Source organism: Streptomyces tatrensis (assembly GCF_049310065.1).
Taxonomy (GTDB): domain Bacteria; phylum Actinomycetota; class Actinomycetes; order Streptomycetales; family Streptomycetaceae; genus Streptomyces.
In genome coordinates this window covers 852,535-905,379 of record NZ_JBMDLB010000007.1, presented here as the reverse complement: position 1 = coordinate 905,379, position 52,845 = coordinate 852,535, and the positions used below count along the sequence as shown (strand labels likewise).

General features: G+C 69.2%; 65 protein-coding genes and 2 pseudogenes (1 of these 67 only partly in view). 11 read left to right on the top strand and 56 right to left on the bottom strand.

Annotated elements, in window-relative coordinates:
• The 15 genes from ACODT5_RS07910 to ACODT5_RS07840 all read right to left on the bottom strand — a co-directional run.
• A protein-coding gene (locus ACODT5_RS07910; protein ID WP_422519591.1) for a dienelactone hydrolase family protein crosses the window boundary here: on the bottom strand, positions 1 to 749 show its 5' portion. It extends 97 nt beyond the left edge of the window; the window shows 749 of its 846 coding nt (coding positions 1-749); it begins with the start codon at positions 747 to 749; its stop codon lies off the left edge, out of view.
• A gap of 147 nt (positions 750 to 896) precedes the next feature.
• The gene (locus tag ACODT5_RS07905) at positions 897 to 1,718 is read right to left on the bottom strand and encodes a class I SAM-dependent methyltransferase (protein WP_422518466.1); all 822 of its coding nucleotides are present in this window, start codon (positions 1,716 to 1,718) and stop codon (positions 897 to 899) included.
• A 196-nt stretch (positions 1,719 to 1,914) separates the two neighbouring features.
• Complete coding sequence (locus tag ACODT5_RS07900; RefSeq protein ID WP_422518465.1) at positions 1,915 to 2,376, bottom strand: type II toxin-antitoxin system PemK/MazF family toxin; 462 nt, start codon at positions 2,374 to 2,376, stop codon at positions 1,915 to 1,917.
• 374 nt (positions 2,377 to 2,750) lie between these two features.
• A complete protein-coding gene (locus ACODT5_RS07895; RefSeq protein ID WP_422518464.1) occupies positions 2,751 to 3,788 on the bottom strand; it encodes a YgjP-like metallopeptidase domain-containing protein in 1,038 nt (345 codons plus the stop codon).
• 119 nt (positions 3,789 to 3,907) lie between these two features.
• Positions 3,908 to 4,369: a hypothetical protein gene (locus ACODT5_RS07890; RefSeq protein WP_422518463.1), complete on the bottom strand. Its 462-nt coding sequence runs from the start codon at positions 4,367 to 4,369 to the stop codon at positions 3,908 to 3,910.
• A 69-nt stretch (positions 4,370 to 4,438) separates the two neighbouring features.
• Entirely contained in the window at positions 4,439 to 5,974 is a 1,536-nt protein-coding gene (locus ACODT5_RS07885) for a ParB/RepB/Spo0J family partition protein (RefSeq protein WP_422518462.1), read from the bottom strand.
• Between the two features lie 61 nt (positions 5,975 to 6,035).
• Positions 6,036 to 6,674 (bottom strand): hypothetical protein, encoded by a 639-nt coding sequence (locus ACODT5_RS07880; RefSeq protein WP_422518461.1) that lies wholly within the window; start codon positions 6,672 to 6,674, stop codon positions 6,036 to 6,038.
• Positions 6,675 to 6,700: 26 nt separating this feature from the next.
• Positions 6,701 to 7,060, bottom strand: coding sequence for a hypothetical protein (locus ACODT5_RS07875; RefSeq protein ID WP_422518460.1), 360 nt, complete (start codon positions 7,058 to 7,060; stop codon positions 6,701 to 6,703).
• Between the two features lie 110 nt (positions 7,061 to 7,170).
• On the bottom strand, positions 7,171 to 7,959 hold the full coding sequence (locus tag ACODT5_RS07870; protein WP_422518459.1) for an adenine nucleotide alpha hydrolase family protein: 789 nt from the start codon (positions 7,957 to 7,959) through the stop codon (positions 7,171 to 7,173).
• On the bottom strand, positions 7,956 to 9,005 hold the full coding sequence (locus ACODT5_RS07865) for an N-6 DNA methylase (RefSeq protein ID WP_422518458.1): 1,050 nt from the start codon (positions 9,003 to 9,005) through the stop codon (positions 7,956 to 7,958). Before ACODT5_RS07865 ends, ACODT5_RS07870 begins: the two co-directional genes overlap by 4 nt.
• Before the next feature lie 157 nt (positions 9,006 to 9,162).
• A complete protein-coding gene (locus tag ACODT5_RS07860) occupies positions 9,163 to 9,747 on the bottom strand; it encodes a hypothetical protein (protein ID WP_422518457.1) in 585 nt (194 codons plus the stop codon).
• Positions 9,744 to 10,223 (bottom strand): hypothetical protein, encoded by a 480-nt coding sequence (locus ACODT5_RS07855; protein ID WP_422518456.1) that lies wholly within the window; start codon positions 10,221 to 10,223, stop codon positions 9,744 to 9,746. Before ACODT5_RS07855 ends, ACODT5_RS07860 begins: the two co-directional genes overlap by 4 nt.
• Positions 10,224 to 10,248: 25 nt before the next feature.
• Positions 10,249 to 10,731: a hypothetical protein gene (locus tag ACODT5_RS07850; protein WP_422518455.1), complete on the bottom strand. Its 483-nt coding sequence runs from the start codon at positions 10,729 to 10,731 to the stop codon at positions 10,249 to 10,251.
• Between the two features lie 130 nt (positions 10,732 to 10,861).
• Positions 10,862 to 11,053, bottom strand: a complete 192-nt coding sequence (locus tag ACODT5_RS07845; protein ID WP_422518454.1) for a hypothetical protein — start codon at positions 11,051 to 11,053, stop codon at positions 10,862 to 10,864.
• A gap of 150 nt (positions 11,054 to 11,203) precedes the next feature.
• Entirely contained in the window at positions 11,204 to 12,028 is an 825-nt protein-coding gene (locus tag ACODT5_RS07840; protein WP_422519590.1) for a DUF3560 domain-containing protein, read from the bottom strand.
• A 542-nt stretch (positions 12,029 to 12,570) separates the two neighbouring features.
• Between ACODT5_RS07840 and ACODT5_RS07835 the strand changes: the two genes are divergently transcribed.
• Positions 12,571 to 12,984, top strand: coding sequence for a DUF3052 domain-containing protein (locus ACODT5_RS07835; RefSeq protein WP_422518453.1), 414 nt, complete (start codon positions 12,571 to 12,573; stop codon positions 12,982 to 12,984).
• A gap of 239 nt (positions 12,985 to 13,223) precedes the next feature.
• Here the strand turns inward: ACODT5_RS07835 and ACODT5_RS07830 are convergent, their stop codons facing one another.
• The 15 genes from ACODT5_RS07830 to ACODT5_RS07760 all read right to left on the bottom strand — a co-directional run bounded on the left by ACODT5_RS07830 (position 13,224) and on the right by ACODT5_RS07760 (position 24,787).
• Positions 13,224 to 13,760: a DUF6262 family protein gene (locus ACODT5_RS07830; RefSeq protein WP_422518452.1), complete on the bottom strand. Its 537-nt coding sequence runs from the start codon at positions 13,758 to 13,760 to the stop codon at positions 13,224 to 13,226.
• Positions 13,757 to 16,213: a tyrosine-type recombinase/integrase gene (locus tag ACODT5_RS07825; protein ID WP_422518451.1), complete on the bottom strand. Its 2,457-nt coding sequence runs from the start codon at positions 16,211 to 16,213 to the stop codon at positions 13,757 to 13,759. Before ACODT5_RS07825 ends, ACODT5_RS07830 begins: the two co-directional genes overlap by 4 nt.
• Entirely contained in the window at positions 16,210 to 17,049 is an 840-nt protein-coding gene (locus ACODT5_RS07820; protein WP_422518450.1) for a tyrosine-type recombinase/integrase, read from the bottom strand. The genes ACODT5_RS07825 and ACODT5_RS07820 overlap by 4 nt, the downstream gene beginning before the upstream one ends.
• A 498-nt stretch (positions 17,050 to 17,547) precedes the next feature.
• Entirely contained in the window at positions 17,548 to 17,769 is a 222-nt protein-coding gene (locus ACODT5_RS07815) for a hypothetical protein (protein WP_422518449.1), read from the bottom strand.
• Entirely contained in the window at positions 17,766 to 18,179 is a 414-nt protein-coding gene (locus tag ACODT5_RS07810) for a hypothetical protein (protein WP_422518448.1), read from the bottom strand. Before ACODT5_RS07810 ends, ACODT5_RS07815 begins: the two co-directional genes overlap by 4 nt.
• 53 nt (positions 18,180 to 18,232) lie before the next feature.
• Entirely contained in the window at positions 18,233 to 18,634 is a 402-nt protein-coding gene (locus ACODT5_RS07805) for a hypothetical protein (RefSeq protein ID WP_422518447.1), read from the bottom strand.
• Between the two features lie 74 nt (positions 18,635 to 18,708).
• Positions 18,709 to 19,020: a hypothetical protein gene (locus tag ACODT5_RS07800; RefSeq protein ID WP_422518446.1), complete on the bottom strand. Its 312-nt coding sequence runs from the start codon at positions 19,018 to 19,020 to the stop codon at positions 18,709 to 18,711.
• Positions 19,021 to 19,079: 59 nt separating this feature from the next.
• Positions 19,080 to 19,388: a hypothetical protein gene (locus ACODT5_RS07795; RefSeq protein WP_422518445.1), complete on the bottom strand. Its 309-nt coding sequence runs from the start codon at positions 19,386 to 19,388 to the stop codon at positions 19,080 to 19,082.
• 79 nt (positions 19,389 to 19,467) lie between these two features.
• A complete protein-coding gene (locus ACODT5_RS07790) occupies positions 19,468 to 19,839 on the bottom strand; it encodes a hypothetical protein (protein ID WP_422518444.1) in 372 nt (123 codons plus the stop codon).
• 119 nt (positions 19,840 to 19,958) lie between these two features.
• Positions 19,959 to 20,426, bottom strand: coding sequence for a hypothetical protein (locus tag ACODT5_RS07785; RefSeq protein ID WP_422518443.1), 468 nt, complete (start codon positions 20,424 to 20,426; stop codon positions 19,959 to 19,961).
• Between the two features lie 43 nt (positions 20,427 to 20,469).
• A complete protein-coding gene (locus ACODT5_RS07780; protein WP_422518442.1) occupies positions 20,470 to 20,730 on the bottom strand; it encodes a hypothetical protein in 261 nt (86 codons plus the stop codon).
• A 349-nt stretch (positions 20,731 to 21,079) separates the two neighbouring features.
• Positions 21,080 to 21,412 carry a hypothetical protein gene (locus tag ACODT5_RS07775; RefSeq protein WP_422518441.1) on the bottom strand — a complete coding sequence of 111 codons (333 nt, stop codon included), beginning with the start codon at positions 21,410 to 21,412 and terminating at the stop codon, positions 21,080 to 21,082.
• A gap of 109 nt (positions 21,413 to 21,521) precedes the next feature.
• Positions 21,522 to 22,388, bottom strand: coding sequence for a hypothetical protein (locus tag ACODT5_RS07770; protein ID WP_422518440.1), 867 nt, complete (start codon positions 22,386 to 22,388; stop codon positions 21,522 to 21,524).
• An 88-nt stretch (positions 22,389 to 22,476) separates the two neighbouring features.
• Entirely contained in the window at positions 22,477 to 23,628 is a 1,152-nt protein-coding gene (locus ACODT5_RS07765; RefSeq protein ID WP_422518439.1) for a hypothetical protein, read from the bottom strand.
• 67 nt (positions 23,629 to 23,695) lie between these two features.
• Positions 23,696 to 24,787, bottom strand: coding sequence for an AAA family ATPase (locus ACODT5_RS07760; RefSeq protein ID WP_422518438.1), 1,092 nt, complete (start codon positions 24,785 to 24,787; stop codon positions 23,696 to 23,698).
• Positions 24,788 to 25,396: 609 nt separating this feature from the next.
• Between ACODT5_RS07760 and ACODT5_RS07755 the strand changes: the two genes are divergently transcribed.
• Positions 25,397 to 25,591 carry an antitoxin gene (locus tag ACODT5_RS07755; protein ID WP_422518437.1) on the top strand — a complete coding sequence of 65 codons (195 nt, stop codon included), beginning with the start codon at positions 25,397 to 25,399 and terminating at the stop codon, positions 25,589 to 25,591.
• Positions 25,592 to 25,663: 72 nt separating this feature from the next.
• Here ACODT5_RS07755 and ACODT5_RS07750 read toward each other — a convergent pair whose 3' ends face one another.
• From ACODT5_RS07750 to ACODT5_RS07665, 18 genes are all read right to left on the bottom strand, one after another.
• Positions 25,664 to 26,257: a hypothetical protein gene (locus tag ACODT5_RS07750; protein ID WP_422518436.1), complete on the bottom strand. Its 594-nt coding sequence runs from the start codon at positions 26,255 to 26,257 to the stop codon at positions 25,664 to 25,666.
• 257 nt (positions 26,258 to 26,514) lie between these two features.
• A complete protein-coding gene (locus tag ACODT5_RS07745; RefSeq protein ID WP_422518435.1) occupies positions 26,515 to 27,009 on the bottom strand; it encodes an NUDIX domain-containing protein in 495 nt (164 codons plus the stop codon).
• On the bottom strand, positions 27,006 to 27,368 hold the full coding sequence (locus ACODT5_RS07740; protein WP_422518434.1) for a MazG-like family protein: 363 nt from the start codon (positions 27,366 to 27,368) through the stop codon (positions 27,006 to 27,008). The genes ACODT5_RS07745 and ACODT5_RS07740 overlap by 4 nt, the downstream gene beginning before the upstream one ends.
• A gap of 32 nt (positions 27,369 to 27,400) precedes the next feature.
• Entirely contained in the window at positions 27,401 to 27,721 is a 321-nt protein-coding gene (locus ACODT5_RS07735) for a DUF6087 family protein (protein ID WP_422518433.1), read from the bottom strand.
• Between the two features lie 123 nt (positions 27,722 to 27,844).
• Entirely contained in the window at positions 27,845 to 28,561 is a 717-nt protein-coding gene (locus ACODT5_RS07730) for a hypothetical protein (protein WP_422518432.1), read from the bottom strand.
• Between the two features lie 25 nt (positions 28,562 to 28,586).
• Positions 28,587 to 29,276, bottom strand: a complete 690-nt coding sequence (locus ACODT5_RS07725; RefSeq protein WP_422518431.1) for a pentapeptide repeat-containing protein — start codon at positions 29,274 to 29,276, stop codon at positions 28,587 to 28,589.
• Between the two features lie 60 nt (positions 29,277 to 29,336).
• Positions 29,337 to 29,516, bottom strand: coding sequence for a multiple cyclophane-containing RiPP AmcA (gene amcA / locus ACODT5_RS07720; protein WP_422518430.1), 180 nt, complete (start codon positions 29,514 to 29,516; stop codon positions 29,337 to 29,339).
• Complete coding sequence (gene amcB, locus ACODT5_RS07715; RefSeq protein ID WP_422518429.1) at positions 29,488 to 30,561, bottom strand: cyclophane-forming radical SAM peptide maturase AmcB; 1,074 nt, start codon at positions 30,559 to 30,561, stop codon at positions 29,488 to 29,490. Before amcB ends, amcA begins: the two co-directional genes overlap by 29 nt.
• Before the next feature lie 32 nt (positions 30,562 to 30,593).
• Positions 30,594 to 30,803 carry a hypothetical protein gene (locus ACODT5_RS07710; protein WP_422518428.1) on the bottom strand — a complete coding sequence of 70 codons (210 nt, stop codon included), beginning with the start codon at positions 30,801 to 30,803 and terminating at the stop codon, positions 30,594 to 30,596.
• 98 nt (positions 30,804 to 30,901) lie between these two features.
• Positions 30,902 to 31,756: a helix-turn-helix domain-containing protein gene (locus ACODT5_RS07705; RefSeq protein WP_422518427.1), complete on the bottom strand. Its 855-nt coding sequence runs from the start codon at positions 31,754 to 31,756 to the stop codon at positions 30,902 to 30,904.
• A 10-nt stretch (positions 31,757 to 31,766) separates the two neighbouring features.
• On the bottom strand, positions 31,767 to 32,222 hold the full coding sequence (locus ACODT5_RS07700) for a DUF6879 family protein (protein ID WP_422519589.1): 456 nt from the start codon (positions 32,220 to 32,222) through the stop codon (positions 31,767 to 31,769).
• Between the two features lie 43 nt (positions 32,223 to 32,265).
• Positions 32,266 to 32,490, bottom strand: coding sequence for a hypothetical protein (locus ACODT5_RS07695; RefSeq protein WP_422518426.1), 225 nt, complete (start codon positions 32,488 to 32,490; stop codon positions 32,266 to 32,268).
• 171 nt (positions 32,491 to 32,661) lie between these two features.
• Positions 32,662 to 34,044, bottom strand: coding sequence for a UDP-N-acetylmuramoyl-tripeptide--D-alanyl-D-alanine ligase (locus ACODT5_RS07690; RefSeq protein ID WP_422518425.1), 1,383 nt, complete (start codon positions 34,042 to 34,044; stop codon positions 32,662 to 32,664).
• An 8-nt stretch (positions 34,045 to 34,052) separates the two neighbouring features.
• Positions 34,053 to 34,676, bottom strand: a complete 624-nt coding sequence (locus tag ACODT5_RS07685) for a C39 family peptidase (protein WP_422518424.1) — start codon at positions 34,674 to 34,676, stop codon at positions 34,053 to 34,055.
• 18 nt (positions 34,677 to 34,694) lie between these two features.
• The gene (locus ACODT5_RS07680) at positions 34,695 to 35,660 is read right to left on the bottom strand and encodes a D-alanine--D-alanine ligase family protein (RefSeq protein ID WP_422518423.1); all 966 of its coding nucleotides are present in this window, start codon (positions 35,658 to 35,660) and stop codon (positions 34,695 to 34,697) included.
• 120 nt (positions 35,661 to 35,780) lie between these two features.
• Positions 35,781 to 36,239 (bottom strand): helix-turn-helix domain-containing protein, encoded by a 459-nt coding sequence (locus tag ACODT5_RS07675; RefSeq protein WP_422518422.1) that lies wholly within the window; start codon positions 36,237 to 36,239, stop codon positions 35,781 to 35,783.
• Positions 36,236 to 36,457 carry a DUF5999 family protein gene (locus tag ACODT5_RS07670; RefSeq protein WP_422518421.1) on the bottom strand — a complete coding sequence of 74 codons (222 nt, stop codon included), beginning with the start codon at positions 36,455 to 36,457 and terminating at the stop codon, positions 36,236 to 36,238. Before ACODT5_RS07670 ends, ACODT5_RS07675 begins: the two co-directional genes overlap by 4 nt.
• A gap of 581 nt (positions 36,458 to 37,038) precedes the next feature.
• The gene (locus tag ACODT5_RS07665; RefSeq protein ID WP_422519588.1) at positions 37,039 to 37,686 is read right to left on the bottom strand and encodes an ATP-binding protein; all 648 of its coding nucleotides are present in this window, start codon (positions 37,684 to 37,686) and stop codon (positions 37,039 to 37,041) included.
• Positions 37,687 to 37,759: 73 nt separating this feature from the next.
• Here ACODT5_RS07665 and ACODT5_RS07660 point away from each other — a divergent pair, with 73 nt between their 5' ends.
• The 3 genes from ACODT5_RS07660 (at position 37,760) to ACODT5_RS07650 (ending at position 40,531) form a co-directional block, all read left to right on the top strand.
• Positions 37,760 to 39,040: an NsdA family TPR-like regulatory protein gene (locus tag ACODT5_RS07660; protein ID WP_422518420.1), complete on the top strand. Its 1,281-nt coding sequence runs from the start codon at positions 37,760 to 37,762 to the stop codon at positions 39,038 to 39,040.
• Positions 39,041 to 39,081: 41 nt separating this feature from the next.
• Positions 39,082 to 39,579, top strand: coding sequence for an N-acetyltransferase (locus ACODT5_RS07655; protein WP_422518419.1), 498 nt, complete (start codon positions 39,082 to 39,084; stop codon positions 39,577 to 39,579).
• 115 nt (positions 39,580 to 39,694) lie between these two features.
• A complete protein-coding gene (locus ACODT5_RS07650; protein ID WP_422518418.1) occupies positions 39,695 to 40,531 on the top strand; it encodes a glutamate racemase in 837 nt (278 codons plus the stop codon).
• Positions 40,532 to 40,590: 59 nt separating this feature from the next.
• Here the strand turns inward: ACODT5_RS07650 and ACODT5_RS07645 are convergent.
• From ACODT5_RS07645 to ACODT5_RS07630, 4 genes and pseudogenes are all read right to left on the bottom strand, one after another.
• Positions 40,591 to 41,613: pseudogene (locus ACODT5_RS07645) on the bottom strand (phage tail tape measure protein); the annotation flags it as partial.
• A gap of 321 nt (positions 41,614 to 41,934) precedes the next feature.
• On the bottom strand, positions 41,935 to 42,279 hold the full coding sequence (locus tag ACODT5_RS07640) for a hypothetical protein (RefSeq protein ID WP_422518417.1): 345 nt from the start codon (positions 42,277 to 42,279) through the stop codon (positions 41,935 to 41,937).
• A gap of 32 nt (positions 42,280 to 42,311) precedes the next feature.
• Positions 42,312 to 42,893 carry an efflux RND transporter periplasmic adaptor subunit gene (locus tag ACODT5_RS07635; RefSeq protein WP_422518416.1) on the bottom strand — a complete coding sequence of 194 codons (582 nt, stop codon included), beginning with the start codon at positions 42,891 to 42,893 and terminating at the stop codon, positions 42,312 to 42,314.
• 107 nt (positions 42,894 to 43,000) lie between these two features.
• A complete protein-coding gene (locus ACODT5_RS07630; RefSeq protein ID WP_422518415.1) occupies positions 43,001 to 43,504 on the bottom strand; it encodes a phage tail tube protein in 504 nt (167 codons plus the stop codon).
• Positions 43,505 to 43,924: 420 nt separating this feature from the next.
• Between ACODT5_RS07630 and ACODT5_RS07625 the strand changes: the two genes are divergently transcribed.
• Entirely contained in the window at positions 43,925 to 44,239 is a 315-nt protein-coding gene (locus ACODT5_RS07625; RefSeq protein WP_422518414.1) for an antibiotic biosynthesis monooxygenase family protein, read from the top strand.
• A gap of 624 nt (positions 44,240 to 44,863) precedes the next feature.
• Here the strand turns inward: ACODT5_RS07625 and ACODT5_RS07620 are convergent.
• Both ACODT5_RS07620 and ACODT5_RS07615 read right to left on the bottom strand, forming a co-directional pair.
• Positions 44,864 to 45,019 carry a DUF6131 family protein gene (locus tag ACODT5_RS07620; RefSeq protein ID WP_422519587.1) on the bottom strand — a complete coding sequence of 52 codons (156 nt, stop codon included), beginning with the start codon at positions 45,017 to 45,019 and terminating at the stop codon, positions 44,864 to 44,866.
• 214 nt (positions 45,020 to 45,233) lie between these two features.
• Positions 45,234 to 45,434 carry a hypothetical protein gene (locus tag ACODT5_RS07615; RefSeq protein ID WP_422518413.1) on the bottom strand — a complete coding sequence of 67 codons (201 nt, stop codon included), beginning with the start codon at positions 45,432 to 45,434 and terminating at the stop codon, positions 45,234 to 45,236.
• Positions 45,435 to 45,639: 205 nt separating this feature from the next.
• Here ACODT5_RS07615 and ACODT5_RS07610 point away from each other — a divergent pair, with 205 nt between their 5' ends.
• Positions 45,640 to 45,915: an isoamylase early set domain-containing protein gene (locus ACODT5_RS07610; RefSeq protein WP_422518412.1), complete on the top strand. Its 276-nt coding sequence runs from the start codon at positions 45,640 to 45,642 to the stop codon at positions 45,913 to 45,915.
• Positions 45,916 to 45,945: 30 nt separating this feature from the next.
• On the opposite strand, the gene ACODT5_RS07605 is transcribed toward ACODT5_RS07610, so the two are convergent.
• On the bottom strand, positions 45,946 to 48,084 hold the full coding sequence (locus ACODT5_RS07605) for a SpoIIE family protein phosphatase (RefSeq protein ID WP_422518411.1): 2,139 nt from the start codon (positions 48,082 to 48,084) through the stop codon (positions 45,946 to 45,948).
• 321 nt (positions 48,085 to 48,405) lie between these two features.
• Here ACODT5_RS07605 and ACODT5_RS07600 point away from each other — a divergent pair.
• The 3 genes and pseudogenes from ACODT5_RS07600 to ACODT5_RS07590 all read left to right on the top strand — a co-directional run bounded on the left by ACODT5_RS07600 (position 48,406) and on the right by ACODT5_RS07590 (position 50,359).
• Positions 48,406 to 49,048 (top strand): annotated as a pseudogene (locus ACODT5_RS07600) (L-threonylcarbamoyladenylate synthase).
• 131 nt (positions 49,049 to 49,179) lie between these two features.
• On the top strand, positions 49,180 to 49,773 hold the full coding sequence (locus ACODT5_RS07595; RefSeq protein WP_422519586.1) for a carbonic anhydrase: 594 nt from the start codon (positions 49,180 to 49,182) through the stop codon (positions 49,771 to 49,773).
• A 310-nt stretch (positions 49,774 to 50,083) separates the two neighbouring features.
• The gene (locus ACODT5_RS07590; protein WP_422518410.1) at positions 50,084 to 50,359 is read left to right on the top strand and encodes a hypothetical protein; all 276 of its coding nucleotides are present in this window, start codon (positions 50,084 to 50,086) and stop codon (positions 50,357 to 50,359) included.
• Between the two features lie 166 nt (positions 50,360 to 50,525).
• On the opposite strand, the gene ACODT5_RS07585 is transcribed toward ACODT5_RS07590, so the two are convergent.
• Positions 50,526 to 51,971, bottom strand: a complete 1,446-nt coding sequence (locus tag ACODT5_RS07585) for an NsdA family TPR-like regulatory protein (RefSeq protein ID WP_422518409.1) — start codon at positions 51,969 to 51,971, stop codon at positions 50,526 to 50,528.
• Positions 51,972 to 52,195: 224 nt separating this feature from the next.
• On the opposite strand from ACODT5_RS07585, the gene ACODT5_RS07580 reads away from it, so the two are divergent.
• Complete coding sequence (locus tag ACODT5_RS07580) at positions 52,196 to 52,810, top strand: hypothetical protein (RefSeq protein ID WP_422518408.1); 615 nt, start codon at positions 52,196 to 52,198, stop codon at positions 52,808 to 52,810.
• Positions 52,811 to 52,845 lie beyond the last annotated feature (35 nt).

Genomic DNA, 52,845 nt, shown 5'->3' with positions numbered 1-52,845 from the left:
CGGTCGACGAGGTGCTCGGTGAGGACGGAGTGCGGCGGCAGCACGGCTTCCGGGTTGGCGTCGGCGTCCTCCAGCTCGACGGCGACGAAGGCCTCGCCGAGCTCGCGGCGCAGGAACGCGAAACGGGCGCCGGGGGTGAGCCGGTCGCTCCTGAAGCGCAGCCCCAGCACCTGCAGGCCCTCGCGCTCGCAGCGTCCGCGGACGGTGGCGAGGTCCTCGGGGGAGATGTCGATGCCGTCCCGCCGGCGGGCGGTGATGCCCAGGGGGAGGGACGGCTGCGACAGGACCGGCACGAGGAGGTGCTCGTCGACGGCCATGGCGAGGGCGAAGCCGCCGGTCAGGCACATGCCGACGGCGCCCACGCCCGGGCCGCCGCAGCGCTTGTGCTCGTACGCGGACAGCGCGCGCAGCCAGCTCACGACGGGCGAACTCCGGCCGGTCGCCAGGACGGTGAACTCCCGGCTCACGCAGATGTTCCAGAGGCTGGACGCGGTGTACAGCGCGCCCCGCAGCAGGCCGTGGGCCGTGGGGTGGGGGTCGCGTCCGGGCGTGCCGAACAGCACCGGGAGCACGGCGGTGCAGCCCAGCGCGGCCACCCGCTCGGCGAACTCCAGCACCTTCGGGGTGATCCCGGGGATCTCCGCGATCACGATCACCGCGGGTCCGCTGCCGAGGCGCAGGACGGGACGCGTGCTGCCCCCGTGGGTGAACGCGTCGCGTTCGAAGCCCGACAGGTCATGGTCCGTCAGGTCATGGTCCGCCATGGACGACCGCCTCACTCATCTGACGCCCGCCGGCGTTCGCCGGCGTTCCGCTGACGGGAGGGACCGTACAACACCCGGACGGAGCAGGCCTACCCCCGAGTAACCAGCCGGGCGCCGGATAGCGACGGAAGCCTACGAAGCTTCGGGCGCTGCGGGTTTCCAGCCCCAGGCCGTGAGCATGCCGGGCGACAGCCCGGCGTACCCGGGGGAGTCCAGCAGCCGCAGGGCCCCGGCGAGCCGGTCCTCGTCGAGGAGCCCCGTCGCCAGCATGTCCGCCCGGGCCCGGTCCCAGGTGTCCGCCCAGAACCGGCTGATCGGGCTGCCCGGCAGCAGTGGCGGTACGTGGATCTCGGCCGCCACCGATTCCAGCCCCGCCGCCTCCAGCAGCTCGGGGTGGTGGACCACCTGCGACACGTCCGTCCCGATGCTGTCGCGCAGCCCGCGCCACATGGCCCGCATCGTGTCGGTGTACGGGGTGGGGGGCGCGGATTCCGTCGTCAGGTCCACGGCGTCGCTGATCACAAGGACTCCGCCGGGGGCGAGCAGCTCGACGAGCCGGGCGACCAGCCGCGGCCGGTCCGGCAGGTGCATGAGGACGAAGCGGGCGTGGACCAGCCGGAAGAGGCCCGGGGAGAAACCGTCCGCGGTGATGTCCGCCTGCAGCGGGGTCAGTCCCGGCACGGGGTGCGCGGCGAGGAAGCGTACGTCCCGGTCCACCGCGAGGACCTCCGCGACCCCCGCCTCCTCCAGCAGCCGGCGCGCCACCGTCCCGGTTCCCGCGCCGACGTCCAGACAGGTCCAGCCCGGGCCCACGCCCAGCTGCCGCAGCCGGGACACGGTCGTCCCGTCGTAGGTGAGGGAGCCGAGGTCGATCCGGTCCCCCTCGCCGCCGGCCTCGGGGCGGAAGACCCGCTCGCCGTAGCGTCCCGGGCCCTGGGGCCCTGTGCCGGTCATGGCCCCATTGTCGCAAGGGGGCGGGGAGAGCACACGTCGGAGAGGCGGGCCGGGAGCGGAGAGCCGGGGGCCGTACGGGAACTGGCCCCGACCGACACCCCCGCCGACGCCGAGGCGAGGGCCGGCCCTGCCTGCGGCCCGACTCCCGCCGCCGTCACGGCACAACCCCCCAGGCCCAGACCCAGGCCCGGACGGGCTAGCGCCAGCCGTACCGCTCGCGCAGCCGGTCCACGACGAGCTGGAACCGGCCCCGGTCCAGCGCGCAGGCCTCGCGCCGCATGCCGTCCTCGTGTACGCGCAGCACCCGGTCCACGTCCACCCAGGACTCCCGGCCCGCGCTGTCCCACGGCCCGGTCCCGATGGGGACCCACTCCCGGTCGTGGTCGTGCCGCTTGCTGGACAGCTGCACGGCGAGGAGCGTGCCGCTCGCCTCGCGGGCCACGACCAGCACCGGCCGGTCCTTGCCGCGCCCGTCGTTCTCCTCGAACGGAACCCAGGTCCACACGATCTCGCCGGGATCGGGATCCCCGTCGCGATCGGGGGCGTACGAGGTCTGCACGGGCCCGATGGCGTGCGGATCGGCCTCGGCGGTCGCGGTGTGCCCGTCGCGGCCGGGCTGCTCGACGTGACCGTTGCTGTGGTGTGAAAGTGCCGTCATTTAGGGGAGATTACTGGGTTTTGAGGCCCCTGTCGCACTGCCTGGGGCAGCAGTTTCGCCACGGCCCGGCGGGTGCTCCGCGAGGATTCTGTGAGCTTTCGCGGCCCTGCGGCCCTGCGGCCGCCGGCCATCCTGCCGGATGCTAGGCAGGCTCTGTCTTCGGATCGACACGTGGAGGCTTAGCCTTCCTGGCCCTTCCCTGGCTTTCCTTAGACTTCTGTCCCCCCGGTGTCCCCCGCGTCCCCCGGGAGGCCTGCTGGTGAGGGCTATGTGGGGTGGAGAGGTGGGGAACGGGCAGCTCGGGCGAGACATTCAATCGATTGACCACCTCACTTAGTTCCCGACCCCTCGGAGATATTGAGGCGATCCACGTCTCAGTCGGGGAGGACCATGCGCTGGAGGCGTACGTCCCACGTGCACTCGCGGTGGAGCCGGTTCAGGTCGTACGCCGCGTCTTCGTCGTCGGCGTTGCAGGGCTCGGCGCCGCTGGCGCCATCGCGGTAGTAGAAGCCGTACTCCTCGCACTCCTCATCGCCGGGCCAGCGTCCGGACCAGAGCGTGAGGCAGCCGGTCCCGGGGTGGTTGCAGCCGCTGCGCTGGCGTCCGGTGAGGGCGCATCGCGCGATGGTGCACCTGTCGGTGTGGAGTTGGCCGGGGTGTGCGTGGCACTTCGGGCAGGTGTCGCCCTGGGGGTTGGTGGGCGGCCCGGGTTCGGGGTCGAGCTGGAGCCGGCCGAGCCAGAGTGCTTGGAGGTGCTGGTCGAGTTCGTGGCCGTCGGCGACGGAGTGGATGTCGAGGGTGCGGTGGAGGAGTTCGCGGAGGTGGATGGCGGGGAGTTGGCTGAGGGCCCAGTGGAGGGTGAGGCTTCCGTCCTTGTGGCGGGTGATCCATCGGGTGCGGGCGCGCCAGGACACCTTGAGTTCGATGTCCGGCTTCGTGGTGAGTTGTGTGATGCGGCGGCCGTGATTTTTCAGCCATTCTCGGGTCTCGTTGGCGTAGAGATTGATGAGGGTTCGGCGGGCATCGTCCTCGTTTGTCGCGGCGTGCTGGCGGAGGTCGATGGTGGGGCCGAGGTCGGGGTGGGTGTAGGCGATGGCGGCGCTGGCGCCGGCCTCCTGCCGGGTGATGCGGAGGGTGTGGAGGCGGCCGAAGAAGGGGAAGGTTTCGCCGTTCTTGATGGCTTTGGTCGGGTTGTCGGGTGCGGTCTCGCAGAGGTGGGTGAGCTGGCGGTATATCCAGCGGCGTCGGCGGTTGACGAGGTCGTGGGCTTCGTCGTCGGTGGTGGTGTCGGGGCCTCGGACGATGATGTTGCCGGTGCTGGCTACGTCGAGTTCGAGGGTGGTTCGGTTGCTGGTGCGGATGGTGACGGAGACGCCGCTGATGTTGATGGTGCGTTCCTTCAAATAGGTCATTGCGCATCTTCCGGTTGGGGTGGGTTTTGGTGAGGGTTTGCGGTGGTGCCCCTCCCGTTCATATCTAAATTCTACTATGAACGGGAGGGGGGTCAACTGGGCTTGAAGAACGACTTCCCCTACCTGCCTCTCGCCGTCGCCTCGGCTTCGGCGAGGCGCGCACGCGCCGCCTTCAGCGCACGTCGGGTCTCCGCGAGCTTGGCTGCCCGCCGTATCTCGAGGTCCCGGAGTCTGGCCACCTGCCTCTCGCAGCGCTCCAGGTGCGCCGCGTCGATGACGGCGCCAGGCCTGTGCGGCGAAGGGGCCCTCCGCGGGGTGACCGTCGAACCCCTCAGCTCCGCGAATTCCATGAACTCGAACTCCACCACGTACTTGGTTCGGCGGGTCTTTGGGCCTGTCTCCAGGACGAGCTTGGGGAAGTCGGCGTGCCGGGCTGCCCAGTTACTGACTGCCGACCGGGTCACTCCGGCGATCTTGGCGCCGGCCGCGAGGTGGATGAGTTCCTTCTCCCTGCCCTGGAACTCAGGCCGGTGCCAGGTCGCGGGCATGGTGCTGTCCGTGGTGTTCGCGTTCTCGTTCATGGTCTGCCTTCGGGTATGCGCCCGGCGGCGGCCTCGATGAGGCCGCCGGCGGAGAGGTGGGGGAGGGGGCTACTTGGACTTCTTCGGGCGGGGCTTGTACTTCTTGATGCCCTCGGCCAGGACCTCGGTCTCGACCTCGCTCAGCTTGTAGCCCTGCTCCTTGAGGAACGACAGCCAGGTCACCGTGTCCTGATCGATGTTGCGCCACGCGCCGTCGTGCATGACCTCGCTCTCGAACATCGCTGCCACCTGGGCCAGCAGCAGGCGCCAGCGCCGCGTCTTCGCCGTGGTGGCGATCACCGGCCCGTACGGGTTGGCCACGCGGTCCCAGTGGCCGCGCCCTTCGTTGGGGTCCGCCATGTTGAGGAAGGAGCTGATCAGATCGGTCTTCGGGCGTGAGGCCGCCCGGCCGTAGTTGGCGGAGGTCCCTGTGATCGTGGACAGGATCAGCGTCCACGTCGCGTCATTGGCCTCGCCGCCGGCCGCGCAGAGCTGGCCGATGTACTCGCGGCGCACGTCGCGGGCTGTCCTCCAGGCCTTGTTGTAGCGCCGGACCTTGCGGACGGCCTCCAGCATCTCCGGCGTCGACTTGGGGGCCTTGGCCGCTGCGGACGCGGAGCCGGTGAGTTCGTGGTCGTACCGCTTCCAGTCCGCGCACAGCCACTCCACCTCGGTGTCGCCGGGGACCAGGGCGACCGCGTGGCCGGGGCACTCCTGGTGCAGTTCGGCCGTCATGGTGTTCCCGATGTCGCTGACGAGGTCGCTGAGGCGGCGCGAGGTGCCGTGCTCGCGGTTCGCGTTCCAAGCGACGACCGGGATGCCCTTGGCCTTGAAGTCCTCGATGAGGCGGGCCCGCTCCTCCTCGTCCTTCTGCTTCTGACGGAGCTCGGCGAGGGCGTGTGCCCAGTGGCCGCGTGAGGAATCGCCTGCCTCCGTGTCCTTCCTCTTGGCGCCCTTGAGGGTGGTCAGGGCTCCCCCGAGGGTCTCGACGGAGTGGTAGTCGGCCATCTCCACCAGGTCGAAAGCGGCGGCGTTGGCTTCGCGCAGCGCGCGTTCGCTGAGCTTGGCCGCCTGCGGGGCGGCGGCGACCTCCTCGGGCTTGATGCCCAGGGCGCGGGCGGCGCGCTTCTTACGCAGTTTGCCGACAGGCATGAGGGACAGCTGTTCTGCGGCGTCGAGGACATCGAGGGTGGTCGCCTGGCGGCGGTGGACGTTCTCGATGACGGACAGGGCCAGGGCCTCGTCGTCCACGTCGCGGAGGTCCTCGCGGACGATGGCCGGCACGAGGCGGATCGGCTGTCCGGCTTCTATGGCTCGCTCGGCGGCGATGATCGCAGCCTTCATGCGGCGCTGGCCGAAGACGACGCCGAGGGCGCCGTCCTGCGCGCCGGTCTGCGGGCGCAGGAGCAGGGGGGCGTTGACGCCGAACTCCACGATGGAGTCGATGAGTGCCTGGTCGGGCTCGGTGCCGTTGTCGTCCTCACCTCGGGTCTTGCGGTGGTTGAACGGGTCGATCACCAGCTCGCGGGGGTCGTACCAGCCGAAGTGGCCTTCGTAGGCGGCGATGGTGGTGGGGGTGGTGGGCTCGATCGCGGTAGCGGTCATGGTTTTCGTCCTTACGGGTTGGCGTGCGGGCGGGGTCGCCGCCCGCACCGGTGGGGTCTTGTCAGGCGCTGGTGGTCGTGGTCGTGCGGGTCGTCGCGCGCTTGGTGGCCCTGGGGGCCCCGGCGGCCTTGGCGGTGTGGCGCGCTGTGGTGGGCTTCGCCGCTGTGGCTGCCTTCTTCGGCTTGGCCGCGGGGGCCTTCCTGGCCTTCGCCGGGGGCTTCGCAGCGGGCGGGGCCGTGGGCGTGGTGTCGGTGGGCGGGTCGCTCGGCTTGGCGGTCTCGTTGACGGTCGGGGTGTCCTGCGCGGGCTCGTTGCCGGCCGGGGCCTGCTCGGTGTCCGCGTCCGGCGGCGGGTGGGGGGTTCCGCTCTGCTGGAGCTTGGGGCGGTGGCCGTCGAGGGCGGGGAGCAGGCGGTTCTCGATGGCCTTGAGGAGGGTGTCGCTGGTGGCTTCGGAGTCGCTGAAGACGGCTCCCGCGTTGTAGGTGGGCTGGCCTTCCATGCGCAGGGAGGTCTGGGCGCCGACGCCGTCCCACAGCCGTCGCACGCTGATGGTGTGACCTGCGGTGTGGTCGAAGCTGATGGCTTCGGTGTCGGTGGTGTCGTCGGACTTCGTCCAGGTGTCGCCGAGCCGGGCGGCGATCAGGTCGCTCAGGATGTAGAGGTCGACGAGGGACAGGCGGGGTGCGGTGTCGGTGCTCATGTGGCCTTCTCCGAAGGGTGGTTGGTCTAGCGGGGCTGGCAGGCTGCGCGGATGGTCTCGGCGGCGTCGTGGGGCAGGCCGGTGAGGGCTCCGGCGGCCGTGTATCCGGCGAAGACGACCTCGCCCTGAATCAAGTGCGGGAGTGTCGCGGCGAGTTCGTCTACGGCGCGGGCGGCGTGGAGGTTGGGTTCCTGCCAGTCGCGGTGGGCGCGGGCCAGGATCACGATGTCGGGGTCGGTGGGCTGCCGGATGAAGTCGACGGCCTGGATGTTGTCCAGGAGGGCGCGGCCGATGATCCGGATCTGCTGGTCGCGGACGGTGCCGATGTCCAGCTCGCGGATGTTGCCGTTGAGGTCGATCCGCAGTGCGATCTCCGGTCCGGTCACGGTGTGCTCCTCCTGGTTGTGGCTGGTGGCTTCCCCCTCAGCGCATACCTAAATTCTACTATGTATGAGGGGGGTGTCAATCACATCACCGCAGGTCAGGGGTGGGGTGGCTAGGTCATGCACCAGCCGGAATCGCAGCCGACATCCATCGGCAGCTCCTCCTGCGCCGCCGTCACCGCCTCCGCCAGAGGGTGGCCGGTCCGCGTCAGGAACACCGGGTCGCGATCCAGGGCGGCCCGCCGGGCGATCAGCGTCTCTTCCAGCTCGCAGGCGCGCTCGAACAGCACCGGTCGGTCTCGGAGTAGCTCGGACCAGCCAGCCAGGGACTTCAGCGGGCAGAACCAGCACGCCGACTTCGACGGAAGTTCGAGACCCTCCTCGGCGATGACGGATAGGCAGTCCGTCCGGCGCATCCGCAGGTCCAGCAGGGGGTAGGTGATCCGCTCGTACTTCTCGACGTGCCGGTTCGAAGCCCGGCTGATCTCGTCCAGGGAGATCCCGATACCCACCTCCGCGGGCGTGCCCGGGCCGGCGCCGCGCTCGCGCAGCCACCTGCCCGTCACCGAGATCTTGAAATCCTTGGTGCACGAGCGAGTCCCCGGGGCCCCGTTCGACATCCGTACGGGGATCGGCAAGGACCGCGACCCCGGTTGCATCAGCCGCCCCCACAACGTCTCACGCCGCCCCGGACGTGTGATCCGATCCAGGACATGCAGGTCGAGGCCGTGCGCGCGGGCGTACGGGGCGGCGACCCTCTCCACATAGTCCAGCGTGCGTGGATCCTCGCTGTCCTCACCGACGTTGGCGAAGAGGAAGGTGCGGTGCGGGATCTGGCGGCGGGCCGCGAGGACCATCAGCCCGATGCTCTGGGCGCCGCCACCGAAGCTGATCGCCTTCACGCTGCCACGACCTGCTCGAACAGCTGCTGCGTCCGCCGGATCCCGGCGATTATGCGCGCCTTGCCCAGCATCTCGTCGCGGTGGGCTATCACGGCGCACGCCTGGGCCTGGGCGTCCTCGACGGCGCGCGGGTTCGACAGTGCGTTGTCGCAGGCCACGGTCACCCGCATGCCCATGCCCCAGACGATCATGTTGACGGCCGCGCAGGCGGCGGCGATCTTGTCCACGTCGACCATCGACCACTGGAAGTCGGCAGGGTCGAAGCCGAGACGGCGAAGCCGCTGGGCGGCCGCGCGCAGCAAGCCGCCACTCCCGCCGGCCGGGTCGTGGATGTGCTGGCCCGCCTCCGGCTTCTTCGCCTCCATCGACACCATGACCGCCACCTCGGCCAGCCCGTCGGCCACCGCCGGTGGGGTGTGGTACTCGCCGAGGCCCTGCTGGGCGCTGTTGCTGGGCAGCAGCATCATCACGTGCGACAGGGTGTCGGTGTGGGTCCGCTCGTACGGGTCGGCGTGCCCGGTCAGGTCGAGGATGCCGCCCTTCAGGGCGGCTTGCGTGACGGCCCGGACGGCGTAGATGCGGTGGTCGTCGACCGTCCTTTCGTCGTTGAGCCACTCGTGGAGGATGCGGGCCCGCTCGATGAGGTCGGGCCGGTGCATCCAGTGCTGCGCCCAGATCTGGCGGTACATCTCGATCAGTTCTCCGCCGTTCAGGGCGAGGATCTGTGCCTTGAGGTCCGGTCCGGCGGAGTCCTTCTGCCGCACAAGGGCGAGGGCGGCCACGAGGCCGATCGGAACGGCGATGTCCGGGCCGCCGTGTGCCCGGTTCCACGCCCCGGTGACGGCCTCACCGAGGGCGAAGGCTTTGGAGTGGAGATCGTGCGTCCCTGCGGGCTTCGGCCTGGGCTCGGACCGAAGCGGCGGAGTCGCGGAAGCGGTTGAGGTGGGAGCGGGCCGCGAAAGCGGGGTCGGCTTGGCTGCGAAGGTCTGAGGCACCGGCGAGGGCTCGGGCTCGGCGTTCGCGAAGAGATCCAGTTGGAGGGACACGGCTTCTCCTTGGTGAGGGGGTGCTGAAACGGGGCGACCCGCCCCGCCGGGGAGGCGGGGCGGGTCGGGAGTAGGAGGGGGGTCCCCTCCAACTCGTATCTGAATTCTACTATGAATGAGGGGAGGGGTAACCCTCCCCGAAATGGGCTCGGGCAGGTCAGCCCTCGTCGACCCAGACCATTCCGTACGGGGTCTGCCGCAGCATCGACACCGCCGCCTTGTGGATGTCCTCCTGCATGGCGACCCAGTTGACCGCGCCGAAGGTGTCGCGGTACGCCTCGACCTCCCACTGCTGCGGGGAGCCGTTGAGGCTGGCCATGATCTCCGGGAGGCCGTCGCCGTGTCCGATCAGGCGCTCACGGAAGTTCGCGTGCGCGTCCGTCAGGAGCCCCCTCCATGAGTCGTCACGGGGGCCGTGCCCGAGGGAGGCGCCGGATATCCAGCCGCGGAAGGGGGATACGGCACCGACCTCCCGCAGGGCTGCCCACGCGACCGCCCTCTCCCTCGAGCGGAGGACCGGCACGTACGTCAGCTCGTACAGCTGCGCCTGCGGCCAGTCGTCGCCGGGCGAAGTCGCGCTCGCGGCGTCGTGCGGCGCCGCCGCCTTCGAACGCGCCCAGCCACGGGCGCCCATGCGCCGAGCGGGCACGATGCTGCGCCACTCCAGCGCGGTGTCCGGCTTACGGAAGCGGGCACGCCATACGCCTCCCGTCGGCGCCGAGTCCCGGCCGGCGCCGCTCATCGCCCGGCCTCCAGGAGGGTGATCCTTGCGTCGAGCTTCGTCTTCCACCGGTGGAACGCTGCCGGGTCGCAGGTGCGCAGCTGCTCCATCAGCAGCACGGCCCTGGCGGCGTGGGCGCTGCGCTCCCGCGGGGTCACCGGCACGTGGACCACTTCACCGTTGCGCCCGGAGGGCCATGACGGGACCTTCGAGTCCGGAGCGGCCATAGCCACACGCCAGTTCAGGTTGGCCTCCAGTAGGCCAGGAGTCTGGGAGGTGATCGGCTCCGCCTCCATCGCGTTGAGGAAGTCCGAGTGCGCGGGCATCTCGAGAACGGGGCCGCCCGCGCAGTTGTCGGGCGTCTCCACCCACACGCGCTGGCCGTATGCCGCATCCGGGGCGACCTCCAGTACGTATCGGTTGTAGGCCAGCCATGTGCCGTAGGCGGTGGACAGGTACAGGACGCTCACGCGGTCGCCCATTTTGTACGGGGTCATGTGTCTGCTCTCAGGTCGGGGCGGGTCAGGATCGGGGGAAGGCCCTCAGCGCGGCACGGCCGCGCCGGGCGGTGGCCGGGCAGGGGCCGAGCAGGTGTTCCGTGAGTGCGACGGCCTTCTCCTGCTGGCCGTCGTTATGGGCGAGGAGCAGCAGGTGAGCGGCTGCGAAGAACTCCTGCGCGGTGGTGGCGTGGCGGACCCGGCAGGTGCAGGAGCCGCTGGCGGTCGAGGCGAGGGCTTCCGGGAGGGGAGGGAACTCGGCCCTCGGGGCGCACCCGGAGTGCCTGCCCGGCGGCTGGGCTCGCCGCAGGTGGCTGTAGAAGCGGACGCCCTGCCAGCCGCACAGCATGCAGGCCACGGGCCAGTTCACATCGGACCCCGGGTAGCCCCCCAGGGGGGCCCATCCCAGGGTGTCGATACGGGCAAGGGCCAGCGCGGCGGAAGTCGCGTTGCGCGGGGTGGGCGGGAGTTCGAAGAGGTAGGCGTTCAGGTAGGCGGTATCGGGCATGCGTGTCTCCCCGGAGTGGATGTATGGAGGGCGGCGAGGGGGTGGTGGATGGGCCACCCCCTCGCCTTATATCTGAATTCTACTATGTATGGGGTGAGGGTCAAGCCAGCTCAACCCACCGGGCACCCCTCTACGTGACCGGCTGCTCCGCGGCCGCCGGGGCGGGCTCGATGGCGCGGACGATGCCGCCGTCCCGACAGACGGCCCACCTACTCCGGCAGGCGTAGCCGTGCTCAACCAGCAGCTCGGCGACCTGGGATTGAAGCGTTCCCGACCACTCGGGCGCGATGCACGCCGGGTCCACCGGTCCCGGGATAGTCACCGGCGGATGATTCTTGTGCGGCTGTCCACGGCCGTTGAGCCACGTCACCGTCCCCACGCGCGAACCCGGCCTGCATTCGAGCTTGATCCGCTTCGGGCCCGACGGGGTGCTGCGCTGCTTCGGTTTCTTCGCCTTCGCCTCCGCCTGCGCCTAGCGGATGGGGCCGGCCGGGGCGGCCTCCGAGGCTTCGCGGGCGGACTTCGTGCCCGGCACCTTGCCGTCCGCGAGGAAGGCGCGCATCGCCTCGCCCGGGCAGCGCCCCTGCACCTGGGTGTAGTCCGCAGAATGCGTCCCGACCCGGCCGCCGTCGAACGTGGCGTCCTCCAAGGTCATCACCCGCTTGGGGGCCAACCGCAAGTTCCAGGCGACCGACAGGGTCTTCGGGTTGACCCTTTTCACCTCGTACCAGGAGTTGAGGTACAGCACGAAGTCGCCGGGCGCGAAGTCGTCGGCCTCCCAGAGCTTCACCCCGTCGGCCTTCGCCTTCTCGATGACCTCTTCCCAGTGGGCGATCTCCTCCTTCAGGTCCCGGACGTACCGGGAGTGCCGGTCGCCCGAGTCCCAGCCGTTCTCGGCAGCTTCCGGATAGCTCCGCTCCTGCTGGCGCAGGTCGGCGCGCAGCTTCTCCAGCCGGCGCAGGGTGCGCTGCGGGTTGTTCCTGTGCGCCTTGAAACTCTCGGCCGCCCGGGTGCGGTCGGCCCAGTAGCCGGCCCGGTCCGCCTCGGCTATCCCGGCCCGCATGTTGCTGTCGATCCGCGCGGCGTCCCGGCGGGCGCGGCCCTCGCCGGAGTAGCCGACGGGGATGGGCTGGCCGAACGGGATGCTCCTTGCGATCTGGTGGGCCGCGTCGAGCCGGGCCCCGGAGGAGCGGCTGGCGCGGTCCGCGCGGTCGCCGAACCTCTCGGCACGGTCATCGGCGCGGTCCTCACGGTCGGCCTCCGCCTCCTTGAAGGTGCGCCGGGTGTCCTCGTCGATCTCGACCGTGACCTCGTGACCGGCCTCCCGGAGCGCGGCGGCCGCGCCGTTGATCCGCCAGGTGTCGGCCTCCTTGTCCCGGGACTGCCGGATGTAGAGACTGCCGAGGGAACGGGAGAACCAGAAGCCGTGGGGCCTGACGATCTCGAAGACGCCGTCCCCCTTCCGAGAACCACTGAGGAGCGCGCCCTTCTGTATGGCTACTGATCCGTAGAAGCGTGCTGCTGTCGAATCGGGCCTGGTCAGGTGGAGAGGGTGGCCGACGGGCTCTCGCGACAGGTGTCGTGCACGCGGTAGGTCTCCTCGGCCATCCTGGCCCGGCTGTGGCCGGTGAACACGCGCAGGTGGACCAGGTGTTCACGCTCGACCGCGCAGAGTCCGGCCGGGGGTCCCGAGAATCAGGTCCTTGCCGCCCGGTGAGGCTGTTGGCGTCCTCGCCCGTGGTGGATCGCGACCGGGCCCGGCAATCCAGGTTGTCACTGTGTGTATCTTCTTGGCTACTCTGTGGTGCGATGGCGCGCCCCGTGACACAGGAGGAAGCAATGACAACAGAACTGACCACCGTGACGACCAGGCTGGGTTTGCAGCCGGGCATGATCGTCATGGAGATGGGCCATGGCGACGACGCGGACGAGGAGCTGCGCGAGGCCATCGCTGAGACCACCGGCACGCAGCTGGTCGACGAGGACTACGACGACGGCCAGGTCGACGCGGTCCTTCTCTGGTTCCGTGACGGTGATGGCGACTTCACGGACGCCCTGCTCGACACCAGGACCTACGTCAAGGATGACGGTGCGGTCCTGCTGCTCACCCCGGAGAGCGGGCGGAGCGGCCACATCGAACCCAGCGAAATCAGCGAGGCCGCGCTGGCCGCCGGCCTCCAACTGAAGAGTTCCCACAACGCCGCCCAGGACTGGACTGCCAGCAGGCTCCTCCACCCCAAGGCGGCCAAGTAGGCGCCCCTACCCCCGCGTCAACGGGTTGCCCGCTGCCAGTCGGCAGCGGGCAACCCGTTGATCGTTCCCTCCGGCCGACGGGTCTGGAACTGGACCGGCTGCGGTGCGATCCGGTGCGAGTGTCGAGGCCCGGTACTCGTATAGCTAATCCGTTATTAGCGGCCCCACGGAGCGGGCGTTGAGCCCAGGTGCCGTTCGAGCAACGATGTTGATCGCTTGGCGTTCGCCCTCGTTGGTCGTCACGGCTTGTCCTTCGATGTGTTGAGGCTCGCGATGAGTTGGCGGTTCGCGGCGCGGGCGGCGTCGAGGTCGTCGTCGAGGTCGGCAAGTTGTTGTTGCAGTTCGGTGGTGTGCTGTTCGAGGTGGTTGATGCGCTTTTGCAGGGCGTCGTGGTCAGGTGGTCCGCCGAGGCCGGCTCGTTGCCAGACCTGTTCGCCGAGTGCCTCGGCAAGGCGTTGTTCGAGGTGACGGATGTGGGTTTCCTGGCGACGGACGCGGTCGGTGAGGTTCGCGATGTCGGCCAGGAGGGACTGTTTGCTCGCGCTGGGGCCGCTTGGGGTGTTGATCTGTGGTTCGGCGGCGCGGGTGGTGACGGCGGCGTGCAGGTCGGGGTGGCGGTAGATGAGGCTGCGGTGGACTCCGGCGGCGCGCGAGACGGCCGAGACGCTGATGTCGGCCCCGCTGGCGGAGAGTTGGTCGAGTGCGGCGAGGACCTTGGTCCGGCGGCGTTCGCTGTCCTGGTGGCGGGCGTCGGTGAGGTGTTCTGCGCTGTTCATGGGCGGTTCGTGTTCCTGGTCTGGTCGATGAAGGAGCCGATGGCGGGCATGCCGAGGTCGACGACCTGGCGGGTGCGGCGCAGGGCGTTGGCGGCGTCCTTGATCTGTTCGCGTTCGTCGTCGGTGAGCTCGTCCAGGGAGTCCTCGACTCGGTGGATGAGCTGGCGGAGCTTGGTGATCTCGGTCTCGGACGGGGCTGCTTCGGTGCGGGCCCAGGGGTCGAGTTCGCCGGTGGCCAGGACGCGTTCGCGGTCACGCAGGAGGGTTTGGAGGTAGTCCTTGAGCTCGGGGAGGTAGGAGGCGTCGGTGCGGAAGTGGCCGCAGCCCAGGCAGCGGAAGCGAAATGGGCAGGCTTGGCCGCCGGCCTTGATGTTGCTGGGTTCCATGCAGATGCCGAAGGGGACGGAGACCTGTCCGATACGCAGCCGGGTGTGCTCGTCATCCAGGGCGCCCTGGATCTGCTGCCAGGTCCGCTGACCGTTGCGGTCGAACTGGTGGGCTGCCACCCGCTCGACCGCCTGACGCATCCGCTTGCCGGCAATCCGGTAATACGTCTGAGTTGTGCGCATCGTCCGGTGGCCCATGAGATCGCGCAGGACGTCGGGCGGGACGCCGGCGTCCGCATGCCGTTGGGCATAGCTGTGCCGGTAGGCGTAGGGGACGATCGCCGCCTTGTTGAACTCGACGTCGCCGTCGGCCAGCAGCGCGGGCAGGGCATTGACCCAGTCCCGGTGGGAGGAGCTGAGGGAGACGTCGGAGAGCCGACGGCTGCCGGCGGGGTTGCGTTTCAGGGCGGGCAGCAGGGCGAGGTCACTGAGCGGGGTGTCGGGGAAGCGGGCCTGGACGGCTCGTTGCTGGTTGCGTACGACTTCCGCGGTGGCGTCCGCGATCGGCAGGCGCCGACCGGGCCGGTTGCCCTTGTAGTCGTGGTAGATGAGCACGGTCTTGCCGTCGCCACCGGTGGCGAGGCAGTCCCAGGGAAGGCGGCAGACCTCGTCGGGGCGCCGACCGGTGTCAATCAGGAGCTCGGCGGCGACACGGATCGAGGAACCGGAGCGTTTCTCCAGCTCGGGCAGGGCCTGGCAGATCTGGGCGAGCACGCGTTCGGGCAGCGACCGGCCGGGTTCGTCGCCATTGTCCTCGCGGGGGATGTCCTCGGCGAGGAAGGTGAATTCTGGTGGCAGGGTGCGGGTGATGTCGCCGGGCATGCGCCGGCCACGGTGGCGCAGGTCGTTGATGACACGCTTGACGTTGCGGCAGTCCACCCTCCGGGTGCGCTGGCTGATCTTGCCGATGCTGGCCAGGTAGGCGAGACGGTTGAGGAAGCAGACAGCGTCACCGCGAGTGAGCCGAGCGGGGATATCGTCGTGGTCATCGGCGCGGTTCAGGCGCAGGCTCTCCGAGAGCCGGGTCAGGCTGAGCACGTAGTGCTGCATGACGGAGCCGATCGCGTCCCCGCGGCGGCGGGGCATCTCCTCACTGACCCAGTACTTGACCACCTCTCGCAGCCAGGGCTGTGTGATGCCGGTGAAGTCCACGGTCCGGTTGCCTTGTCCAAAGGCTTCCAGGTTCCAGATGTCCTTGTGGCGTTCGGCTTCGGGATCGGCCAGGGCCCGGCGGGCGGCCCTGGCGATGGTGGACCGAAGCGACTCGATATTGCCGGGCAGGAGGGCCAGGTCCGAAAGGGTGGTGACTTGCTGGTCGCGGGCCTGGTTGCAGAGCAGCTGGATGCGGGCGAGCTCGGTGATGTTCCCGGCCCGGTAGCGTTCCTGGAGTCCGAAGAGGATCTCCGCGACGACCTGCGGCGGCAGGCCGCGCAGGTCGACCCGGCGGCCGTCGCGCCGGGCGGGCGCGGTCCGCATCCACTGCTCCAGGTCGACGTCGGAGTCTGCGCGCCGAAGCGCCTGCGCCCTCTTGGTATGGGGCAAGCAGAGCCCCTGAAGTTGGCCCTGGGTCGTGTAGCGCCGCCAGTCGCAGAGGTTGACCCGGCAGAAGCCCGGATGCGGGTAGGGCGTCAGATCCGTGCGGGCGGCGAACTCTTCCAGGCTCTGGCCGCTTTGCTGGAAGTGCCACATATGAGCGGTGCAGATCATCGACCGCCCGGTCTTGGCGGGCCGTTCACACCGGACGACCGTGCAGAGGGTCTCGTTCCACTCCTTGACGTCCCGGCGGCGTACCGCTTGAAATTCCTCCTCCGCAAGCCCGCTGACCTTCCACGCCCTGGTGCAGGCGACGCACCACCGCCTGCGGTGGCCGATCACGGTCTTGCAGCCGGTGATGCGGCAGATCCCGTAGCCGACGAGCGGATCCTCGCGCGGCGGGTGCCAGGTCAGCGTCTCCTCGATCCAGCCGATCTTCGTCAGGAAGCCGGTGTCCATCTGGGCCCGCAGGCGGTCGGTGACCGCGTCGTCGGCGGGAGGGGCGGCGAGCGGGCTGGTCGCGGTGGCGGTCATGTTCCTTCTCCGTCCAAGGTCAGGCGGGGGCTGGGGACCCGCTCGACGGCGTCCCGCAGACGCTCGTGCGAGGGGTGCAGGTAGGGCTGCGACGACATGAGTGATGCGTGACCCAACAGCTCTGCGAGCTCATCGAGTTGGCCGCCGGCGGCCATGACGTTGTCCGCGAATCCGTGGCGCCCCTGGTGCGGGCGGATGCGGCGTTGCAGGTCGGACCGGCGGCTGAGCGAGGCCAGCAGTTCGTTGATCGCGCCGGGCCGCATCGGGGCGCCGATGCGGCCGCGGAAGAGGTTCACCAGCAGAAAGTCGCTGTCGGCTGCCGCCGGAACAGCAGCTCGCTCGATGACGTACTGATCGTGGGCCTGCAAGAGCAGGGCATCGACCGGAACCGCTCGGGAGTTACGGGACTTGGCCCAACCCCTGTTGACGTTGTCGCGGCGGATGACGTGCAGGTGACTGCCCAGAACAGGGCATCCCAACGGCCTGGCATCGAGAACGAAATGCAGGTCAGCCCTGCGCAGACCCACGAGTTCACCGCGACGAATGCCGGCGCGGGCCATCAGCAGCACGATCAGCCGGTCCCGGGCCGAGCGGCAGGCCCGCACGAGCGCGACGATCTCCTCATCGGTCGCCCTGTCGATCGGATCGTCCGGCTCGTGCAGGCGATGGCGGACCTTCGCGTAGCCGCGAGGGATCCCGTACTCGCCCCGAACCTCGGCAGGCAGATCACGACTGTCACCGATCTCGTAGAGCTGGTCAATAACCCAGCCGGGGGCCGCACCAGTGCCCACGGTGTACTTCAGGAACTCACGGACCGCGGCGAGCACGGCGTTCACCCGACGCGGACCGCGGACCTCCTTGGCTCCTGCTCCGATGAACACCGGTGTCGGGGAGGAATGCCTCGGTGCGTGTCTGAGCCAGACCATGAACATGCCCAGGTGACGGGCGCCGATGGTCCAGGCCCGCCCGCTCTCCCCGCACCAGCGCAGATACAGAGCGACGGCACCGGCGTACGCCTCCGTCGTGGACTCCGCACTGTCCTTCCCGAACCGCTGATGTCGCAGGAACTCGTCCGCCCCTTCCACGACACGCAGTTCAAAGTCGAGGACAGTCCAGTACGCAATTCCGGAGGGAAGCAGCACACGGAAAGACCGGAAGATCGTAGAAGGAAGTGCTTGTACGCTCACGCGACGAGAACGACATCCCTGACGTGCACGACACCCCTACCGATCCCGTCTCACTCAACCGTGTGGCCCTGCCCAGCACGACAGTGCACGACGCACCTCCGACCCCAACAGAAGTGCCTTCGAGGCGGGTATGGGAGATCGTGATGGTCACGATGAAGTTTCTTCCGATCCGATCTGGGTCAGTCGGCCGACGGGGTGCCAGCCGGCGTAGAGGATGTGGAGGACGGGGTCGTCCGCAGCGAGCTCGCACAGCGTTCCCCAACGGTGGGCCTGGACCTCGGTCACGAAGAAGGCCACGGTGTCCCCGGCCTGGTCACGGACGTTCTCACCGTCCTCCTGGCGCAGCCACACGCGGGATCCGGCGTTCATGCCGGCCACCCGGCGGACATGTGGACCGCGAGGGTCAGGGTCGCGACGAGCGATATCTCCAAGTCGTCCCGGTCGAAGGCGAGTGACTGGGCGACCAGGAAGTGCGGGCTGTTGAGGTGCGCGAAGTCGGCCCGCTCCGTCATGCCGGCCCGAGCTGCTGCGTCCGCGGCCTCTGCCAGGTATGAGGCGTAGCGCAGGGCATCGTCCTCGGCCTCACCGAGGAACGCACCGCGGGCCTCCCACGCTGCCTGGAGGAGCAGCGTCCGGCGCGTCTCCGGCCCGGTGTGCTGCCACAGCTCCAGCAGCCCGCCGTCCTTCGCGAGCTCAAGAGGCGTACGGCGTTCGGCGGGTGCGCGCAGGAGCGTAGCGGCCGTGATCAAGGCGGTGCGGGTCATGTAGAGGTCGAACACCTCTGGCTCCATCCGGGGTTGTAGGTGTCGGCAGCCCGCAGGCATCGTGCCGGTCACTGGTTGAAGGGGATGAGCGCGGTCATTGCCAGGGACAGTTGGTGGGAGACCTCAAGGTCGGGGCCGAAGGCGAGGAGATGGGCCAGAAGCATGGCCTCGTGCTTCGTCTCTACGAAGTCCTCGGCGCTCCCGGCCGGGTTGGCTGCGGCCCATGCCCGAGCGGCGGAGGTCAGGGCGTCCGCGAGCAGGGACTCATCGGTGCCGTCCTGCACGATTTCGACGGAACGGGCCGACCAGCTGATCAAGAGCAGGACGGTCCGGCGATCCTCCGGGGACAGCCCCCACCAGGTCATCCGCATCTGCGGAACCGCAGCGAGCAGCCGGTGGGCGTTGGGGTGCGGGCTGGCTGCCAGGTTCCGGGCCGTGTTGCGGAGCTGCTCAAGGAGCACGGCGGTCATGGGGCTACTCGATTCCGGGAGCGACAGGATTGGTGTCGATGAGCTGGCCTTCGATGGCCCAGCAGGGGTGAGGGTCACCGGCGGGCCCCGCTGCGCGCGCGGGACTGGTGCACGAGGCGGGCCGCGGCCATCAGGTTGTCGGCCTCGCACCGACGGCCGAGCTGGAGGAGCGCACCGACCTCGAACATCGTCAGCCAGCTGCAGGCCGGTATCGCGGCGGCGAACTCCTCATAGTCCTGGCCGTGCTTGTGGCCCGGCCGGCGCGACCAGGCGCGGCGGGCGACGGCGTGCGTCAGGGAAGCGGCGCTCTGGGTCTGCGCGTTGCTCAGGTTCAGCGTTGCGATGATCTCCGCCGTTCCGAGGAGCGGCAGGTGCTTGAAGGACATGTGGTTCTTCCGAGTCCAAGAGGTGTGGGCGGCGCGCCCGTGCGGGCGCGCCGAGGGGTTCAGTCGTTGGCCCAGCCGAAGAACAGCCAGCCGTTCTCGGCGCTGGACGTGGTGACCGGCAGGGCGCCCGCCGGTCCCCACTTGTTCTCGATACGGGTGTCGTTGGCGCCGATCAGCTCCGATGCCCGCTGATATGCGGCGGCCTCGGATCGGCGGGGTTCGTCGAAGACGATGAAGGTGTCCTTCTCCGCGATGCTGCCGGTGCCCTCCCTGTATCCGTGCTCGATCAGGGCCTCGGTGCGGATCGCCTCGAAGGCCTTGTCCGGCGCGTCTCCGGCGGCGATGTCGTAAAAGGTGATGGCGCCCATCAGGTCCTCCATGTGGTGTGTCGGGTGGCGGCATGGCGCGGCCCGCCCCGGTGGCGGGGCGGGCCGGGGAGAGGTGCGCTCAGCGGATGCGGACGCGGCTGCGGTTGGTGCGCATCGGGCTCGCCGGGCGGTACAGGGCCAGGGCGGGAGCGCGGCGGACCTCGGCCAGCAGCTGCTCGACCGGATTCAGGACGGGCGCCGGGGCCGCCGCGACGCTTGCGATCGCCTCGTCCAGCGCCTCGATGTGGATGGTCGGGAACTGCTGGCTCCAGCGGCTCATCGCCTCGCCGTCGGCTTCGTCCAGTCCGGCGGCTACGGCGAACTCCGCCCACTGGACCGCCATGTTGACCGAGGCCCAGGTGAGGGCGACTTCCGCCTGCTGCTCGGTGATGGCGTAGTTGCGGGCGACGTGCAGAACGGTGAGCGGGTCGGGGATCGGGACGCTGTTCATGGGATTCCTTCCGGCTGGTCTTCGGACGGGGGTTCCCCCCTTCCTTGTATCTGAATTCTACTATCCTTAGAGGGGGTGTCAGCATAAACCCGCAGGTCACAGGCCCGACAGCTTGATAGTTAGGCTGCGGCCGGCGCGGCCTTGCGGGCGCTGAGCGCACCCCGCTTGCGGATCGTGGCGGCCCCCGCCGCGCGGGACTGCGCGCGCTGCGCCGTGACGCGGCACTGCCCGCAGAGCGGCTCACCGTTACGCCGATACCCCTTCACGCCGCTGCTCTCCCCGCACACCCCCGCCCGCGAGGGCAGTCCCTTCGGGAGCGCCGGCGCCGACGCCGCCGAGGCGACGACCCTTCCGTTGATCCACACCCGCGCCGAGCACACGCCATCGAACTGAGAACCCTGCGGGCGGACGCGGTCGTAGCACTCGACCACCACCGGGCAGCCGAGGCAGGTGCGCAGCGGGGGCTCGGTGAGCTCGCCCAGCTCCTCGGCGGACTTGCGGGTGACGGGAGGGTCGAAGACGAACTCCTCGACGCCGACGCACGGCGCCAGCTCCATCCAGGACGTCGTGGCGGTCGAATTGATCACGGCTGGCACCTTCTCGGCGGGCGGGCAGGGCGGGGCGGGTGGGTCAGAACAGGGCGGGCTGGGGGTGCGGCGCGGGCGTGATGGCCTCCCTGGCCGCCGACGCCCTCAGGGCCAGGCGTGCGGCGGTGCGCGACCACGGCTGGTAGGCGAGGGCTCGCCACACCTCCGGGTCCCGGAAGGGGACCGGCCCGCGGTGGTAGGCCTGCTCATGCGCCGTCTCGTCGTCCACGGCCTGGAGAAGTGCTCCGTAGCGCACGGGAGTCAGGCGCTGGTCGATCAGCTCGGAGGCGTCGACCCAGGCCACGAGGTCCGACCTGATCCCCCCCGGGCGCCTCGACCTCGTAGGTGAAGCCGCGCGGCGCCCGGGTCCAGGTGCGCAGGGCTCCCGCCTCCGGCTCGCCGGGCACGCGGCGCATCTGTAGCTGCCGGCCGGGGTCCAGGAGCTGCTGCTCACCCCACTGGGCGCGCTGGTAGTTGTACGGCAGGTCCACGAACGCGGCGAGCTGCGCCGGAGTGAAGAAGTCCCGGACTGCCATCCGGATGTCGTCACCGGTGAGCGCCGTGCCGACAGCCGGGGCGGCAGGAGGCTTCATGAGACTGCTCCAAGAAATGTGTAGTGGCCTATTTTTGGGTGGCTGTGCGCGGTTGAAAGATCAGGTGTACTGGAGCAGGCGGGAGTCCGTGAACTCCTGCTCCCGTACCTGCTCAAGCACGGCCGTCAGTGCGAAGCTGACCTGCCAGGGCATCGCGGTCATCGACAGCCCGAGTCGGGGCCGGCTGTTGGTGAACTCCCGCACAGAGATCAGCGTCCACCCCTGCCCTCCCTGCTGCTTCTGCGCGGCGACCTGGAAATGGTCGACGTAGAGGTGGACCGTCGGCCGCCGGGCGGAGCTCTTGACGTGGATCTCCCAGGAGCGAGTCGGGACGTCCATCAAGTACTCCGGCGCCACGGAGGCGCGGCCCTGGCTGATCTGAGGCTGGTTCATGCGTTCTCTCCAAGAGGTATCGCGGGCCCCTCCCGCGTTATCTGAATTCTACTACGCGGGGTGGGGGTGTCAATCAGGCGACGGCGTCAGGATACAGAAAGATCGTGGCCTATTTCTTGTTCCGGGGGTTCACCGAAGCCGAGGTCTCCTTCGCCGCCCGCGACCGCACACGGATCTCCGCGATCGCATCCCGGGCAACCGACGACAACGGAGCCCCGTCGGAACGGACTTCGCTCAGCACCTTCTCGTCCCGGGCGCGCTCCCGCGCACGAGCCGCCTCCTTCTTTGCCCGCTCCTCATCCGCCCTCTGCTGACGAGGACTCGTCCCGCAGCCACGGCAGGACCGCCCCCCGCCCTTTGGGTGCGCCGAGCACCGCCCCGGCTCCTGCGGCGCTGCCGGGGTCTCCTCTGCTGCGGCAGCGGGATCCCCAGCAGCGCCAGCTGCGGGGGTTGGGGGGTTCTTCTTTGAGTACTTGCTCTGGTTACTACCTATAAGCCCGGGTGAACCAGCGGCCGGAGAACCAGACCCCGGGGAACCGAACCCCGAAAACCCGGTTTCGGTGCCGACCTCGCCCTCAGGCCCCGGCCCGGCCGGACTCTGGCCCACCGGAGCCGGACCCCCGGCCTTCCGCCGCCGTGCCGCCCGCCGCTGCTCCGCCTCCCGGAACTCCTCCGCCGCCCACTCCTGCGCCTGGTCGTAGACCTCGGTGACCCGATGGAACGTGCCGTCCGCCAGGCGCTCGGTCACCACCCGGTAGTACCCGGCATCCCGCAACTCCCGCAGCGCCGTCCTGACCGCCTCGATGCCCTCCTTGCCCGCCTTCGAGATCCGATCGGCGGCGACCTTCCACGAGTCCGGCTTGGCCAGCAGGTACGCCAAGATGCCCCGGGCCCGGAAACTCAACCGCGCATCCTCGAGCGTGGCCGTCGGCAGCACGGTGTACCCGGTGCTGAGGTGGCGGCGAAGAATGGTCACGGGGAGCCTCCAAGGGCATGTGAGCGGTGTAGCTGAGTGCGTTGGGGCCATCGGCCGCCCCGCACGTGCGAGGCGGCCAGGGGTGGCATCAGGCGGCCGGGCGGGCCTTCGAGACCTTGATCGACCGGGGCGACTTCTTGCCCGGCGCTTTGCGCATCGGCACCGTCATGCCGGCGCGGCGCATGATCCGGACCATCGCGTCCTGGTCGGGAACCATGGGCACGGCAAGGTCGGCGTCCTCGAACGCGCCGACCATCGCCTCGACGTCGGCCTCTTCCTTGTCCTTGCCGCCCTCCCACCCCAGATGGTTGGGGCCGTAGTTGCCCTCCGGCGAGTCGTCGACCATGGCGCGGACGAGCTTCTTCACCTGGTCCGCCTCCCTGCCGCGCTCGCGGGCACGGACGTAGCGGTCCAGGGCCTTCGCCCGGTCCTCGTCGTCGTGAATGAGCAGGGTCTGCGCTGGAGTCCCCGGGGCCGCATCGGGCCAGCACGCGGAGAGGAAGGCGCAGTTGTCGCAGATCGCGGACAGCTCCGGCCCGTCATGGTCGCGGCGCAGCTCCTCCGGAGCCGGGGACTCGATCACCCGGTCCACCCACCAGCGCGCCTCCGCCGCCAGCCACGGGTCGAACGGGAACTCCTCGACGTGCTCCTCGCCCGTGTCCCGGTTGACGAACCGGAAACGGATCCGCTCGACCTGCACCGGCCCGAGCCGGTGCAGGTACCGCTGGCCGGGGATGTCCGCGAAGCCCACCGTGCACAGCAGGCTCGCGTACAGCTGGACCTGCCGCATCTCGGCGGCCGTGGGCCCGAACCGCACGACCCTGTCCCAGATACGGCCCGACTTCGTCTTCACGTCCTCCACCGTCAGTTCCGCGGCGGCAACCTTCGGCCGGTGCCGCTTCGGGAGGCGCCCGGCTGTCGCCGCGTCCAACTGCACGACATCGATGTGCCCGCGGATCGTGTCGTCCTGGACCGTCCGCTCCACCAGCCACCCGTACTCACGCCGCGCGTCCTCCAGCAGGCCCGTGTGGATGTACGTGCCGAGGATCGCGGTCTTCTTGTCGGGGGTGTTGGTCCGGGGAGTGCCCGCCAGGATGTAGCCGGCCCGGCGCATGCAGATCGTGTCCGACGCCCCCAGCTGGGTCTGTACCGACCGGGGCCGGCGTGCATCGGCGGCGTGCGCGGCCTCCCAGATGGAAACCTGCGAGCGGGCGCGGGGCCTTATGGCCGTTGTGGTCATGAACAAGCTCCAAGAGGTGCGCCGGGCCCGCCCATCGAGGCGGGCCCGGCAAGAAGGTGTGCGCGGATCAGGCGGCGGCGTACTCGTCGAAGGCCGCGTCCGGCGGAGCCCCTGTGCCGTCCTCCGCTGCGGCGGCCCGAAGGCGGGCGGCATCGCTCGTCGGGTCCACGAGCGGCTTCGGGTTCTGCAGCTCGACGGCCTTGTGCTCGATGGAGGCGCGCACCACCAAGACCTCCTCCCGGCTGAGGGTCTCGTCCGCCTCGACCTGCTTCCACAGCTTCTTCAGCTCGGCCACGCCGGCCACAGCCGCCTTGTCGACCTTCGGCAGCCACGCCTGCGCGAGGTCGCCCGTCAGCTCGGGCGTCGCCCTTGGCTGGTTGTGGATCTCGCAGCCCATCAGCCCGAACACCAGCTGCTCGATGGTCAGGCCGGGGGCGTTCCGCGGCTTCCCATCGCGCGGCACCTGGAATTTCAGCGAGCGCGCCCCGACGATCTGCGGCTGCTCCGCTCGGCGAAGGCGCACCCAGACCGTCGCGTCGAACGCGAGGGACTTGTGCCCCTCGACCCGCCAGTCCGTCGTGCGCGGGATCGGGTCGCCGTTGCCGTCCACGGCCGTGACCTCCTTGCCGCGCGCCAGCAAGATCACGATGCCCGGCATGGTGCGGACCAGGTACATCACCCGGTTCCAACGCTCCGAGGCGTCGTTCCACAAGTTCATCGACGGCTTGACCTCGGCGTCCGGGTCCTGGCGCAGCTTCTTCTGACCGGTGTTCGAGCGGCGGGCCCGGTCGTTCGTCCAGTTCACGAGCATCCGCCAGAGCATCGACACCGAGTCGATGACCAGGACGACGGGCTTCTCCTTCGCGGCCGCCGCCCGCTTGGCCTCGGCGTGCACGGCTTCGAGCTGTCCGAGGATGTCGCGATAGGTGCCGTTGTGGTCTATGAGCAGGTAGTCCGCGCCGGGCACGTTCAGGTACTCGTCGGCGGTGTCCTCACCGAGCTCCAGCCAGTACGCCTGACCGGTCTTCTCGGAACCGGTGAACTCGGCGGCCTTGTGGCTCTTGCCTGCCTTCTCCTCGCCTTCGAGGAGGATCACGGGCCAGGGGATGACGCCCGTCGGCTTTCGGGTGCGGAGCTTGGGGACGGTCGGGGCGGACATGAGCTACTCCAAGAGGTGTTGTGTAGTGGCCTATTCCAGGCGCTGCGAAGACCCCGGGTCTCGAACACGGAAGACCATTCAGGGTGCCGCTCAAGCAGGAGGCGGGCGTAGCGGGACCGGTAGTCGTTGTTCAGCTTCCAAGCGTCCCCGCGGGTGGCCCTGCCGTATTCGTAGCGCAGGACCTCGAAGAGCATCCCGATACCCACGCGCCTCAGTCCGCGGTCGACGCAGTCGGCGGTCATGGCTTCCAGCTTCCCGAGAATCCAGGGGTTGGGCTGGTGGAACGCCTCGAAGCGGTCCTGGATGCTCAGCGGTTCGCCGGCCCGGTCTGGGTGGCGCAGCGGCGCCATCGGCAATTCGAGCTGCATGGAAGTCATGAACCTTCCCCCTCTTGTAAGTAGTGGCCTATTTCTACGTCACTCCGGCGTGATGGATCAACCGCATCGCCCTGCCTGTATCGCAATTCTACTATCCATGGAGGGGGTGTCAACCAGCGCCCGGCAAGGGAAGGCGCCCGAACCTCGACGCAGGTTGAGCGGCAGCCTGCGGATGCGGGCCCGAACAAATGCCGCAATGCTGGACCCTCCGACATCCGTAAGGAGAGCCGCCATGTCGATGCTCGACAAGCTCAAGGGCCTGCTCAAGGGCCACGAGGACACAGCCCGTCAGGGCGTAGAGAAGGCCGGAGACGCCTTCGACGCGAAGACCCAGAACAAGTACCAGAGCCAGACCGACACGGTGCAGCAGAAACTCAACGAGCAGCTCGGCACCGACAAGCCCGAAGGCCGCCCGCCGCAGGCGTAAGAGCACGAGAACCGCCCTCGCCGGTCCCGCAGGACACGGCGAGGGCGGCCGGCCTCAGCGAAGGCGTGGAGCCTACGCCTCGGAGTCCTCCGCCACGGCCTTCTTCCCACGCGCCTTGAACGACGACCCCGGCCCCTCATACGTGCCGGTCCTCAGCTGCTCCGCGACCGACTCATTCAACTTCCACTCCCCAGGGCTGCGGCGGGCCTCCGCCGAAACCTTCACCGTGTGCTCCGCGCCGGCGAGCACCGTGTCCAGCAGCCACAGCGACGACCCCGACAGCGAGTAGTCCGCCGCCGGCAGCTGGCCGCGCGCACTCGTCCGCGCCGCCTGACTCACCTTCACCTGGCTCACGCCGAACAGCTCCGCGTACTCCTGTGCGCCGACCAAAGGCGGCAACTCCGCGGCCTTCATCGGCTTCGACGTCGAGCCCTGCTCCTCGATGAGCTTCTCCAGCAGGCCCTGATCCAGCTGCCGGCCACGGCTCCCCGGCGGAAGCGCCAGGTCGATCACCAGGCCGCCCGGCCAGTACGGCTTGCCCGAGACGATCACCGCGTCCTCGTACGAGAGCACCCCGCCAGGAACCCAACGGTCACTCACGGCCGTGGGGGCGATGCCGTACACCTTGGCGATCTCCTTGCGGCCCATTACCAGCGGCTTCGCCACGACAACCCCACCTCTCTCCCGAATCTTCCATAGCAGAATACGGGTAAAGAGGTCGGGTTGCACACGGGCCCCGGAAGCGTCCCCGCGGCGCCGTTAGACTGGGGATCACACTTTCCAAGAGGTGTACGGAAACGCCCCCGCCAATCAGCCGATGCTCGGGGGTTTTTCCGTATCCGGCGCCACCAGCCGCGCGACCGGGACGCCCAGGCACTGGACGTATCCTCTTCTGCCCGTTTCCATCGAGCGGCACGGACCCGCTACGACAGCTCGTGCTCCAGGTAGCAGGCACTCCCCGTCCGCCGGGCATCGGCCACCGCGCACAGCCGCCGGTAGCCGGCCGAACCCATCGCACGCTCCCAGTCCGACAGCGCGAGAACCTTCAACTCGCTGTGCTCGTCGGGGTCGAGCACGACGCTGCTGATCTGCTCATCAGTGAGCCGCCCGCCATCGAAGACGAACCCGATCTTGTGGACGGTCCAGTCGCCCAGCGGGGGGAGGAAGTGCACCGCCAACAGCTTCGGCACACCGCCGATCGTGAGGCCGGCCTCCTCCAGAGCCTCACGCCGAGCACACAGCCAGGGCGATTCCCCAGCATCGATGTTGCCGCCCGGCCACTGCCAGACCTCAGGATTGCGGGCCGCACGTAACTGGACCGGCCGGTCCTGCTCGTCGGTCACGAAGAAGCAGGCGTACGCGGTCGCCTTCGGGAGCGTGGCGATGTACTCCTCCGGCGGGAGCCAGACGCCGCTCACGGCGCCTCCGCCGAGACCGCGTCGTCGAAGGTCGGCTGCTGAGGCAGGAACCGGCTCGACTTCTCCGCGACCTGACCAGCGAAGTAGTCGGCCGCATCGGGGCGCATCCGTGCGAGCGTGACCAAAGCCGTGATCGCTGTGTCCGCCACCTCCGCCTGCACGTCCTCCCACGAATGCGACTGCCCCTTGCGCGGATTGGTCCCCCGAACACCTACGACGGCCTGGGCCGCCTCCCCGAACTCCTCCCCGATCTTGAGGACCTGCAAAGTCCACTGCTCCTCGATGGGCAAGGACCGCCCGGAGTCACTGGCTTCGAAGGTGGCGGCCAGCTCGGTGATCGTCTTCCACAGGTCTTGCATGCGTTCCTCGTCTCGTTCGGGGTGGAGCAGGGTCAGGTGCGGCGGTGCCGGCCGCGTCCAGCGCGCAGCGGCAGCGGGCTGTAGCCGGGAACGACGACAGCATCGGCTGGAGCGGTCGGGTCGATGAGCCGTCGTGTAGCGGCGTAGTCGCGGGCGATCGTGACCGGCTCCCAGGCGTAGCCGTCCCAGCGTTCGATGGCCCTCGGGGCCTCGGGCTGAACGTGGCCACCGCGGGCCGGACCATCGGTCAGGGAGACCGCTCGCAGCTCGCCGACCTTGCGTCTGCGGCCCTCTCGACGGGCTGCCCACACCTCCAGCGGTTCATCGGCCGGATCGGGGAAGTCGAAGGCCATAGCGGTGCTCCTTGCTCAGTGCGCTCTGCTGTTCTGGCTGGTCAGAATGTAGGAACGGGCCATGGCGAAGGGCTCGCCCGGCCGGATTCCACTCGATCGAGGCCGAGGCCTTCCGACGCGCCGCTATATGAGGCTGGGGAGAACTCCAGGCGCCCACCGGCCGAGCCAGAACGCGGCCACGGATGACGAGGAGAGACCCTCGGTCGATCCGTCATGGGGGATGAGCTCGGTGGGGGCGATGTACCCCTCGCCTGGATCGAGACGGAGACGGAAACACCGCATCGCGCCCCCTGAGGCCATGAGCGCGCGCACGTCATCGGTGTGGGGGTAACGGCTGCGGTAGTCGGTGTGGACAGCCCGGCATACCTCCTGGGCATCGAGGTCCCCGAGCAGGATGTACCGGGGGCCGGGCCCGAGGTTCAGGCAGAGCCGCCGCCGGCCAGTGGCCTTGTCGGCGTAGGAGAGCCTGTCCCAGTTGTCGAGGTGAATGCCGATGAGACGGCCCACTTCGTAGTTGTCCGTGGTGGTGACCATGTCCGGCCACGCCGGGGCCCGGCCCAGGTGCAGGGCCTCCGGATCGCCCAGCGGAGCCACAAGATCCTCCAGGGCGCCGCCGCCGTCGAGGTGTGGCGGACGGACGATCTCCACGATCCTCTCCGGGGCCGTCGAGGCGTCCACGGACAAGGCGCGCGTGAGGGCGTCCGTGAGGGGGCTCCAGGCCGCGCCTGGAATGACGGCGCCATCCTCGTAGCGGGCATCCGCGCGCGCGATGCGGACCTGTGTGTGCTGGCACCGTGCGCGTAGGGCAGCAGGATCATGGAACGCGATGTTCAGGGGCATGGCGTGGGTCCTCCAGAGCAACGGGTCACAGGTCGCCGCGGATCGGATCGCCGTAGCTGACCTCCAGGTCGGCCATGAGAGCCCGGGTGAGTTCGTCGGCTTGGGCGGGCGTGATGAGCACCTTGTTCAGGTGGCCGGCCCCCGCGACCTGGGAGAGGTCGCTGCCACGGAGATCCAGACCGGTATAGCGGCCCTTCCCGAAGTCGGTCGATCGCAGCGAGCAGCTGTGGATCGCCGCCCCCGTCAGGTCACACTCCGTGAAAGTGGCCTCATCGAGGCTGCACTCGGAGAATGCGACAGGGCCAGCCGCGCGTACCTTCTCGAAGGTGGCGTAGTCGAGTCGGCACTTCTCGAACAGGACGTTCTCAAGGCTCAGCCCGCAAAGCATCCCGCCCATGATCTTGCAGCCACGGAACACGACGCGGCTGAGCTTGCTGTCCCGCCACTGGAGCGAGGACAGGTCGCATCCGACGAACTCGACTCCGTTGACCCGAACATCGTCGAAGACGACCCGCTCCGCGCGTAGCCCGCTGATACGGCCGGTGACCAGCTGTGTCGACGCCAGCTCCAGGGAACGGACGTTGACGCCCATGTACTGGAAGTCCTGGACGATGCCGCGGCTGGCCTCCAGAGCGGCCACGTTGGTCAGGTACAGGCCGGGCTCTTCGAGATTGGGCAAGGTCACCGTGGTGTGACCGAAGGTGCGGCTCTCCATCGGGATGCTCCGTTCGTTCGGGCTGGGCGGGCCGCCAGACGGTGGCCCACCCAGTCGGTTCTACTTCTTGTTCCAGTTGTCCCAGGTCGCCTTGTTGTCGAAGGCCGGCGTGTTGTTCACCCAGGTCGGCCTGTTGTCGAACTTCGCGCAGGGCGGGAGCGGAGCCAGGGATATGAGCTCAAGGAAGCCCTCGGAGAGCTCGGTGACGCGGTCAGTGAGTGAGGGCGCGGGAGCGGACATGACGGGTGATCCCTTCGAAGAGTGCGATCTTGGAAGACGTGCAGTACCGGGTGCGACCGCCGTCGAGGCGGCGATCGTGTTCGAAGTACCGGTTCGCCGCGTGGCCTCCACCGCAGAACGCGAAGTACGGGCAGGCTGCGCGGCAGGAGTCGACCCCTGCCCACAACTCCGTCAACCAAGGCGTACGAGCCTCGGCTTCGGCCAGCAGCACGTGCAGTGGATCGCTCAGGACGTTGCCGGTGGTGAAGTCACCGAAGCGTGCGTCCTGGTAGCCGGCGAGTTCCGGCGACAGGAGTACGACACCGCCGTCATAGGCCACGGTCGGGAGGGGGTCCCCCACCACGGTGGTGCTGCCGGCGTGGTCGCCACGGTTCAGTACCGTGCGGGCGAAGTCCAGAACCCGGGTCACCTCCCTCACCGGAATGCTCGGGCTGGCCTGCCAGGCGGAGGCCAGTGCTTCCCAGAACCGGACCACCTCCTCGGCGTCCCGCTCCTCCGTGAGGTTGGCGCCCTCCTGCTCCTCGATATTGACACCGACGGACGTGCAGCCCAGCTCCGCGAAGAACTCGTAGAACTCTCCGGCAAGGGCAGCGTCAGGCTCGGAGACGACCGCGATGGCCGAGAAGGGGATGCCGTGGCGCTGCAGCCGCTCGATGCCCCGCATGATCACGTTGAAAGCGGGGTGTCCGGCACTGGTGACCCGCTGGGTGTTCATGTGCGCGGGGCCGTCGATGCTCACGCCGACGCTCATGTCGTGCTCGATCAGGAACTCGCACCAGGCGTCATCGATCAGGGCCGCGTTCGTCTGAACGGTGTGCTTCACCCCCCGGAATGGAGCCATGAGCGCGGCCAGATGATCGCGGCCCGCCGCCAGGGGTTCCCCGCCGTGCCAGACCACCTCGAAGGCAGCGTTCGACCCCGCCCACGGGTTCACGGACCGGGCGACGGACTCCGCCACCGAGACGGGCATGAGGTGCTTGGTCTTCCGGAACGGCAGGTAGCAGTAGGAGCAGTCGAGGGGAAGGCACTGGGTTGTGGGCTGCATGATCACCGAAGTCGGCGTCGCGGCCAGCCGAGTCACTGGTGGTCCTGGATCCAGTGGGCCAGCTGGTACGCGACCGCGGGCGAGCAGCTGCCCAGGTCGACGTAGAGCCGGCCCTCGGTGCTGCGTGCGCTGTGGATCGACGGCAAGTCGATGCCGATGGAACTGAACGCTTCTGTCAGGGAGTCGGCCGCGTTGCCGGAGATGCTGTCTTCCAACGACGAGGGGGCGTCCTTCGTGCCCACGCGATCACCACCGATCTTGATGGGAGCTGTTTGGGGTGGTGACAGCATGGTGAGGCGGGGGCCGCGGGCTCAAGAAATTTGCAGGGGCTTGCAGCCGGTCATTCAAGTGCGTTGATCGCATCGGCGATCAACGCGCGAGCGGCCTTGCCGTAGACGGCGATCCGGGCGAGCTCCGAGAAGATCCTGGCGTAGGTGGCCACTTCGGTCGGCTGGACCAACGTCACCTCGGCGGAGGCCAGTTCAATGACGACGCGCTCCCCGTCGTACACCCAGAACCCCTCGTTGGGCCACAGCACCCGCTGCGCGCCCATCGGGATCACGCCCAGGCTGACCTGCTGCCACAGCGAGACCGTCATCAGGTGCCCGAGCTGGGCGGCCATGGTCTCGGTGTCCCCGAAGCGGGCCCGGAGCGCGGTCTCCTCCACCACGATGCCGAACTGGCGCCCGGCATCCCGAAGGACGGCGGCCTTGCGGACAGCACGCACCTCGGCGGCCTGCTCGGCATCATCAGGGATGTTCCAGAAATCGATGATCCGGCCCATGAGGGCCCGCGCGTAGGCGGGTGTCTGGAGAAGGCCAGGCACCACGCCCGGCTCGTAGATACGGAAGTGACGGGTGCGCTCGTAGCGTGGCAGAGCAGCCTCCTGCACCGGGGCGAGACCGTCACCGAAGACGCGCCGCCACTCCACGTACATCTCTTCGATGCTGCTCGCTGTCGCCAGCAGATCCGCGTAGTCCTCCGGGGCTCCGCAGTACTCCGCGTAGGTGAGCAGGTCTTCCTCGGTCGGCGACGACACAGCGGTCTCGAGGCGGGAGACCTTCGACTCGCTCCAGCCGGCACGGGCCGCGAAGGCCCGTGCCGTCTTGAAGCCGCCCGCTCGGCGCAACTCGCGCAGGCGCGCCCCGAGGCTCCGGCGGGCCTCATCGACTGCGGGGAAGGGGGACGCGGCCATGGGAGGAGGGCTAGCTGGTCTTGTAGTCGGCGTGCGGGACCGCACGCTCCCACACGGCTTCGAACGAGCGGCGGCACAGGTCCAGGACCACAGGATCGGTGGTCAGCTCCCGCCACTCCGGCTTGATCGTCCCGTCGCCGGCGAAGTGCTGGACGAGGACCTGGGAATCGTCGAAGATCCAGAAGTCGTTGCCCGGGAAGCCGATGCCCGTGGTGTTGCGGCGCGACAACCACCGAATGTCCTCACCCGCGGACACGTTGGCGTCGGAGATGAAGTGCTCCCAGCGGATGTAGTCGCTCTCGGGGGTGCAGAACAAGCGGGCTCTTCGGATAGCCACCCCACGAGCGGTGGTCTCCCGCACCAAGCTCAGCCAGGCCTGAAAGTCTTCGTCATCGGCAAGGAGATCCTCCCGCGAGCCGTCCCGCCACGCATCGAATGCGGGATCGGGCATGTAGGCATCCCGCATCTCCAGATGTACGGCGGAGTGCTGAGCGGAGGCCAGGAGCTCCCTAAACGTCGGCGGCGCCACGATCCTCCTTCTCGAAGAAGGCCACCATCCTGCGGGGCAGCTCGATCACGTCCTCCTGGTCGGGCAGCCCGAACTGGGCCCGCCATTCGGTGTCCAGGACCTTCCAGCCCTGCACCACGTAGGTGTCGCGCTCGTCGTCCAGGTAGATCGTGGGGCTGTCGCCCGTCTTGCTCTCGGGGTCCTTGCCAAGCATGCGCAGAGCCATGGTGCCCTCCTCGCTCGGGGTGCTGCCGGGCCACTCGGGTGAAATCCTTGCACTGAACTCACCTGTAATGCACGAAAATTGCGCCAGTTTGCAGGCGACGGCATTTCGCCGAAAACGGACACGGCTGGGCCCCGCTGCAGAACGAACGAAGCGGGGCCAGCCGGACGGCTCCTACGTCGCAGAGGTGCCGGCGAGCTCCCGAGCTACCGCTTCGAGCCCGAGCGAGTTGGCACCCTTGACCAGGACCACGTCGCCCGGCCGCAGCACACGCTGGATCTCCTCGACCAGCGGCACACCCTGGTCGGCCTTCGAGGCGGTGAGTCCTGCGGCCTTGAACACCGTCAGCATCCGATCCATGTGGGTGCGGCCGATGCCGATCACCTCGGCCGGGCCGAGACGGACCACGTGCTCGGCCACCTTGTCGTGCCAGACGTCCGCCTCGTCGCCCAGCTCCGCCATCTCCCCGAGGACCGCGACCTTCCGGCGAGTCGCCCCGGCGATGTCCCCGAGGGCGACGAGCGCGGCGACGACGGATTCCGGGCTGGCGTTGAAGGCGTCGTTGATGACGGTGACACCGTCCGCCCGCGTGGTGACCTCCATGCGGCCGCCGCTGGAGATCTCCGCCTCGCGGAGCCCCTGGGCGATACGGTCCGCAGGGATTCCGGCTGCGATGGCGGTGGCAGCGGCAGCCAGGGCGTTCAGCACGTTGTGCCGGCCGTGGACCCGCAGGTCGATCCGACGCCGGGCATCTCCATAGACGAGCACGAAGTGCGGGCGTCCGTCGTGCTGGACACCGACCTGCTCCGCGCGGACATCGCAGTCCTCACCGAACCCGAAGGTGATGACCGTAGCCTCGGTGTCCCCGGCCATTCCGAGTACGAGGGGGTCATCCCCGTTGAGGACGGCGATCCCGTGCGCGGGCAGGGCCCGGACGATCTCGGCCTTCGCGTCGGCGATGACCTCGCGGGAACCGAACTCCCCGATGTGCGCGGAGCCCACCCCGAGCACGGTGGCGATGGACGGCCGGGCGACATCGCACAGGCTGTCGATGTGTCCGAGGCCGCGAGCGCCCATCTCCAGCAGGAGGTACCGGCTGTCCTTCTCGACCCTGGAGACGGTGATGGGGAAGCCGATCTCGTTGTTGAACGAACGAGGCGTCGCCACGGTGGGGCCATCCAGCTCCAGGATGGACTTCAACAGGTCCTTGGTACTGGTCTTGCCCGCCGACCCGGTCAGCCCGATCACCGTGCCGGTGTAGGCGTCGGCCACACGCGTGGCGATCTGGGACATCGCGGCCAGCACATCCGGGACCACGAGGGCAGGAGCGCCGACGGGATGGTCCGCGAGCACGGCGACAGCCCCGGCCTTCACGGCCTGCGCGGCGAAGTCGTGCCCGTCGAGCGTCTTGCCCTTCAGGCAGCAGAACAGGCTGCCGGGGGTGATCTCGCGGGAGTCGAAGACCAGCGGCCCGGTGATGTGACTGCTGTGATCGTCAACGACGTCGAGGTGCCCGTTGGTGACGAGGGCGGCGATTTCCAGAGAGAAGGGGATCACGGGTGCTCCTACTGTGCGGGGCCCAGGACGACCCCCCGTCCGGCGAAGAACCGGCCGAGGTCCGTCCTCGGGACCTGGTGGAACTGCTGTGACTGCTCCGGGAACCCGGAGGGGTTGTGGATCGCGATGTGGTCGGGGTTGGCGCCGACGGCGAGCACCAGGTGTCCGCCGCGCTGCGCCGGGGTGGGGTCGAGGGTTCGGATGGTCTTGTGCACGGAGAGCAGCACCAGACGCCCGCGGGAGACCTCGGCGTCCACCTCCTCCGCCGACAGCTGGGGCCTGGCTTCGGCGAACAGGCCCCAGCGGGAGGCCACCCAGGCGGCGAACGGTGCGTAGATCAGCCCGTGCACCTGATCGCCGTCGCGTACGTACGCTCCGGCATCCAGGGCCTCACGGACCAGCGGCACCGACGCGGGCACAGGCTGCCCGAAGTGCCCGAGCGCCATCCGTAGGCACGCCATGCCGCACATCCGAGGCGCCCAGAAGGCGTACTCCTCGGCCGTGTCGGCACCGGACGATTCCCACTGCGGATCGTCGGCCGCCGAAGTGGTGCCCGAGACGAACTCGGGCACCAGGGCCGGCGACTCCCACTGGGAGAAGTAGGGGACATGGTGGGTCGTGGCAGCGGTCATGCCCCCACTCTGCCGCCGTCAGGGAACGTACGAGACCTTCGTGAAGGCCGTGTCCAGCACTGCCTTGATCAGCTGGACGTACGACACGCCGGCCGCGGCGGCCATCGTGGCCAGGTTCCCGGCCTCGCTGAGCCCCGGAACGGTGTTCACCTCCAGCACTGGACAGCGGCCGTCCGCGCCGACCAGGAAGTCCACGCGGCTCACCCCGTGCGCACCGATCAGCCGGTATACCTGCAGCGCGGTCTCCACCACCCGCTGCTCCACCTCCTCCGGCAGCTCGGCCGGGCAGGTCTCGTGGCGAAGGCCTCGGTCGTGCTTCGCCTCGTAGTCGTAGAACGCTCGATCCGTCTCGCAGGTCAGCAGCGGCAGCACGACGGGGCCGCCCTGGTCGAGGATGCCGACCGTGCACGGGATGCCGTCGATGTACTCCTCGACCATGTACTCGGCGTACGGCTGGTCGCGCCGCGCCCGCAGCAGCTCAGTCAGCTCCTCCGCGGTGCGGGCGATGCCGGCGCCGAGGCTCCCCCCGCCGCCCGCGGGCTTCACGAACACCGGGTAGCCGAGGTTCAGCTCGACCGTCGTCAGGGTGGTCTCCACGGAGTGCTCCGTCAGCACCGTGATGGACCTGGGGGTGTCGATGTTCCGGGCCGCCAGCAGGGTCTTGAACGTCGGCTTGTGCATGCCGAGCGCGGAGGCCAGAACACCCGAGCCCGTGTACGGGATCCGGAGCTGTTCCAGGAGGCCCTGAATCTTGCCGTCCTCACCGCCGAGCCCGTGGCAAGCGAGCAAGGCGACGTCAATGCGTTCCCGCAGGCCTGCGCCGAGCTCGCGAACGTCGCCCAGGTCGATCATCTCGGCCCTCATACCGGCGCCCGACAGCGCCTTGAACACGGCCTCGGCGCTCGCGATGGACCCGGGCCGCTCGGGAGAGTCTCCGCCGTACAGGACGCCGATCCGGCCCCCGTAGTGGGATTGGTCAGACATGTACGCTCCTCGTGATTGGGGTGCTGCTCCGATCGGAGGCGTCCCGGCCCGATGCCGTGCCCGTGTACGCGGTGGAAGGCTGAGCGGGCCGCTTACCCGCGCCGGGACGCTGTAGCTGGCCTAGCTGGTCTCTTCGTCTGGGCTGAGGTGGCCCATGGCCCAGGCGCGCTTGATGGCGTACGCCGGCTTGTCGGTGGCGCTGAGGACTGCGAGCAGGTCGGCGTACGCGTCGCGCAGCCGCCACTCGGGCCATCGGACCTGAACCTGCATTTCGACGACGGTCAGCCCCTCAGAGAGATAGCCGAGTACCCGTAGCTGGTCCTCGGTCAGGGGCACCGGCCGTTCGGAGGACGGCTTGGGCAGCTGGCCCGTGGCGTACGCGTTGTGGACCAGCGCAGTGGTTCGAGCAGAGCCGGTCTTCAGCCGGGCGTACTTCAACCTCGACTGCACCGCTCCCTTGCTGACAAGGAGGCGGCGAGTGATCGACTCGACCTTCAGGCCCTCGGCGGCAAGCGCCACGGTCTGGACTTCGCGGTCCGTCAACAGAGCCTGAGCTGTGGGACGTGCTCGACCGGTCATGCTGCGACCCTCTCCAGACCCGTCGGCCGGTGCGGAGCGACGGTGGTTCCGTCCGGCAGCAGCTGGCCGGTGTCCTCGAAGTCCAGGACCCCATTGCAGAGCAAGTTCCAGCCCTGTTCCGGGTGCGCGGCCACGATCCGAGCCTCCCCGCGGCAACCGTCCTCAGCCCGCGGGCACCGAGGGGAGTGAGGACAGGTCGGAGTCGGGGTCTGTTCCACAGGAACACCTCTCTGGCTGGGCCCACTCCGGAAGGGAGTGGGCAGGAATGGGCGGGGGAGGAGGGAGAGCGGAGGTTCCGGCGAGGCCACGGACAGCGGCACGGATCGCCTGCCGGGTTATGGAAGGTCCGGATTACCTGCACCGGATGCATCGAACGCGGCCTTGAGCAGCCCTGCACCGACCAGGCGATGACGGTCCCAGGGCCTTACCCAGAAGGGTCCGGGCGGCCGGACACGGCCCAGCGGGGGCATCACCACACGGCCGCGGGCGACGCAGCGGCTGAAGCCGTTCTCCCAATGCACCGTCGTGCCAGGAGGGACGAGCCAGTACCGAAATGGGCGTCCGGGATCGTCGACAACAGGCCCGCACCCACCCGGCTGCCAGCTGTCCATCAGCGCCAAGGCGCGATCAGAGCGACGGCCGCGGGCCGTGACGATCAGATCGAAGGTCCGGGGGCCTAAGAGGAGTTCAACTTCACCACTGGCCTCCTGGTGCAGGAGCCGGCGGACCGCAGCGGCAAGGTCAACTGCGTCGGGGGCCGGTGCGCACGGTGGCACCGCTAAGACGGCAGCGGGGAGACTCACGCGGACTCCCGGAGAGCGGGAGAGCCCAGGACGCACCAGGTGCTGCCGTCGGCGGAGACACCCCAATATCCGCGATGATCACGCGCGAGGTGATCCACCAGGAACAGACCTCGCCTGCTGACGTCGTCGAGGTCCGCCATCTCGAACCTGGGCACGTACGAACCGCCACCCGTCACCGTCAGCGTGAACGTGCCCCAACCGGCGATCAGCCGCACACGGATCGAGCTGCTGGAGCCGTGCCGGAGTTCGTTGGTGATCAGCTCGCTCGCCACCAGCTCGGCAGCCGACGCCACGTCGTCCTCGATGCCCCAGCGGCGCACATGGGACGTAGTGAATCGGCGGATGTCCGCCACATAGCGGGCATCCGCAGGGCGGTACGAGCCAGGCCCGGCCGGCCGCGCGCACCAGACGACGGCCTCCGCCGCGTCACGGAACTGTGCAGGCAGCGGAACCCGGTCCAAGGACCGGAAGGCGGAGTCCGGTAGCGGTGCAACACGAGCCGCCGCCGGGGCATCGCCGAAACACACCGTGGTCGGCACCCTGGGCCTGTTCATGATCGGTCCTTTCGGCGGCAGGTCCGTCGTCAGCTCACTCAGATAACCGCCGTGCACTACGCCCTGAGTAGGGCGAAGTGGTGTCTCCATCTCCACACGCCCTAGGGTGATTTGGCGATTCCTTGACCCGGGTCTGCGTCGAAAGCGGTCCTACTGTGGAGAGATGAGCGCGCTGCCGAACCACGTACTCGTCGAGTGGATGCACGATCAGAGACTGAGCTCCCGTGAACTCGCTGAGCTGGTCAATCAGGCCGTCGCCCAACTCACGGGCCGCTCCGGAGGACTGGACGACAGCAACATCCGAGCGTGGCGCTCGGGGCGTGTCCGCTGCCCCAACAACGTGCAACTGAGAGCCCTGGAGCGCGTCAGCGGAAAGTCGGCCATCGACTTAGGGTTCGAACGCCGTACTCGCACTCCGGCAACCGCACCAGCGCAGGAGGAACCGCCAGTGCTCCGCCGCCATCTCATGCAGGGCGCCGTCGCCATCGTGGCCAGCGCCGCCACCCCCAGCTACGCGGCCCCCCGCCGCATCGGCGTCTCCGACGTCGAACGCCTTCAACAACGCTTCGCCGAGGTCGTCGCCAGCGATCACCGCCACGGCGGCCAGCAGACCATCGAGCAACAGGCCGCCGCACTATGCGGGGAAGCCCTACAACTCCAGGCCAGCGGGGCAGCCAGCCAGCGCGTACGCGGATACCTGTACGCCAGCGCCGCCGCGTTCCGCTCCTCCGCCATGTGGGCCGCCGTCGACGGCCGCCGCTACAACCAGGCCATCGAGCACATGCGCGAAGCTCAGCAACTCGCCGCGATGTCCGGCGACCAAGCCATCCAGTTCCGCATCTGGTCCCACGCCGGCACCATGTACCGGCACATGAAGCGACCCGCCGACGCAGCAGCCGCCAACGACGTCGCGCGCAGCCTCTCGATCACCCGCCGTGATCCGATGTTCGCCTCCCTGGGGCACGCCCGGCACGCCGCGATCCACGCCACCGCGGGCGACGTCAGGTCCACTCGCCGCGCACTCGACACGGCACAAGAAGCGATGCAGCGAGCAGATCCCGACGCCGACCGGCCTGTGTGGATGCGGGCCTTCTACGACCAGGCCGAACTGGACAGCCTCGCCCTCTCCGCATACATGTCCCTGACCCAGTACGACGCAGCGGAGGCACACGCCCACCGGTGCCTGGCAGGGCTGCGCCCCCATATGCAGCGGTCGCGGGCCGTCACCACGTCACGCCTCGCTCTCGCTCAACTGGGCCAAGGCGACCTCGAGCCGGCGGTGGCCTCCGCGATGCGGGTCCCCAGGGACGCGGCCACATCACATCCCCGCGTCGTCGAGATGCTGGCGAACGTCGGAACTGAACTGCGTAAGAAGGCATCGACGAGCCCGCAAGCCCGTCTGTGGACCGAGTACACCAGGTCGCTGAGAGGATCCACGAAGTGACAGAACGCCCCACCCTGAGGCATCACACCAACCTCGGAGAAGTGCGAGAGACCCTGGTCAAGGTCTACGCCAGCGTACGAGCAGACCTCCTTCACCTGCCGAACTACAGGTTGGAGGCATTCACCGAACGGCTCGACCGACACGGCGAAGACCCTGGCTGGGAGGTCGTCATGGCCTACGCGCCCAACGGGGAACCCATCGGCTACGCCTACGCCAACACGGTAGAGCCGGGAAACCGCTGGTGGACCCGGATGAACACCCCGGCACCTGTCGCATTTGCGAGGGCTTCATCCCTTGCAATCAAGGAGATCGGCGTCGTCAAGCCCTGGCGCGGCCAAGGGCTCGCTCAGGCCATGCACGATGAACTCCTCCGGGGTCGCGACGAGGAGTACGTGTCCCTGCTTGTGAACCCGGCGGCTGGAGACGGCAAGGTGAAGCGGCTCTACGAGGGCTGGGGATATTCGCAGATCGGCAGTCAGCAGCCTTCGCCGGACTCTCCGCCGCTGGCCTGCCTCGGGCGCCCCGTCACACAGCCATAACGACGGAATCCCTGCTTTCTTCGGCGGGCTTGGAAGGCAAACCTGACGGAAGCCCGCCGGAACCGTCCACGAGGGCCCGACCGTGGACCGCGCCGGAAAATCACCGAGGTGACTCATGAAGATCGCGCTCATCGACTCCGGAATCGGTCTTCTCGCCGCAGCGGCGGCCATACGGCGCTTACGGACTGACGCGGACCTGATCCTCTCCTCGGACCCGGACGGAATGCCCTGGGGACCGCGAAGCACCCCAGACCTCCGGCAACGAGTCCTGGCAGCAGCCCTAGCTGCCGCCGCGCACGACCCCGACGCCCTGGTCATTGCCTGCAACACCGCCACGGTGCACGCAATGCCCACCGTCAAGGCCATGCTCGAACCGGCGATCCCCGTCATCGGCACAGTCCCCGCGATCAAGACCGCCGCCGCGAGCGGGGGACCTGTCGCGATCTGGGCCACCCCTGCGACGACCGGCAGCAGCTACCAGGACGCTCTGATCCGCGCGTACGCAGCCGGAGTGCACGTCACGGAGATCGCTTGCCCCGGACTCGCAGACGCAGTCCAATGCGCTGATCCGTCTGCCATCGGCGAAGCCGTGGCCGACGCCTCCCGCAGAACCCCGGCTGGTGTCACCGACGTGGTCCTCGGCTGCACCCACTACGAACTCGTCGCCGGGCAGATCCAGTCGGCGCTGTCTCGTCCGTCCCTCATCACCCCCGTGCTACGAGGCTCCGCAGACCCGGTTGCGGCACAGGTCATGCGTCGTCTCACCGGCCGCCCCGCCGAGACAGCAAAGGGGGGAGCGGCCCGGCCGGCGTTGACCACCACGTTGATCGCCGAAGCGAGCGCGTCGAACGCCAGGTCCTTCACCGGGGCCCCGAGGCTGCCGAGAACATCACGGACCTCGGCCAGACCGCTCGCAGCCGCCTTCGACGCCGATGGCCTCGCCAGGGTGTAGAGGTCGTGGAGGTAGTCCAGGGCCCCGGCGACGGCCGGTGTGCCCGAGCCGAGGACCTTCGTCGCCAGCCGAGTGAGCTCCTCCAGCGCGGGCGCACCCGCCGTGTAGAGGACGTGGCCGCTGTTCTTCGCCTGGCTCTTCAACTGGTTGAGGGCACCGGCGAGGCCCTTGGTCTGGGAGGCGGCGATCTCACCGGCCGCACCGGTACGGCCGATCGCCGTCCGCATCTGGTCGAAGCTCTCGACTCCCTGGTGGGCGAGGGCCATCGCACCGGCGAGGGCGGGCTTGCCGACGACCTTCGACAAGGCCGCGGTGAAGTCCTTCTGACTCAGGCTGTGCTGGGCCTTCTCGAACCCTTCGACGACGGTCCGCAGGCCCTTGAAGTTGCCCTGTGCATCCCATGCCTCGATGCCCAGCTCTGCGAGGCCTTCCTTCATCCGCTTCGTCGGCGCGGCCAGGTTCGTGAAGATCCCTCGAAGGGACGTTCCTGCCTTGGAGCCGAGGATGCCGGAGCGGGCCAGCATCGCCACGGACGCCGCCGTGTCCTCCAGCGAAATCCCCAGCTGGGCGGCGACCGGGCCCGTGTACGACATCGCGTAGTAGATGTCCTGGAGGCCACCGGAGGCCGCGTTCGCGCCGGCCGCGAGGACGTCAGCGGCTCGGCCCGCATGGTTCGAGCTGAGCCCAAACTGGTCCATGACGTCGCCGAGATATCGGGCGGCATCCGCCGCGGACAGGTTGTCGGCTGCGGCGAGCTGCATCGCCGCCCGAGCGTTCGCGATGGACGACGTGGACGTCTGGCCCGCCTTCGCGAGCTCCAGCATCGCGTCCGCCGCCTTCGAAGCCGACGTGCCGGGGATCTTGAGGTCGGAGCCAAGCTCACGGGCCTTGGCCGCGGCCATGACCATCTCCTGGCCGGAGGCGCCCGTGACCGCACCCCACTTCTGGATGGCGCGCTGGTATTCGTTGCCCTCCCGGGCGATCTCCGCGAGACCGGCGACGATGCCGCCACCGGCCACCAGGTTCCGCAGGTGGTGCGCTTCCTGGCGGGCCCCGATGAGCCCGCGCCGCAACTGGCGCATCGACGCGTCGCCATCCGAGCCGGCCTGCCGAAGAGCACGCCGCGCACCATCGGCGTCCGTGGAGATCCCGCGCAGCCCGGCGGCGCCGGAGCCGACACGGCCAAGGGTGCGGTGGAGGGAATCGACATCACGGCCGAGGGACCGCAGCGCGCCGGAGGCGCCAAGGATGCTGGACAGCAGTTGCGCCGCGTCGGCGCGCATCTGCACGCTGAGCGTGTAGCTCGACACCTGGCCGGTGCCCTTACTCCCCGCGCGCCTAACTCGTGCGCCCCACCGCCCCCAAGCGGTGCGTGCGGGCCGCTAACGGCCCGCACGTCCAACTCAGTCCACCGTAGTGCTCCCGGCCGCACGGTCCCCGGCCTGCGCTTCGGCCGCAGCGCGGGGGATCAGCCCGATCCGTACGCCGTACCCGTCAGGCCCGTCCGGTACCTGCTGCTGCTCCGCGGCGATCAGCTCACAGCCCACGCACCGGACCGTCGTGCTCACGTACGCGTGCCGGTCACCGCCCGCCTCTTCGTCCCACTCGGCGCCCCGCGTGCCGCACTGCTCACACACACTGCGCCGGTACGCCTCATCGGCGAGCGCCTTCGCCCGGTCGCTCTCCGACCAGCGGCCGTCTCCGGCGCCGAGGAAGAAGGAGTGCGAGATCCGGTACCGGTCGCACACCTCCAGCTCGGCCCGGAGCTGACCGTCAGCGATCAGCCTTTTCCCAGCTCCGTGACCGTCGACCGGTTGATCTGCTGCGCCTGCCAGGCCGCAGCGAACAGGGCGTTGGACTCCGCGATCGGCCAGCTGTCCAGGAGGTCTTGGGCGTCCTCCACGGTCAGGCCCTCCACCACCTGGCCGTCCTCGTCCCGCTCGATGTGCGCGGCGGCCACCAGCGCCGGCGGGAAGCTCTCGGGATTCCAGGCGTCACCGCTCTCCGCCTGGTCCTCCGTCGGAGGGTTCTGCCGGATCAGCCCGTCGAGGACCGGACGCGGCAGCGCCCTGAACACGAGCCGATCCGACACCTCGTCGTAGGCGGCCTGCGCCGCGACCAGCTCGGCCTGCGCCGCCTCAAGTTCGGCCTGCTCACCGCCCGTCTCCGCATCAGCCATCCGCAGACGGGCCAGGTTCAGCTTCGCCTGGTCGAGACGCTTCTGCGCGGCCGAGTCATCGCACAGCTGGAGGACCTGCTCCGGGAGCTGCCGGGCACGGAGACGGGCGAGCTTGCTGGCCCAGTGCGCGTCACGGGCCACAGCAGGCTCGGGCGGGGCGGGGGACGTAGTGGTGCCGGACATCAGAGGTGTCTCCAAGGGTGGAAGGGGGGAGGGGCCCGGCCGGGCCTGCGTCGAGCGCACGCCTACAAGGGGTGGGGCGCAGGGAGGCGGCAGGCCCGGCCGGGAGTTCAGGAGGAAGCAGGCAGCGTCTTCGGGGCGGCAGGCGGCACGGGCGCGTCCTGGAGCGGCTTCTCCGTGATCGAGAACGCGACCGTGAACTTGGCGGCCTCGTTGTCGACGGAGTACTGCGGGGACCGGGAGCCGATCCGCACCGGGAAGACGTCCATGGACCGGCTAGCCGGGATGTCGCCCTTGCGGAGGATCACCACCCAGCCGGTGGAGTCCTTCGTCAGGAGCTGCTCGATCTCGTCGGCGACCTTGTCCTCGTAGAAGCCGAGGGACGAGTCGTCCGCCTGATCAGTGCCGGGGATCTTCGACTCGAACGTCGAGCCCAGGTCCGGGGTCTCGATCGCCTGGTTCGACAGCGACCATCCGTCGATCGCCGCGATGGCGTTGGTCAGGTCGGTGCCGGCGGTCAGCTCCGCCCGAGTAGGAAGGTTGCCAGGGTCTTTGACGGCCTTAAGCCACAGGATGCGCGTGATGCCGCGCCGTGAATACTTCTGGATCTGCAAGGGTCTGCTGTCCGATTCCGGGACGGCAGCCGGACGCGAGGGAGGCCCCGTCCCTCGACGTCTGCCGGGGAACCGGCCCACCCCGAGGTCGGGTTGGGCGTCCGCGCGGGGGCCTCCGCGGTGAGGGAAAATGCAGGGCTCATCCGTAGACGGCGAGCCCAAGGCCTTCACGTACATCAACATACCGTTGCCAGGGCGCAAGGTGTGTCCGAGGCAAAGCGCGACCACCGGCCCGCGCGTTCACTCGCCCGTGATCGGTACACATTCGACAGGCGCACCTATCTACGTGACCGTCCGGGTGAGGTCGTAAGATCCGTCTCACTCACAAGGTCCCCGCTTTGCCCTTGGTCACTAGTCCCGGAAGCGACGACACGGTACGGGTCTAATCTGGAGTGGGGGCTCGTACCGAGGTGGTGTGCGATGTCCGAGGCAAGTAAGTTCTGGGCCTCCGGTGCCTGGCAGGTCTCCGAAGGCAGGGAAGACGAGTTCGAGGCCCGGTGGGAGGCCTTCCTGACCTGGACCAGGGACGCGAACGAAGGGTTCCTCTTCGCCCGCTTGATCCGCGACCTGAGCAGCACCGGCCACTATGTGTCCTTCGCCTCCTGGAGTGACGCGGAGGCCATGAAGGGCTGGCAGGAGAAGCCCGAGTTCGCCGAGCACTTCGGAGGCTGCCGCGAGCTGTGCGACGACATGTCGGGCGGCGGTTTCGCGCTGGCGCGGGCGGTGGACGGTTAGCGGTGCGTCGACCACTAGGGGGTGTTTCCCGGATCTCCGCGGGAGAAGGAGCGGGCTCTGGTGCGTGCGATCGCAAGGCGCCGGAACGTCCTGGTAGCGGAGCTACCAGGACGTTCCGGCAACGCGGCGAGCGTGCGTGCCAGAGCCCGCGACGCCGCGGAGATCCGGGAAACACCCCCTAGAGCCGATCGGCGCCTCCGCCACCACGGATAAGAAGGTCAACGAGGAGAGACTCGGCCTTCGACGGGCTGGATGAGCCGCGTACGGATCGGCGAGGGCCCTCGTGCCCGGTGATGACGTCGGCCTCGTGAGGGGCGAGGAGGTTGAGGCGCGGGGTGGAGCGACTCATGGCCGGTGTCCGGGTGGGCGCGTCCTTCGCACCCACCCGGATCGGCCCGTGGTGACGGGCCGGTGGGGTCTCGGGGTGCGTCGCCCCCATGTGACGCCCTGCACTTGTACCGGCCGGTGGCTGCCCACGCGACCTTCTAGGCGTGAGTGAAACACCGGCCAGTGTTGTGTGACAGTCCGGAGGCCCGACAGGATGACGCGAGACGGCCGTCTTGTAAGCGTCCTCAGCGTCGGGCCGTGTGGGACGGGCTGTTTCCCGTGCAAGGTCAGGGGCGGCTACCAATAGTGCCGCCGTCCGCCGACCCGGTGTCCGACGGATCCCAGGATCCACAGGATGACGCCGACGACGACCAAGATGATCCCGATGGTCGACAGGATGGCGAAGCCGACCACGTAGCCGATGACCAGCAGGATGATGCCAAGGACGATCATGATGTCCTTCGATCTCACGGAATGAGGCAAGGCCTCTGTTCCAGGGTAGATCCGCCCTTCCCTGGTTGCTTTCCGGACAGCGCAGTCCTGCCGTGGCGTCGACAGCGTGTGCAGCTGCGGGCCTCAAGGTCGGCGTCGGGCGCGACGTGCAGAGCCCGGCCGGGGTGACTGTGGACGGGCCGGGCTCTGCGTGCTGGGACGAGTGGTGCTCTGGTCAGAACGTCTCATCGTGCAGGTCCTCTTCGCGCAGCAGGTCATCCCCGCGACGACGTGATTGCTCCTCCTCGCCCGGCTTCTGGCCCTGTTCGCGGGACGGCTTGCCCGGCTTGGGCTGTGCAGGGTCTCCGGGGCGACGGTGCTCCTGCGCCTCGCGGCCCTTGCCCGGCTCCTTGCGCTTGTCCGGCGTACCGCCCATGACGGCGACTCCTCTTGATGCGTGGGGTACGGAGTTCTCTCGGATCACGCTGACACGCACCGTGACGGTCTGCATCATGTCGACTACGAAGCGAGGCACACGGGTGACGCCCGTGCTCGATGTGGCGGCGTCGGAAGCCGAGCCGGCCCTTCAGTGTCGAGGATGGGTACGATCCCCACCCCGCCTGCTGTCAGGAGCCCGTCTCATGCTGGAGCGCACGCTGCGCAAGGACCGCACGGAGGTCACCTTCGTCCTGCCCGCCGACACCCCGCCCGGCCCGGTCAGCGTGGTGGGCGACTTCAACGACTGGCAGCCGGGTACCCACATCCTGCGGCTCCGCAAAGACGGGAAGCGGGCCGTCACGGTCGAGCTGCCGAGCAAGGGCACGCATTCCTTCCGATACCTGGCCGCCGGGGATTACTGGTTCAACGACGAGAGCGCCGGCGACCAGGTCGGCCCTAACAGCCGCCTGCACACCTGATCAGCCCAACCCGACATGATCGGACACGGCTCATCTCGTTGAACCCGTCACTGCGCGCGCATCGTCTGAGGGCGGGTGGGGTCGCACCTCGGCGATGACGAGGGCGACGTCGTCGGCGGCATCAGGGTGACGCAGTGCGGCCAAGAGCTGGTCGCAGGTCGCCTCCAGGGGGAGGCCAGCATCGGCGAGGAGGCTGAGAAGGAGGTTGAGGCGGTCATCAAGGGCCTCGTCGCGGGTTTCGACGAGGCCATCCGTGTACAGGACCAGCCGGTCGCCAGCGATCAGGTCAAGGACAGTCGTCTGGAAATCCGCGCCGCCGAGGCCACCCGTACCGAGCGGCACGCCGGAGGGGAGGTCGAGGAGTTCGGGGTCCTGCCCTGATCGGATGACGACGGGAGGCGGGTGGCCGGCGAGGGCGACGCGGCAGTGGGAGCGGTGCGGGTCCCAGGTGGCGTATACGCAGGTCGCGATGATCTGGTCCAGTTCGGCGGTGATGTGGTCGAGGTGGCGCAGGACTCGGGCCGGGTCGAGGCCGAGATCGGCAAGCGTGCGAGTAGCCGTGCGCAGTTGTCCCATGGTGGCGGCGGCGTGGACACCGTGTCCCATGACGTCGCCGACAACGAGGGCGGTCTTGTCCTGGGCCTGGGGGATCGCGTCGAACCAGTCGCCGCCGATCCCGCTGGCCACCGACGCCGGCTGGTAGCGGTAAGCGATCTGGAGGCCAACGGCCTCGGGCGGCGGGTGCGGGAGAAGGTGGTGCTGGAGGGTCAGGGCGGTGTCCGCGGCCTGCTTGTACCAGCGGGCGTTGTCGATAGCGATGGCGGCGCGGATGGCCAGCTCGCCGGCCAGGGTGACGTCGTCGTGGTTGAAGGGGAGCGGATTGCGGGTGCGGAGAAGACCGAGGACGCCGAGCACCTGGCCGCGGGCTGTCAGTGGCACGGCCAGGTAGGAGTGTGCACCCTCCTGGGCGAGGAGTTCCGCGGAGGCTCGGTCGCGTGCGATGCGCCCCAGGTCCGGGCCGGAGATGTGCTGCACCAGGACGGGACGCCCGGTGCTCACGCAGCGTGTGACCAGGCGCTCGGCCGGATAGGTGGTGCGTTCGCCGACCGGGTCGGCGGCACGGACCACGTCCGTCTCGTAGGAGGCCGCCACCGCCAGGGCCATGAAGAGGGTCTGCCCCGCCCCCGCCCCCGGCCCGGGCGCCGTGGCCGCACTGCCCTCCAGGACGGAGTCGAGGACGTCCACGGAGGCGACGTCGGCCAGGTCGGCAACGACGAGGCCCGCGAGTTCGCGGGCCGTGCGCTCCAGGTCCAGGGTGGTCCCGACGGTCACCGACGCCCGGGCGATGAGGTCCAGCCGCTTACGCGCCTCCGTGGCGGCCGCAGCCGCCCTGTAACTGTCGGTGACGTCCACTACCGACAGGGCGACGCCGATCACCCGCCCGCCGGGGTCCTCCAGCCGGAAATACGAGCCCGACCACGCATGCTCCTGGTCCGGGTCGGCGGGGGTGCGCCCGATGGCGAACTGGTCCAGCAGCGGTACGCCGGTGTCCAGGACCTGGCGCATGGAGGTTTCGATCAGGTCAGTGTCCAGGAACGGCAGCGCCTCGCGGACGGTCCGGCCCAGGTGGCCCGCGGCGGGCAGGCCGTTGATCCGCTCCAGCGTCGGGTTGACCAGGACGTAGCGCAGGTCGGTGTCCAGTACAGCCAGCCCGAGCGGTGACTGTGCGACTAGCCGCACCGACAGGGCCAGGTCGCGCTCCACGCCGCGTAGAACGGCCTCGTCGCAGGCGATCCCCAGGGCGTACACGCCTCCGCGCTCGTCCAGCAGCCGCATGTTGCGGAATTCCACCAGCTTCGTGGAGCCATCCTTGTGCCGCACCGGGAACACCCCGGCCCAGGCACCGCCACCGCCCATGACCTTGGCAAACAGCTCCAGGACCAGGTCGACGTACTCCTCGGCGACCAGCAGCTCGGCCGCGTACCTGCCCAGAGCCTCCTTCGCCGACCAGCCGAACAGGTCCTGGGCCTGAGGGCTCCACAAGGTGATCCGCCCCTCGGCATCCAGCACCACCGCGGCCACACTCAGCACATCCAGCAGGCCGCCGGGCTCGGACGGAACTACTCCCACAGCGCCGGGCGCGGCCCGGAACGCCTCGGACGCGATCATGACCGGACCTCCTTCACTCACTGTGCCGGCCTGGATCCGAAAATCCGGTCCCTGGGCCCGCCTGTGTGGTCCGTCCTCTCATCCTCCCCCCGCCCCGCCCGGGCGGCTGCCTGGCGCAGTGACTGCGGTGCTGTGGTGCCTTCGCGCCCAGCGCGGCGGGCTTGGGGCCGGTCGCCGTGGCTGAGGCGACTCCATCACGTGCAGGCTTGACCCGAATGGATGAGCGGTGACATCACGACCGCAGGCGATCCTGCGTGCCGGTAGCCTGCCGGGGTGAGTCGGCAGGTGCGGGCCGAGCGCCCGGTGGGATGGAGGACAGCCTTGGCCCTTCGTTATGACTGCTCCACGGCGTCGGGCCGGACCGACGGGCTGCGCGTGGCAGCTCTGGCAGTGCGCCGGGGTGAGCTGGTGGTGCTGCCGACGGACACCGTCTACGGCATCGGCGCGGACGCGTTCGACTCCGACGCGGTGCAGAGACTGCTGGAGGCCAAAGGCCGGGACCGGGCCATGCCCTCGCCCGTGTTGGTTGCTGCCCCGGAGGTGCTTCACGAGCTCGTCGCCGACTTCCCCGAGCAGGGTTTGGCACTGGTGGAAGCCTTCTGGCCTGGCGGGCTGACCCTCGTGGTGCGCCACAAGCCGTCGCTGAACTGGGATCTCGGCGAGACCCACGGCACTGTCGCGGTCCGGATGCCCTCCCACCCGGTGGCGCTTGAGCTGCTCCGAGACCGGGCCGATGGCGGTTTCCAGCGCCAACCTGACCGGGCACCCGTCCCCGCAGGACTGCGATGCCGCGCAGGGCATGCTCGGCGACTCGGTCGCCGTCTACCTCGACGGCGGGCCCACCGATGCTGCCGTCGCCTCTTCGATCGTGGATCTCACCGGCCTGGTACCGGTCCTCAAGCGTGCCGGAGCGATCAGCGCCGAGGACCTACGCGAGATCGTTCCCGAGCTGCTGGAGCCGTGACCGCCAGGGTGCCCAGCCGCAGCCGGCGCACCCGTGCTCCTTTGGCGGACCCCGTGGGGTGGCATGCCGTGCGGGGTCGTAGCCTGCGTCCATGACCGACACCGTCCCCCACTCCGTCCGAGGCCTTCGACCTGCTGCTGGCCGGCAACCAGCGGTTCATCGCGGGCACGCCTGAGCACCCGAACCAGGACGCGGCGCGCCGCACCGAGACCGCCCCCGCTCAGCGCCCGTTCGCCGTGCTCTTCGGCTGCTCCGATTCCCGTCTCGCCGCCGAGATCGTCTTCGACCGAGGCCTCGGCGACCTGTTCGTCGTACGCACGGCAGGGCACGTGGCGGGGCCGGAGGTTCTGGGCAGCATCGAATACGGGGTGAGCGTGCTGGACTGCCCGCTGGTCGTGGTGCTGGGCCACGACACGTGCGGGGCGGTCGCGGCCACCCGCGCCGCCCTGACCGACGGTGTCGGCGCCACCGGGTACGTACGCGACGTCATCGAGCGTGTGACGCCGAGTGTCCTGGCCGCCCGAGCCGCTGGGCTCACCGAGGACGACGACATCATCGCCGAGCACATACGGCACACCGTCGACCTCCTAATGGATCGTTCCCGGGTGCTCGCCGACCAGGTGAGCACGGGACAGACAGCCGTGGTGGGCCTCTCCTACCGGTTGGCCGACGGCAGCGCCCGAGTCGTCACCGCCCGCGGCCTGCCCAAGGAAGCGGCCGCCTGAACCGGGGCGGGCCCCGGCCCTTGCCCTGGTGCGGATCGTCCGATCAGGTGTAAGTGCAACACTCAGACCACGTGGCGAGCGGTGTGATTGCCCGGGTGGTGTCAGATGGAGCTGCCCGCCAGGGCATCGCGGCCCTCCCGGAACGGCGGGCGCCAGCCGGCTCCTCGCCCCTCGAAGCCTCAGTCACGTCGCCCGGGGGGCGGGAGACGGTGTGAGACCCCCGGCCGAGCAGCCGCCGACGGCCTCCACGCCCTTGGGCCGCCCGGGCGGTTGAGCGCCACGGACCAGCCAGGCTGGTCGTTAAACCAGCATGACCGACTTCATGGTGCAGATCCCCGCAGACTGGCTGGCCCGGGTCTTCCTATCGCTGCGCCGGGGCGCATCGGACGATGCGAAGGCCCTGGCAGCAGAGCTGCGGCCGTTCACGGAGAAGCCCGGTCAGCGGGTACCTGTCCCTAGAACGACGGTACTGCGCACAGAGTTGGCATTGCGCGGAGAGATCGAGATCACCGACGAAGAGAGCCGGCGTGCGAACCTGTCCGAGGAAGCCGAGTATTTGATCAATGCCCGACTGCCCCGCCGGTAGGACCCCTGATCTCCGTGCTGACGTGTGTCGTCGGAGGGCTGGTAAATCGGACCGGCCCTACACCGGCGATCCTTCCGCGAGCCGCGGCTCTCCTCATCGCGGACCTGGTCACAGAACAGTGAGCGTGCCTCAGGCCGATGAAGCGCCTGTTCATGACGCCCGGCGTTCAGAGGAGCGTGGCCACCTGGTCCTGGTATGCACGGCCCGCTGCCGTATCGCGGTACGGCCCCAGACGGCGTTCGAAGGCGCGGACGTATTCCATGGCCCGTACCGACCGCATCTGGGACGCCTGTTGCGCCGCCTGCGCGGCCAGGGCGCAGGCGTGGTCCAGTTCTCCCAGGCCCAGGTGGGCGGTGGCGAGGACCATCCGGCACAGGAGGCGACTTCGCGCATATCCCGGGGCCCGCAGTTGCAGGGAACGTTCCGCGTGCTGGGCGCAGGCGCGGTACTGGTGAAGATCCCGGTGGCAGTGCGCGAACTCGCCCGCGAGCTGGCCCTCATCGTAAAAGCGCGCCCAGTGCGGCACCTCATCCCCTGGCCGCACCGAGCTCAGCGCGCGCTCCGCCCGTACCAGCGAAGCCGTGCAGGACCTGGCTTCGCCGCATGCCGCGTACCCGCGAGCTTCGGCGGAGTGCAGCATGGCCTGGACGACGGGCGGGGCGCCGGCGCCGACGCCCTGCTGGGCCACCCGCGCCAGTTGCACTGCCTCGCGGCCGTGGCCCAGGTAGATGGCCTGACTGCTCATGGTGACCAGGACGTAACAGCCGTATACCCGGTCGCCGGCCGCTTCCGTGAAGCGCAGTGCCTGAACGAAGTACCGCTGGGCCAGTCCGTGGGCGGTCACGTCGTACGCGGTCCAGCCCGCCAGGCGAGTCAGATCGGCCGCGGCGGAGAACAGCCGCCTGCCTGTCGCCTCGCCGTAGGTGCCCCGCAGCATCGGCTCAACCTCATCGGTCAGATAGCTCACCAGCGCCCGCCGCGCGTGCCCGCCCCCATAAGTCTGGTCGAGGGCGTGGAAGAGTTCACCGGCCGAGCGCAGCGCCGCGATGTCCCCGCCGGTGACCTGTCGGCCCACTCCCGCGCCAGTCTGCCTCTGTACGGGGATGCCAGTCCTGCTCTGAACGGGAAGGTGCGGTCTTGCCAGTGCGGCCGGGGCTGGGCGGCCCACAGGCTCGTTGGCCCGGCCGATCAGCCAGTCCCTGCTTGGCACCACGAGCCCGGCGGGGGTGAAAGCGATCTTCCCCAATGCGGGGTTGCCATCTGAGTCCTTGCGCCACAAACCGCTCGCAATATCGAGGGTCTGCTCCAGCGAATCCGCTAACTCCAGGCCCGCATACTCGGGGGCACACACGTTGAAGCCCAAAGCCTGTGCCGACACGCTCCGGCCCAGGCGTCGGGTGAACACCTCCACGATCAGGGCGGGGGTGGCCCCGCGCGGCTGCTGTCCACGCAGCCACCGGGCGACTGAGGTCTTGTCGTACCTCAGATCCAGACCGTGCTCGCGGCCAAGCTGAGTGACCCGCCGCGCGAGCTCGGCGTTGGAGAATCCCGCCTCCCCGATCAGCCCCGCGAGAAGCCGACTGGCTCCACGCTCCGGAAGCCCTTCGGTCATCAACTCAACGGTCTCCTGCCTTGGGGGCTGGCATCCCAGCCCTGTGAACGCTGCGAATGTAGCGGCCAACTCTCCATCCAGAGCACCCTTTGCCCGGGGTTCATCCCATCGTGCGAACGAGGGGCCGCTCCACGGAGCTGGCCGAGCAACCGACGAGGGCCTGGTGTCATCGTGCTCCCCTACGGGTACAACCCACACGGCGCCGGCGGTGGAGGGGCGGGCTCATGGCTCACATGGTGACGGAATCCGAGCGTGCTGCCCAGCGCCGCATGGTCGCTGTCGTGCGGATTTCCGGTGTCCTGTCGGGTGGCGGGCTGGCGGTGTGGCGCGATGACGTCACCGGAGAGTGGAAGGCGTCGCCGGAGGAACTGTCGCAGGATCTGGACCTGCTGGGGGTGCCGCACGAAACCGTGATTGCCTTCAGGCCGCCCCGGGCCCGTGAAGCCCGGCGTCGCAAGGGACGGGAGCTACGGATTCCGTTCGCCGAGCTGGGCCGGCTTGTGCGGTGGGTGCCATCGCTCCAGCAGTCGATCGACGAACTGCCGGCCGGGACACCGGGCTTCACCTTCACCTGTTTCGAACCCAGACGGTCGGGGATGGCGACGGTGCTGCTGTCCTGCTTCGCCGCCGACTGGCCGACGTGGTCGGTCAGGCAAGCCGGTTCGATGGGTCTGCTCTGTGCCCGCTGTGGCTTTGACCTCCGCACGCGCGGGCCCGGACACCGTCCCGCCTACAACATCCCGGAGGAGCCGGAACGGCGCCGGTTGGTGTGCGGGACCTGTTGCGGGAATGGGCTTCCCGAGCTGGAGTGGCCTTCCGGTGCCGGGGCGCCTACGTAACCCGGGCAAGTCCCGCAGCGGCAGCACCAGCACCC

Bases quoted from the DNA above. Each gene is read 5' to 3' on its own strand.
- ACODT5_RS07905 (WP_422518466.1), bottom strand. From the start codon at position 1,718: ATGACCGGCACAGGGCCCCAGGGCCCGGGACGCTACGGCGAGCGGGTC.
- ACODT5_RS07900 (WP_422518465.1), bottom strand. From the start codon at position 2,376: ATGACGGCACTTTCACACCACAGCAACGGTCACGTCGAGCAGCCCGGC.
- ACODT5_RS07895 (WP_422518464.1), bottom strand. From the start codon at position 3,788: ATGACCTATTTGAAGGAACGCACCATCAACATCAGCGGCGTCTCCGTC.
- ACODT5_RS07890 (WP_422518463.1), bottom strand. From the start codon at position 4,369: ATGAACGAGAACGCGAACACCACGGACAGCACCATGCCCGCGACCTGG.
- ACODT5_RS07885 (WP_422518462.1), bottom strand. From the start codon at position 5,974: ATGACCGCTACCGCGATCGAGCCCACCACCCCCACCACCATCGCCGCC.
- ACODT5_RS07880 (WP_422518461.1), bottom strand. From the start codon at position 6,674: ATGAGCACCGACACCGCACCCCGCCTGTCCCTCGTCGACCTCTACATC.
- ACODT5_RS07860 (WP_422518457.1), bottom strand. From the start codon at position 9,747: ATGAGCGGCGCCGGCCGGGACTCGGCGCCGACGGGAGGCGTATGGCGT.
- ACODT5_RS07855 (WP_422518456.1), bottom strand. From the start codon at position 10,223: ATGACCCCGTACAAAATGGGCGACCGCGTGAGCGTCCTGTACCTGTCC.
- ACODT5_RS07850 (WP_422518455.1), bottom strand. From the start codon at position 10,731: ATGCCCGATACCGCCTACCTGAACGCCTACCTCTTCGAACTCCCGCCC.
- ACODT5_RS07835 (WP_422518453.1), top strand. From the start codon at position 12,571: ATGACAACAGAACTGACCACCGTGACGACCAGGCTGGGTTTGCAGCCG.
- ACODT5_RS07830 (WP_422518452.1), bottom strand. From the start codon at position 13,760: ATGAACAGCGCAGAACACCTCACCGACGCCCGCCACCAGGACAGCGAA.
- ACODT5_RS07825 (WP_422518451.1), bottom strand. From the start codon at position 16,213: ATGACCGCCACCGCGACCAGCCCGCTCGCCGCCCCTCCCGCCGACGAC.
- ACODT5_RS07815 (WP_422518449.1), bottom strand. From the start codon at position 17,769: ATGAACGCCGGATCCCGCGTGTGGCTGCGCCAGGAGGACGGTGAGAAC.
- ACODT5_RS07805 (WP_422518447.1), bottom strand. From the start codon at position 18,634: ATGACCGCCGTGCTCCTTGAGCAGCTCCGCAACACGGCCCGGAACCTG.
- ACODT5_RS07800 (WP_422518446.1), bottom strand. From the start codon at position 19,020: ATGTCCTTCAAGCACCTGCCGCTCCTCGGAACGGCGGAGATCATCGCA.
- ACODT5_RS07795 (WP_422518445.1), bottom strand. From the start codon at position 19,388: ATGGGCGCCATCACCTTTTACGACATCGCCGCCGGAGACGCGCCGGAC.
- ACODT5_RS07790 (WP_422518444.1), bottom strand. From the start codon at position 19,839: ATGAACAGCGTCCCGATCCCCGACCCGCTCACCGTTCTGCACGTCGCC.
- ACODT5_RS07775 (WP_422518441.1), bottom strand. From the start codon at position 21,412: ATGAACCAGCCTCAGATCAGCCAGGGCCGCGCCTCCGTGGCGCCGGAG.
- ACODT5_RS07765 (WP_422518439.1), bottom strand. From the start codon at position 23,628: ATGACCACAACGGCCATAAGGCCCCGCGCCCGCTCGCAGGTTTCCATC.
- ACODT5_RS07760 (WP_422518438.1), bottom strand. From the start codon at position 24,787: ATGTCCGCCCCGACCGTCCCCAAGCTCCGCACCCGAAAGCCGACGGGC.
- ACODT5_RS07755 (WP_422518437.1), top strand. From the start codon at position 25,397: ATGTCGATGCTCGACAAGCTCAAGGGCCTGCTCAAGGGCCACGAGGAC.
- ACODT5_RS07740 (WP_422518434.1), bottom strand. From the start codon at position 27,368: ATGCAAGACCTGTGGAAGACGATCACCGAGCTGGCCGCCACCTTCGAA.
- ACODT5_RS07735 (WP_422518433.1), bottom strand. From the start codon at position 27,721: ATGGCCTTCGACTTCCCCGATCCGGCCGATGAACCGCTGGAGGTGTGG.
- ACODT5_RS07730 (WP_422518432.1), bottom strand. From the start codon at position 28,561: ATGCCCCTGAACATCGCGTTCCATGATCCTGCTGCCCTACGCGCACGG.
- ACODT5_RS07725 (WP_422518431.1), bottom strand. From the start codon at position 29,276: ATGGAGAGCCGCACCTTCGGTCACACCACGGTGACCTTGCCCAATCTC.
- amcA (WP_422518430.1), bottom strand. From the start codon at position 29,516: ATGTCCGCTCCCGCGCCCTCACTCACTGACCGCGTCACCGAGCTCTCC.
- amcB (WP_422518429.1), bottom strand. From the start codon at position 30,561: ATGCAGCCCACAACCCAGTGCCTTCCCCTCGACTGCTCCTACTGCTAC.
- ACODT5_RS07705 (WP_422518427.1), bottom strand. From the start codon at position 31,756: ATGGCCGCGTCCCCCTTCCCCGCAGTCGATGAGGCCCGCCGGAGCCTC.
- ACODT5_RS07700 (WP_422519589.1), bottom strand. From the start codon at position 32,222: ATGCGGGATGCCTACATGCCCGATCCCGCATTCGATGCGTGGCGGGAC.
- ACODT5_RS07695 (WP_422518426.1), bottom strand. From the start codon at position 32,490: ATGGCTCTGCGCATGCTTGGCAAGGACCCCGAGAGCAAGACGGGCGAC.
- ACODT5_RS07685 (WP_422518424.1), bottom strand. From the start codon at position 34,676: ATGACCGCTGCCACGACCCACCATGTCCCCTACTTCTCCCAGTGGGAG.
- ACODT5_RS07680 (WP_422518423.1), bottom strand. From the start codon at position 35,660: ATGTCTGACCAATCCCACTACGGGGGCCGGATCGGCGTCCTGTACGGC.
- ACODT5_RS07675 (WP_422518422.1), bottom strand. From the start codon at position 36,239: ATGACCGGTCGAGCACGTCCCACAGCTCAGGCTCTGTTGACGGACCGC.
- ACODT5_RS07665 (WP_422519588.1), bottom strand. From the start codon at position 37,686: ATGGAGACACCACTTCGCCCTACTCAGGGCGTAGTGCACGGCGGTTAT.
- ACODT5_RS07660 (WP_422518420.1), top strand. From the start codon at position 37,760: ATGAGCGCGCTGCCGAACCACGTACTCGTCGAGTGGATGCACGATCAG.
- ACODT5_RS07650 (WP_422518418.1), top strand. From the start codon at position 39,695: ATGAAGATCGCGCTCATCGACTCCGGAATCGGTCTTCTCGCCGCAGCG.
- ACODT5_RS07635 (WP_422518416.1), bottom strand. From the start codon at position 42,893: ATGTCCGGCACCACTACGTCCCCCGCCCCGCCCGAGCCTGCTGTGGCC.
- ACODT5_RS07625 (WP_422518414.1), top strand. From the start codon at position 43,925: ATGTCCGAGGCAAGTAAGTTCTGGGCCTCCGGTGCCTGGCAGGTCTCC.
- ACODT5_RS07620 (WP_422519587.1), bottom strand. From the start codon at position 45,019: ATGATCGTCCTTGGCATCATCCTGCTGGTCATCGGCTACGTGGTCGGC.
- ACODT5_RS07615 (WP_422518413.1), bottom strand. From the start codon at position 45,434: ATGGGCGGTACGCCGGACAAGCGCAAGGAGCCGGGCAAGGGCCGCGAG.
- ACODT5_RS07610 (WP_422518412.1), top strand. From the start codon at position 45,640: ATGCTGGAGCGCACGCTGCGCAAGGACCGCACGGAGGTCACCTTCGTC.
- ACODT5_RS07605 (WP_422518411.1), bottom strand. From the start codon at position 48,084: ATGATCGCGTCCGAGGCGTTCCGGGCCGCGCCCGGCGCTGTGGGAGTA.
- ACODT5_RS07590 (WP_422518410.1), top strand. From the start codon at position 50,084: ATGACCGACTTCATGGTGCAGATCCCCGCAGACTGGCTGGCCCGGGTC.
- ACODT5_RS07585 (WP_422518409.1), bottom strand. From the start codon at position 51,971: ATGACCGAAGGGCTTCCGGAGCGTGGAGCCAGTCGGCTTCTCGCGGGG.
- ACODT5_RS07580 (WP_422518408.1), top strand. From the start codon at position 52,196: ATGGCTCACATGGTGACGGAATCCGAGCGTGCTGCCCAGCGCCGCATG.